Source organism: Tersicoccus phoenicis (assembly GCF_001968835.1).
GTDB lineage: Bacteria > Actinomycetota > Actinomycetes > Actinomycetales > Micrococcaceae > Tersicoccus > Tersicoccus phoenicis.
This window is the reverse complement of sequence record NZ_MRDE01000004.1, coordinates 1-48,431: the sequence shown is the minus strand read 5'-3', so window position 1 is coordinate 48,431 and position 48,431 is coordinate 1. Positions and strand designations below refer to the sequence as shown.

Sequence of the window (48,431 nt, the reverse complement as noted above, 5' to 3'; positions counted from 1 at the left end):
ATCATCACCACGCTCCGCCCGATCCAGGCCGCCCTGATCCGCGCCGGCGACCACACCCAGCTGATCCCGGCCCACATCCCCCAGAACGCCGCCGACATCATTCACCAGATCACCGGTGAACCGGGACACTAAGCAAATGCATCAAGTCAGGTCACGGCGTCGGGTCGGGTCCTGGGCCGGCCGCGACCCACCCGCGGAACGCTGATATCGGCCAGGACATCGGCGAGCATCGCGCCGTCGTTGCGTTGCCCTCCGGTGACCACGATCGCCAACGGCCGGCCCTTGCCGTCCACCGCGTGATGGATCTTCGTGGTCAACCCACCGCGCGAGCGTCCGACGCCGTGACCCGCGGGTTCAACCTCATCCAACGGGGAATTCTTGTAATTCGAGCAAGCCCCCTGTGTCCTGCTCGGGGCGCGTGGTGTTCGATGCGTGCTGGTGGGCACGCGCGATCGTGGCGTCGACCGACACGCTCCACTCGATCTTCCCCTCGGCGTCCGCTTCAGCCAGGATCTGCGTCAGGACCCGGTCCCAGGTGCCGTCCTCGGCATAGCGGCGGTGGCGCTTCCACACGGTCTGCCAGGGCCCGTACTCCTCCCGAGGCAGATCACGCCACGGGATCCCGGTCCGGTACCGGTAGGCGATACCCTCCACCACCTTGCGATGCTCCCCGAAGGGGTGACCCCTATGGCCCTCATTCGAGGGCAGCAGCGGCTCGATCCGCGCCCACTCCTCATCACTGAACACCCGGAACCGCGAACGCACCTTGGCCATGGCCTCACACTGCCGCGCCCCTCACCCGCCATAAGGGAGACACGCCCTAGAGATCGCCCGACCGGCCCGGTAGTTGCAGCGTCCGCAGAGCAGTTACTGCGTGCAGCGGAAGCACCCCGTTGCCGAGCGCGGTGATCTGTTGATTCTGCGTCAGCTGGTCAGTACCGGTGACCCATCCAGTCGGCAGACTCATGAGCCACTCCACGAACGCGGGTGCCGGGCGGGGGCCGTCCGCGTCGTTCAGGAGGGCTGGCGCTGGCGCGGGGCGTCCGGTGATGTGTTCCCACCGGGCGATGGCGTCGGCGTAGCGTCCCCAGCGCTGAACAGTCCGTCGACCAGCGACCACAGCGTCTCCGACTCGGCTCTCCTGCTCGGTGAGCCCGCCGGTCCGTGGAGCGCGAAGTCGATGATCTGGTGCGACAGCGCGATCGTCCCGCGCCTCGCTCGCACCTGGTCGAGAGTCTCCCCGCCTCGCGATGAGTCCGTCGCCAGCGGGGTGCGAAACAGTGCGCCGGGCGAGGGCGAAGATGCGGAAGCGTTGGTGAGGAGCGCCGACAAGGGAAGCCGGTAGGCCGATCCATCGCGCATCCAGCCGCAGGTCGGCCAGATCGCCGAGAACGGCGCCGAGAGCCCGTAGAGGTCGAGCTGAGTTGTCTCCCAGATGCCACGGGTCGCGTTCCATGCCGCGAAGGGTTGCGCCGTCGGGGGTTGCGTCGCCGGGGTTGCGTCGTTCATGGTCGTCTCTTTCTGCGGGTGGGCGCGTCGCTGGCGAGGACAGCACCCCGCGGACGTTCTCGATGACTACCCATTCGGGCTGGAGCGCGTCGATAGCTGCGGCCATGTGTGCCCAGAGCCCGGAGCGCGTGCCGGGTGCGAGACCGGCGCGCTTGCCGACGGTGGAAACGTCCTGGCACGGAAAGCCTCCGATGAGGATGTCCACGGGCTCGACCTGGCTCCAGTCGATGATCGTGATGTCACCGAGGTTCGGTGCATCTGGCCAGTGGCGGGAGAAGACGCGGGCGACGGGCTCGTTGAGTTCGGAGAACCACACGGTGGTGGCGTTGAAGACGTGCTCGACGGCGAGGTCGAGGCCGCCGTAGCCGCTGAACAGCGATCCGATCCTGAGTTCTGAGTCGCCGCTGGTGTCGAGGTCGTGCATGAAGTCTGCTCCGGTGACGGTCGTCCCCGGCATCCGTGCCTCGTTGAGAACTGATGCCGAGTTGGTCACCTGTCAGGTGCACGACCCGGACACACGCCCGCCGCCCGAACCGAGCCACCCGAGCAGTCCCGTCCGCCGCCTCCACCTCCGGCCTTCGCTCCGGCCGCCGTCCGAGGTCACACGCGTCTTGCAGGTCGAGGTTTGTCAACCTAGGTTGACGGTGCATTCGCGCGGTCGTCGCCCGCTCACCTGTCCGTCGAAAGGCGGTGGTGTGGTGACGGTCTCGATGCGCGTGATGTCGGCGGGTGATGGCTACAAGTACCTGCTGCGCACGGTCGCGGCCGCGGACGGCGACCGTGAACTGTCCACACCGCTGACGAGGTACTACGTGGAGGCGGGCACGCCTCGGGGCCAGTGGCTGGGGTCCGGGGTCGCCTCGCTCGGCAAGGGTCAGCTCGCGGTGGGTGATCGGGTGTCGGAGGCTCAGCTTCAGCTCTTGATGGGGATGGGCCGTGACCCGATCACCGGCGACCCGCTCGGGCACGCGTTCCCCGCCTACCGGTCGGTGTCGGAAAGGATCGAGGCGCGGATCGCCGACCTTGACCCGGACCTGAGTCCGGGCGCGAAGGGCGAGGCGGTCGCGCGGATCGAGGCCGAGGAGAGCGATCGCGGCAGGCGGCGTGCGGTGGCGGGGTTCGATTTCACCTTCTCGGTCCCGAAGTCGGCCTCGGCGTTGTGGGCGGTTGCCGATGCCGGGACGCAGGCGCTCATTGGTGAGGTGCATCGCCGGGCGGTTGCGGAGGTGGTTACGTTCATGGAGCGCGAGGTTGCAGCCACCCGCACCGGCGCAACCGCCGGTGACGGAGCTGTTGCACAGGTCGATGTCACCGGGTTGGTGGCGACGGCGTTCGATCACTTCGACTCCCGCGCAGGCGACCCACACCTGCACACCCACGTCGTCATCTCCAATAAGGTCCAGACCGCGTTCGACGGCAAGTGGCGGTCTCTGGATGGGCGGCCGATGCACGCCGCGGTGGTCGCGCTCTCGGAGCTGCACGAGGCGGTGTTCGCCGATCACATGACCCGCACCTTCGGCGTCGAATGGGAAGCCAGGGACATGGGGCGGGACCGAAACCCGGCGTGGGCGATCAGCACCGTTCCGGAGGAGCTTGTCCAGGAGTTCTCTACTCGTGCCCGGCACATCGACGTCGAGAAGGATCGGTTGATCGCCGAGTACGTCGCCCGGCACGGCCGCCAACCCTCCACAGCCACGATCATCAAGCTGCGCGCCCAAGCCACCCTCGCCACGCGGCCAGAGAAGGAAGTCCGGTCACTGGCCGACCTCACCTCCGACTGGCGGACCCGCGCCACCGGCGTGCTCGGCCAGGACTCCACTGGATGGGCGCGCACGATCACCGACAACGACCAGCCGTTGCTGCTCCGAGCCGATGACGTGCCCCTGGACGCGATCGGCGAACTCGGGCAGACGGTGGTCGAGGTGGTGGGTGAGAAGCGGTCCACCTGGCGGCGGTGGAACCTGATGGCCGAGGCGTCCCGGCAAACGATGGGCTGGCGCTTCGCCACCATGCACGACCGGGAAGCCGTGGTTGCGATGGTCGCCGACGCCGCCGAGCAAGCCTCGGTGCGGCTGACGCCGCCCGACCTCGCCACTTCGCCGGCGACGTTCCGGCGGGGGGACGGCACGAGCGTGTTCAGGCCCAAGCACTCGACCGTGTTCTCCTCCGAGCTGCTGCTCGCCGCCGAAGAGCGGCTGCTCGACCGGTCCTGCACCCTGACCGCACCCACCGTGCCCGTGACGACCGTAGAGAAGATCACCAACAAGCCTGACCATGAGGGGCGAATGCTTGGTGAGGATCAGACCGACGTGCTCATGAAGATCGCGGTCTCTGGCCGGATGCTCGATGTGCTGGTCGGCCCGGCTGGCGCGGGGAAGACGACGGCAATGTCGGCCCTGCGACGGGCGTGGGAGAAGCAACACGGCAGTGGCTCCGTGGTCGGGTTGGCGCCGTCCGCTGTCGCGGCGCAGGTGCTCGCTGACGACCTCGGGATCAGATGCGAGAACACCGCGAAGTGGTGGCAGAACCACCTCATCCACGGCACCGACTTCGAGGCCGGTCAGCTCGTCATCATCGACGAAGCCTCCCTCGCCGGAACCCTCTCGTTGGACCGGATCACCCACCTGGCCGAACGAGCCGGGGCGAAGGTGCTGCTGGTCGGCGACTACGGCCAGCTCCAATCCGTGGATGCCGGCGGCGCCTTTGGGCTCCTCGTCGAAGATCGCAACGAGGCGCCCGAACTGGTCGACGTGCACCGCTTCACCCACGAGTGGGAGAAGACCGCGTCCCTCGCACTGCGGCACGGCCGCACCCAGGTGATCGACACCTACCTCGACCACGACCGCATCCACGAAGGCGAGGCCGAGGCGATGACCGACGCCGCATACGCCGCCTGGCACACCGACCGGAACCAAGGGCTGGTGTCGGTGCTGGTCGCCGAGACCCGCGACCGCACGACCGCCCTCAACCAGCGCGCCCGCGCCGATCTGATCCTCGACGGCACCCTGACACCAGGCCAGGAGGTAGAACTCACAGACGGGACCACAGCGGGGATCGGGGACACGATCATCACCCGCCGCAACGACCGCCGCCTCCGCAACGGTAAGGACTGGGTGCGCAACGGGGACACCTGGACCATCACCGGCGTCCGCGACGACGGCTCGGTATCGATCCGCAAGACCGGCCGCCGGTTCGGCGGCACCATCGTCCTCCCCACTACCTACGTGGCCGATCACGTCGATCTGGGCTACGCGATCACCGCGCATAGGGCGCAGGGCGTCACCGTCGACACCGCGCACGTGCTGGTGGAGCCGACCACCACGCGGGAGAACTTCTACGTCGCGATGACCCGCGGCAAGCACTCCAACCGCGCCTACGTGATCCTCGACCGCGCCGACGAGCACGCCTACCCGCACCCCGGCGACAACCCCGACGCCACCGCACACTCCGTGCTCTACGGGGTACTGCAACACGTCGGTGCCGAGCTGTCCGCGCACGAGACCATCACTGCCGAGCAGGAACACTGGGGCTCGATCGCTCAGCTCGCCCCCGAGTACGAGACCATCGCCGCCGCAGCCCAACACGACCGCTGGGCCATCCTCATCCGCAACGCCGGTCTCACCGCCGAACAGGCCGACGCAACGATCGAGTCCGAGGCGTTCGGAGCGCTCACCGCCGAACTCCGCCGCGCCGAGGCCAACCACCACGACCTCGACACCTTGCTCCCGCGCCTGGTCGCCGCACGAGGGTTCACCGACGCCGACGACATCGCCTCCGTACTCCACTACCGAGTCGCTCGCGCCACCGCCCGCCCGGCAGGCTCGGGCCGCACCCATAAGGCGCCACGGCTGATCGCCGGACTGATCCCCTCCGCGGACGGCTCGATGACCGACGATATGCGGCAAGCGCTCGATGAGCGGCGCGAACTGATCGAGGCCCGCGCAGACGCCGTGCTCGACACTGCCCGCGACGCCGGAGAAGCCTGGACGCGGCCACTCGGTGACCCGCCGCGCGACCCGCGCAAGACGGCGGCGTGGCGACGCCCCGCCCGCACCGTCGCCGCCTACCGCGACCGGTACGGCATAACCGACGACACACCCCTCGGCCCGGCACCGGAGAACGCGGCGCAGAAGATCGACGCCGCCCGCGCCAGCAGTGCGCTCGTACGGGCACGTGACATCGCTCGGCAGCGCCCGAGAGACGCAGAGCGACGACCGGTCGAGCAAGCTGCCCCCACCCGGAGCCTGTAATGCGACCCCTACCCGAGCCGCAGGCACGCTCCGACACGTGTAGATACGCCACATACTCGACTCCAAGCGAGACAATCGTCAGTGGGCAGCCCGGTCCCCATCAGAGTGGCCTAACTGCGCTAGGTGCTATCTCGACTACGAGGTGAGGAGGACGGGGCCGATGATGAGACAGCCTCGATGGTGCCGGCGCTGGGACGAGTGGCCGAGGCGGCAGCGATGAGCTACATGCCGCCAGATCTCGGTGCTCTCTACCTCCGTCATCGAGACGCTATGCACAAGGTTGCGGCCTCAGTGCTACGCGAGGCCGGTCGTGCGTCTGAGGCGGACGACGCGGTGCACGACGCGATCGTCTCAATCATGGCTTCGCCACCGGAGAATGTGCGGAACTGGGAAGCATTCCTAGTCACCGCGGCGAAGCGAAAGGCACTGGATCGAATCCGATCAGCCGAGGTACGGCACGCCGGGCCCGAGTTCGTCGAGGCCAGCCATGATCGCGCCGACGATTCCGACCTCGGGGAAGACGTAGCTGACGCCATTGACCAACAGGAAAGGGCTGGCCACGCGTGGGACTGTCTCTCGGTACTGGACGAACGCCATCGAAAGGCGGTGTGGGAGACCGCGGCGTTGGGACGGCCGCGATCCGAGGTGGCTACGGAACTGAGCGTGACTCCGGCACGTGTGAGCCAGATGACGACACGATCACTAGCACTCCTTCGAGAGGAAATGCGCAGAAGGGAGGAAGGGATCAATGAATAACGATGAACGCGACAGGCTTGTCGCCGAGCTTCTCGAACGACCGCTAGAGCGCGAACTGATCCTGCGTGACGCTGAGTTGACCGATCGAGAGCGCACAGAACTCGCTGGCATCGTTGAGACCGCGGACGCACTCTGGCTCGCGGCCCAAGGTGCGCCCGCGCTCGAAGACGACCCCGTGGCAGCAATGCTCGGTCTACTCCCTGACAGCGAATGTCGTCTCGACTCCGCTGCATTGTCTCGCGTAAGAAAGCGTGCGCGACTGAGCGTGAGCGACGTTGCCGCACGCCTGCGTGAGCGGGGGTGGGAGTTCGACAAGAGCGACGTGTTCAGGTGGGAGACTCGTTCAGCGACGGATGTATCTCCCGCCGTGGTTCAGGCAATCGCTGAAATCGTCGGAGCACCGGTAGACGACCTGATCTCGGCCCCATCGCTGTCTTCTCTGCCCGATCATGTAGGCGCGGTACGCGCGCATCCTCTGTTCGCACAACTCGTTGACCGCTGGTCGCAGGCCCGCCGAGTGTCACGCGCCGTGGCTACGGCGACGCTCGAAAGCCGGATGCTTGCGACCGTGCACCGCGGGGAGCACCCCGACACAGAGCAACTGTTGCGTTCGCTCGACGCCCTTGTCGCCTCTATCGAACAAGCCGACCGAGGGTAAGAGGCGTATGAACCTGGAAGGTTGTGTTGATCAGGCACTGTCCCTGCTGACGGATGATGTGCGAGCCCGCTTCGCAGGGAACCCGACGAGCGTCCTCCGCACCGACCTCGACCTGACCGTCAGCGCTGTCGAACACCTAGCCAGTTCCCGTGACGACGGTGGCGCATGTGATGGCGTGTCGTTCCTCCAAGACGGGGTGATCCTCTACGCACCCACGCCGTGGAGTCGGCGCGAGAACTTCACACTCGCCCACGAACTCGGGCACTGGCTCGCCGAGAGGGCTCCAGACATCTATGACTGGATCGCCGACCAGGACGAGCCTGGTCGCCTTCTCGAAACGGTCTGCGACCAGATCGCTCAACGCTTGCTTCTACCCGAGTCTGCGGCAACAGCGGTCATTGCTAGCGGCCCGATCAGAGCACAGCACCTGATCGACCTCTATAACGCCACTCAGGCAAGCCGACCAGTGTGCGCGATCGCTCTCGCCAAGCACCTGCCCGGCCTGGGGGCGATCGCCATCATCGACCGCTACACCGGCACCGTCACGCACGCCAGCGTCAAGCCCGACCCCGAGCAAGGCTGGCCCACCGTCTTCCCTTGGCGAGACCAGAAGCTCACCGAAGGCCACCCGCTGCTCAACCTGACACCAGGAGCATCTACTGCTCGACGCCTAGCCTGGCGGACCCCTTGGGGTACCCAAGCAGACTTCTACGTCGACGCCGTCAGCGACGACAAGCGCGCCATCGTCGTGTTCTGCGACCTAGACCTCTGGAATGTTGAGCAGTTCCATGCGCCCATCCAGCGCGACTTCGACAGCCGTCCGCTGCTCACTGGCTCATGTTGTGGGACGACGTTCGAGCGGCGAGGGTACCCGTGCTCGAACTGTGGCCAGCCGTTCTGCCCTCGTTGCGGCGATTGCCGCTGCGAGCGAGACGCCAAGCGTGAAGTGGTCTGCACTGAGTGCTTTCTCCAGTTCCAGCCACATCTCGTCGTCGACGGCCTCTGCGTGGACTGTCGCTCCTGACGCTAACTCCGCACGGCCCTATCTCGACTACCCAGTGAGAGCCCCCGCTGACTCGGGCTTGGGCTGTCGGAATGGAGGTGAAGGAGATGGCTAAGAACACCGGACGAGGACACCGCGTCGGTGCCGTGAAGAGTCGCAGCGAGTTCAAGCGTGGCACGACGTGGTTCAAGCGCGACGCCGGTACCGGTCGCATCCTCAACGGCAGCCCCAAGCAGCACAAGGGCGTCCGCAACGAGAAGTGACTTCGTGGCCGGCGGCGCCGTGGTGTCGCCGGCCCAACACTGCGGCGGGCGTGCAGTACAGAACCGATTCGATCACAGCAGGAGGACGGCATGGCAGTTCACTGGGTCAACTACGACCTCAACAAGGCGGGACAGGACTACACCAAGCTCATCGACTACTTGAAGTCGCACCAGAGCTGGGCGAAACCCCTCAAGAGCAGCTTCTTCGTGAAGACATCCCTGACAGCGGCGCAGCTTCGAGACGGAGCCAAGAAGCACGTCGACGCGAACGACGACATCGTCGTCGTGACGGTCACCGCCAATCCTGGGCCACCCACAGTATTCCCTCGGACGTGAACGAGTGGCTGAAGAAGAACCTCTAGTGTCCGACTGGGCACACGGTTCAGCGCGCCAAGGGCGGATGACAACGTCCTCTGCGGATCGATGCCGTTTCCGTCGAAGCAACCCGATCTTCGAGCCCGAAGGAGTGTCGGTGCCCCGACGTAGGATACTTACATGGGTGTAGTTCGCGCAAATTCGACGGGCACCGGCGGCGAAACGCCTTCCGGGCCGCTCGACGTGCTCGGCCACCAGGACCACTTGTCGGCGACAGACGAGCCGACCAGGCCGCCGTCCGATCGTTTCCAGATTCTCGCCCTCGATGGCGGGGGAGCCAAGGCACTGTTCACCGCTCACGTGCTCGCGCGGCTGGAACAGGACCTCGACGTCAGCATCAGGGACTCGTTCGACTTGATCGCCGGCACGTCGGCGGGTGGGATCGTCGCGCTCGGGTTGGGTGCCGGTCTCACCCCGAGCGAGATCGTGGCGCACTACGAAGAACTGGTCGAGGCGGTTTTCCCGGCCGTGCGCCGGCGACTGTGGCGGCGACCTCGGCAACTCACTGCACCCATCTACGACGGCGATGCGCTGCGTACCGCCTTGACGAAGGTGCTTGGCGAAGGGCTGCTGGGAGACAGCGCGAAGCGGTTGGTCATCCCGGCCTGGGACGTGCAACGAGGCTCCGTGCACATCTTCAAGACGCCGCACCACACACGGCTCGTCCGAGACTGGCGCATCCCGATGGTGGACATCGCGATGGCGACCTCGGCGGCACCGCTCTACTTCCCTGCCGCGCGTGTCGATGGACACCGCCTCATCGACGGGGGCGTGTGGGCGAACAACCCCTCTGTCGTCGCGATCGCCGAGGCCGTGAGCATGCTCCATGTGCCGCTGGCGTCGATCAGGGTGCTCAACGTCGGCACCATCGACCAGCTCACAAACCACCCCAAGCGCCTCGACCGCGGCGGGCTGTTCAACTGGGCGAAGCCGATCGCGCCACTGATCCTCACAGCCGGCAGCCGTGGCGGACAGGGCATCGCTGAACATCTGATCGGCAAGTCCGCTTTCACCAGGTTCGATGCTCTCGTGCCGGGCGGACTGTACGCACTCGACTCGGCAGACCCGAGCGATGTCGCCGGCCTCGCCGCGTCTGTCAGCCGCGAGCTCAGCCCCATCTACACCGCGCGGTTCGCAGATCATCGCGCGGCCGACTACACACCGTTGATCGGAGACCGACACCGCGGCGACCCGACCAGCACGTCGACCACGGAGGTCTCCCGATGAAGCTCACTGACTACTTCAACGTCCTGCTCAAGGACACCGTCAACCTCGGCCAGGTGAAGCTCGACTCGCTCGACTCTCGCGTCGAGGCGGTCTACAAGGTGTTGAAGGCCGACGAACAGATCGGGCACTTGATCCTCGGCAAGACGCCGCAGGGATCGTGGGCACACAAGACGATCATCAACCCGGTCGGTGACAACGAGTTCGACGCGGACTTCATGCTCGACATGAGCGAGAACGCGGACTGGTCCGACGATCCCAAGAAGTACATTGAGGAGATCTACGCGGCTCTGCACCGCCACAGCATCTACGGGAACATGCCGCACTCACGCAAGTGCCGCTGCGTCCGACTCGTCTACGCGAACTCCATGCACCTCGACATCGTGCCGCATCTCAACCTCGCCGACGGACGCGAAGTCATCGTCAACCGCGACGACAACGACTGGGAGTTGACCGACCCGCAGGGTTTCACCGACTGGATGAAGGACAAGGACGCGCTCGCAAAGGGAAACCTCCGCAAGGTCATCCGACTCATGAAGTACCTGCGCGACCACAAGAACTCCTTCACCGGCACCCGGTCCATCCTTCTGACGACACTTCTCGGCGAGCAGGTCACCGAACTGCGCACGCTGCTCGACCCCAGCTACTACAGCGACGTGCCGACCGCCCTCCTGCACATCGTCAAAGACCTCGACGTTTGGCTCCAGGAAAACCCGAGCACGCCGCCTGTCGCCGACCCGTCCGGGTCGGGTGTGTACTTCGGGCACCGATGGGGTTCTGATCCCGAGAAGGCGCAGGCGACCTACAGCTACTTCCGGGACCGCATTCACATCCACGCCGCCGAAATCGAGGAAGCGTACGCGGAGGAGAATAAGGAGCGCAGCATCGAGCTGTGGCAGGGCATCTTCGGTGACGGCTTCAAGGCCACGGCGACCTCGTCCAGCAGCGCGAAGTTCCCGGCAGCAGCTCCCGCGGCCGCTTCCACCGTGGGGCGGTCTGGCCGCGCGGGATGAGCCGCCGCAACCGGGCCACGCTGTCGGCCTGGCAGAAGTATCTTGTTGACGAGTTGAGATTGCTCGCCAGGGAGCGACCCCAAGACGTGCGGATAGTCCAGCAACCCCAGCTCGACACTGACGGCGACGCCACCCTCCGACTCCGGCTCCGCACCGCCGACATCCCTCACCACGCCGGAGGGCTGGAACTCGGAGACGACGAGCAGTTCATCGTCCGGATTCGCCCTTCGATGTTCATGCCCCCCAGCGCCGAGGTTGACCACACTCGGTTCGTCGGTTTCCCGCACGTCCCTCAAGGGCAGCGGCTCTGTATCTACCTCGACCCGTCCCGCGAGTGGCGCCCTTCCTCAGGAATGGCCGGGTTCCTCAGCCGACTGTGGGACTGGCTCACCGATGCAGCGGCCGGCGCGTTCGATCCCTCGACCGCGATGTACCACGCTGTCGGAGGCGTGCTTCACCAAGCCGACGGCACGCCCACCATCGTCGTCCGCGAACCCGGGCCACTGAAGCGGCAGCAGATCGCTCGGCTTATCACCCGCTCACCGCACCGCTACGACCTCACCTACTCGACCGACCGCGACGGCCACCGTACGCCCGTGTTCGTGCTCGCGAGCGACCTCCCGTTCGGCGCGGCGTCCACCTTCGCGCTGTTCCTGACGCTCCTGGACGACCCGAACCTTGACCGCGCCGATCGACGATCACCAGAGGTCTCACCGCAGTCGCCCGCGTTCCTTACCTCGCTCCTCGCCAGCGCTCTACGGAACCCTGACGGCACCGAGCAGTACTTCGTGCTTGCCGTGCCCCACCCCACAAGCGGACCGCATCATCTTCTCGGTGGACGCCTCCCCGCGACTACCGCCGACGCCCTCCGGCGCCTTGCCAAGAAGTACGGGACCGCGGTCAACCTCGATCCCGCGATCATCAACTCCGACATCCCCATTGAATGGTGCAACATGTCCGACGAGCGGCAAGAGGTCACGATCCGGCGCGACGACAACCGTCCCGTCAACGGCTTCCAAGGAAAGACCGTTCATGTCTGGGGCTGCGGCGGACTGGGGTCATGGCTCGCCGAGTTCATCGCACGTGCCGGAGCCAGCGCCATCACTGTCTGCGACCCGGGCACCGTCACCGGCGGACTGCTCGTGCGACAGAACTACACTGAAGCCGACATCGGCCAGACGAAGGCCGACGCCCTCGCCACGCGCCTCCGCGCGATCCGCGACGACCTGACTGTCACCGTCGCAGAAGGCAACGTCCCCGACCCAGGCGTCTCTCTCGCCGCGGACCTCATCATCGACGCCACCGTCAGCCACAGCATCGCCACCTACCTCGACACCCTCGCCGGCGAAGAACGCACGGCACTCATTGCCCAGGTCGCCACCGACGCCAGGACGGGATCGCTCGGTATCGCCAACATCTGCGCACCAGGTACCACCTGCGCACCGTCTGAGCTTGACGACCAGGCAGGACGCTCGGTAGTGGCAGATGGTGGGTTGGAGCTGTACCACCGGCTCTGGGAGGACGCAGCCGAGGGCGACGAACTGATCCCCACCAGAGGATGCTCGGTACCCACGTTCCACGGCTCGGCCGCAGACCTCGCAGCCGTCGCCGCGACACTCGTCAACATGATCGGCCTGCACCTCCAACAGGCAGAGGCACCTGTTTCAGGAACCCACCTCATCGCCCTGCCACACGCACCAGCAGGCCCACGACATCACTTCCTTCCCGCGGCGTCGGACACTCCCGGATGAGGTAGCGCGGGGGTTACGCCTGTCGGTGCTCCGGCGTACAGTGGAAGCCGAGGCAGGTTCTCCTCGATTGCGGGTCCTTCGGGACGGCCCAGCTTGAGCGCTCATACACGTACTGCCTCCTCGACGGAGAGACACGTGTGACGAGAGGCCCGCCATGATCCGCCTGATCTGGACGCTCAGCGCCCACACCCGCTACTACCTGCGCCGCTACATGCCCACCAACCGGCTGCTCGACGCGATACGACGCCGCCACAACCTGCGGTGGGGCATCCCCGCGATGCTCCTCGCCGCGCCCTACCTGCTGATCGTGAGCATCTGCACCAACGTCATCGCTGACGGTGGTCCCGGCTGGCTGCACCTGGTGGTGTTGTGGGCGGCCTGGAACTCAATGAAGCTCATCATCATGGGACCAGTCAGCCTCGTCCTGCTGGCCCGTGCCCGTGCCCAGGAAGCGATCGTCCGGCGCCGCGCCCGCCGTCGAGCCGCGGCCTACGAGGCGCACCGTCAGGTCCAGGCCGACGTGCTCTGCTGAACACGTCCAGCTCGCATGATGCCCTCGACCGGGCCAGCACCTTCGCGAGCGATGCCACCTGGGAGCCTGCACCGTCCGCGTTTGCGGCTCGCGTGGGGATCGCCGATGCTCTGACGGTCGCCCACCGTAGACTTCGAGTACAAGCGATGCTCGGCGGGAGGTGAGGGATGGCTGGCTCTGGGGAGCACTTCAAGGCGCTCGTACGTAGTCACGGAAGTGGCGACGACGACGCCTTCTACTCCGTTGCGCTGCAAGTCGCTGCGCAGGCCGCGCGACAGGGCCATCACCGTCTCGCGGCCGACCTCAAGGCGGCCGTGGACAACTCCCGGGTCGAGCGTCCGAAGAAGGTCACCTCCATCGCACAACCGCGAGGCGACCTCTCCGACCTGGTGATCGCCTCCCACCCCATGGTCGGACTAAAAGAACTCGTCCTGCCCGAGGAGCTCGCCGCCCAGGTGCGTCGCGTCTTGAGCGAGCAGCGTCAACGCAAGCAACTTCTGGATCATGGGTTCGAGCCGGCCCACCGCCTTCTCTTCGAGGGACCGCCAGGTACGGGCAAGACTATGACCGCCGCGGTACTCGCGCACGAACTGTCCCTGCCTTTGCTGACGATCAGGCTCGACAGCCTGATGAGCAAGTTCATGGGCGAGACCGCCAGCAAGCTGCGAGTGATCTTTGAGGCGGTCGCGGCGCAACGCGCGGTCTACCTGTTTGATGAGTTCGACGCACTCGGCGGTGACCGAGCGGGAAACGACGTCGGGGAAGCGCGCCGCATCCTCAACTCATTCCTGGTCTTCTTGGAGAACAGCTCGTCCGAGAGCCTCGTCGTTGCGGCAACCAACCACCGTTCGATCCTGGACAAGGCGCTGTTCCGTCGATTCGACATGGTGCTCAACTACTCTCTGCCGGACGCGAAGCAGGCCGCGGCTGTTATGCGCGGAAGACTCGGTTCGCTCGCCAGAGGGCTCCGTTGGGCGACGCTGGACGACGAGATGACCGCGCTTTCCCACGCCGACCTGGTACGAGCCGCTGAGTCCGCCGCTAAGAGCGTCATCCTCGCTGGTGGCACGCGAGTAACCGCGGACGATATCCGCGAAGCGCTGCGGTCCCGGCAGGCGGCGAGCCTTGGCTGAGGGACAGGAACACCTCAGCCACCTTCTTGTAAGAGATCGAGCAGCAGACGAGGAGTTCCGCCGCCGGGGTGGACCTGACCCGAAGATCCGGCCCATCGAGGACCGCGCCGGTCACGGTGGTGGACGCCTGAGCGAGTTGCAGTCGGCGTTCTCCAGCATCGACCAGGAACGAGCCGACCAGCTGACCGAGGCTGAACTCCGCGCCCTCGGCACCATCATCACGCTGGAGGGCGAAGACCCAGCCTACCCGCTGAAGCTCGACACCCTCCAGCAGTTCACGACGCATCGCGCCCCGAACCGCAGACGACCGAAGTGGCTCCTGCTCTCTGTCCTACCCGCGGACGAGGCCAATGGCACCCCCGAGCGGGCAACCGTGTGGGTCAGCGACGACTACCGTCCGACGTTCCTCCAGCTCTTCGAGGACTACCTCGCGAAAGAGTCGCCAAAGGGCAAACCAAGAAACAACGAACTTGTCGCCAACATCGCACGCATCCGCGCCACTGTCCTTGCCGACCTCTGGCAATCCGATGGCAGCCCGTCAGAAGGGACGACGACATGGTGGGAGATATGGTTACGGCCCAGTGCTGACGGGCCCGATCTCATGCGGCGCTTCGCCGAGGCCTCAGGGCTGACCGTCTCGGAGCGTCTCCTGCGGCTCGTGGACCGCGACGTCATGTGGGTCGAGGCGACCTGGGCACAACTTGAGGTCCTGCCGTTCACCGCCGTCCCGGTTGCCGAGATTCGACGCCCCGAATTCATCGACTCCATCGAAGACCTCACCTCCGAGGAGCAAGCCGAGTACGCCGATGACCTGGCTAAGCGGTTAGAGCCCGCCGACGAACTCCAGCCCGCTGTTTGCCACCTCGACACCGGCGTCGCCAGGGACCATGTCCTCATCCAGGGCTCCCTCGCACCGCAGGACCTGCACACCGTCCTCGGGATCAGCGGCTACGACCAAGACGGACACGGCACCAAGATGGCGGGGCTCGCACTGCTGGGCGACAGGATGGACCACCACCTCCTCGCCTCACAAACCGTCACGTTGCGTCATCGACTCGAATCGGTGCGCATCCTTCCCACAGGAACTGAGACGCAGCACGATCCCCGCGCCTATGGAGACGTCACTGCGCAGGCCGTGTCGCTGCCAGAAATCGCCGCGGCCCGGCGTCGCGTGTTCTGCATGCCGGTCAGCACAACTACCGATACTCCCGGCAAACCCGGTCAGCCCACCTTGTGGTCGGCCACCGTCGACGCACTGGCCGTCGGTGCCAGCATCGTCAGCGACCGAGATGAACTCCGTCTGCTCGCACCGCCAGACAACGACGCCGCCCGCCTGCTGATCGTCTCCGCAGGCAACGTCACCGGCACCTACGTCGCTGACCACCTCGCCGAGTCCGACACCGCCGCAGTGCGCGATCCCGGACAAGCATGGAACGCACTCACCGTCGGCGCCTACACCGACCTGGACACCGTGCCAAGCGACCCCGCCTACGCGGGATGGTCGACGCTGGCACGGCAAGGCGACCTCTCACCGCACAGCCGTACCTCGCTCCCATTCGGTAACCGGCCCTGGCCGATCAAGCCCGACATCGTCCTGGAGGGCGGCAACGTGCTTCACGACGGCGGTTCCATGTTCGAGCCAAACCACCCTGCATTGTCCCTTCGGACCACCGGCCTCACCAACGACCAGGCACTGGCATCGGCCAACGCCACCAGCGCCGCGACCGCGCAAGCCGCCAGGCTCGCAGCGGTCGTGATGGCGACCTACCCCGAATACTGGCCCGAGACCGTACGCGCGTTGCTCGTGCACGCGGCCGAGTGGACGCCGACAATGCGCCATGAGATCGACCAGGCACGGCGCAGGGGGCTCCAGGCTCAGCAAATGCTGCTCCGGCGCTACGGGTGGGGCGTGCCGACCGAGGAACGGGTCCTGTTCTCGTCCGACCGTGCGGTCACGCTCGTCGTGCAGGACGAGTTCGTGCCCTTCGAGGGTGACGACTTCAAAGTTCCCGCGTTCCGCCTGCACGACCTTCCCTGGCCGCGTGAGGTACTGCAAGACCTCGGCTCGGCTTCGGTGACCCTGCGTGTCACCCTCTCCTACTTCATCGAGCCCACCGCGTCCCGCCGAGGCTGGCGCCAGCGATACAAGTACGCATCACACGGGCTCCGATTCGAACTGCAAGACCCGCTTGAGTCCGAGTCGCAGTTCGTCCAACGAGTCAACCACGAAGCCCGCACCGAGGAGTCCGGCGGTCGCCCCGAATCCGGACAAGTGTCCTGGCTCGTCGGCGCCAACCAGCGCCTGTACGGCTCCCTGCATCAAGATCTCTGGGAGACGTCTGGTGCGGAACTCGCCGACACCGGCAAGGTAGCCGTCTACCCTGTCGGCGGCTGGTGGAAGAACACCAAGAACCGCGACCGCGTCGACCGTGCGGTGCGATACGCGCTGGTCATATCGCTCAAGACCGACGCCACGGGAGTGGACCTCTACACGCCAGTGGCGAACACACTCCACGTCCCGGTCGAGATTCCGATCGAGTGACATCTTCACCAGCCGACCGGCCCGCATGACTCCTCGGCGGCTCAGGCGCCCTGTCGGCGCCGGCCGCTGGGCCGGATCGCGACTCCCGCTGCGGCGATCGCCCGCCGCGCAGCCTGCTGACTCACTCCGAACCGCAACCCCAGCTCTATCAGCGTCAAGCCACCGACATACAGTTCGGTCGCCTCGGCGAGGTGCCGTTCATCCAGACCTCGCCTGCGGATTGGGACTGACCGGCGGACAAGGTGGGCGGCCGCCGTGCGACGGTGCACGCTGAACCGCGCGCCCAGCTCAACCAGCGTCGCGCCCTCCTCGTACCCGGCCACCAACTCGTCCACCTGCGCTGGGCTCAGAAAGGTTTGAGTCATCCCAACTGCACGCACCATCCGACCCCGCTCGTCCATTACAGACGGCTCCAGCGGCCTGCGGTCCCGCTGGTAGACGCCCCGCGACCTGCGAGAAGCCACAGTTTTCAAGGCTGAGCAAGGGTTCTCAAACTCCCTACGGAGGTCCACCCGAAGATCGCGGTTCACGCTGCAGATTTCGACGGTTCGACCGCGCATTCCCCGCGGTGCGCCGGTGCGCGCGGTGCGCCGGTGCGCGAACAGTTCCAGGTGTCTGTCGCCTCGTTCGGTGATGACCGATCTCCCGGCGTCGATCTGGCGTCGAAGAATGCCGGTAGCCGAGTCGACCGGGGGGTGAGGCGGCGAGTTTGGCGCCCGAGCGGGGAATACCCTGGGGGGGTACCGGTGTTATGGTGGGTCGACGGCCACCTCTGGCGCAGTCACTGACGAAAGGAATCCATCATGGCCACGAGCGAGTACCAGGTCACCGGCATGACGTGCGGACACTGTGAGATGTCGGTCCGCGAAGAGGTTTCCCAGATCCCCGGCGTCGACGAAATCCAGGTGAGCGCCCAGACCGGCAAGCTCGTCGTCGGGTCCGCGAACCCGGTCGACGACGCGGCCGTGCTCGCCGCGGTCGATGAGGCCGGCTACTCGGCCGTGCGAGCCTGATGAACGCCGCGGGGGGATCGGACCGCGACGCCGCCGGTGCAACTGCCGGCCGGGGCGTCCGGTTCGCCTCGGAGCATCCCGTCCGGTCAGCCTGAGAGAAAAGAGACCACCATGAGCACCGAAGCCCCTGCGGGCTCGACCGCGGATACTGCCGTCGAACTCCAGATCGGCGGGATGACCTGCGCCTCCTGCGCGATGCGGATCGAGAGGAAGCTGAACAAGCTCGACGGCGTCGCGGCGACGGTGAACTACGCCACCGAGAAGGCGAAGGTCACCGTGCCGGCCGGATACGATCGTGCCCTGTTGATCGCCGAGGTGGAGAGGACCGGCTACACCGCAGCGCTCCCGGCACCGAAGGAGACGAAGAGCGAGGGAGGCCCGACCGGGAACGAGGATCCGGAGGACCCGGAGCTGACGTCGCTGCGGAACCGGTTGTTCGTGTCGATCGCGCTGACGATCCCGGTCATCGCGATGGCGATGATTTCGGCGTTGCAGTTCACCTACTGGCAGTGGGCGTCACTGGCACTGGCGGCGCCCGTGATCGTGTGGGCTGCGTTGCCGTTCCACAGGGCGGCGTGGACGAACCTCAAACATGGCACCGCGACGATGGACACCCTCATCTCGATGGGCGTTTCCGCCGCGTTCCTGTGGTCGCTGTACGCGCTGTTCTTCGGCACCGCCGGTATGCCGGGGATGAGACACCCGTTCACCCTGACTCTGGCGCGCTCCGACGGTGCTGCGAACATCTACCTCGAGGTCGCCGCCGGCGTGACGATGTTCATCCTGGCCGGTCGCTACTTCGAGAAGCGATCCAAGCGCCAGGCGGGGGCTGCGCTGCGCGCACTGCTGGAGATGGGCGCCAAGGAAGTGTCGGTGCTGCGCGCCGGGGTCGAGACGAAGATCCCGGTCGAGGAGCTGCAGGTCGGTGACGACTTCGTCGTCCGGCCCGGTGAGAAGATCGCCACCGATGGAGTGGTCGTGTCGGGCACGTCCGCCGTGGACGCCTCCATGCTCACGGGTGAGTCCGTGCCCGTCGAGGTCGGCGAGAGCGACCCGGTGACCGGGGCGACGGTGAACGTGGGCGGCCGCCTGGTCGTGCGCGCCACCCGCATCGGCTCCGACACGCAACTCGCGCAGATGGCCAAGCTCGTCGAGGACGCGCAGACCGGGAAGGCGGAGGTGCAGCGCCTGGCCGACCGGATCTCCGGGATCTTCGTTCCGATCGTGATCGTGATCGCGGTGGTCGCGCTCGGTGCCTGGCTCGCTGCCGGTTTCCCTCTCACCGCAGCGTTCACCGCCGCGGTCGCGGTTCTCGTGATCGCCTGCCCCTGCGCCCTCGGCCTCGCCACGCCGACCGCGTTGCTGGTCGGCAGCGGCCGCGGCGCGCAGATGGGCATCCTGATCAAGGGCCCTGAGGTGTTGGAATCGACCCGCAAGGTCGACACCGTCGTGCTGGACAAGACCGGCACCGTCACCACCGGAAAGATGACCCTCGTCGACGTCGTCACCGAGGCCGGCACCGACCGGGACGACCTGCTTCGCCTCGCCGGCGCGCTCGAGGACGCCTCCGAGCACCCCATCGCGCAGGCCATCGCGAAGGGCGCCACCCAGCAGGCCGGACCCTTGCCCGTCGCGGAAGGGTTCACCAATCTCGAGGGCAAGGGTGTGCAGGGCGTCGTCGACGGGCACGCGCTCATCGTCGGCCGCGAGTCACTGCTGGCCGAATGGTCGCTGCACCTGAGCGCCGAGGTCGCGTTCGCCAAGGCGCAGGCCGAGAGCGAGGGCAAGACCGTCGTCGCCGTCGGCTGGGATGGTGCCCCACGCGGCATCCTCATCGTCGCGGACACGGTCAAGCCGACCAGCAAGGAGGCGATCGGCCAGCTCAAGGCGCTGGGCCTGACTCCCGTGCTCCTCACCGGTGACAACGAGGCGGTCGCCCGCCAGATCGCGGCCGAGGTGGGGATCGACCAGGTCATCGCCGAGGTCCTGCCCAAGGACAAGGTCGACGTCGTCACCCGCCTGCAGGGTGAGGGGAAGGTCGTCGCGATGGTCGGCGACGGCGTCAATGACGCTCCCGCGCTCGCGCAGGCCGACCTGGGCCTGGCGATGGGCACCGGCACCGACGTCGCGATCGAAGCCTCCGACCTCACGCTGGTCCGTGGCGACCTGCGCAGCGCAGCCGACGCGATCCGCCTCTCGCGGAAGACGCTCAGCACGATCAAGGGAAACCTGTTCTGGGCCTTCGCCTACAACGTGGCGGCGATTCCCGTCGCTGCACTCGGGCTGCTGAACCCGATGCTCGCCGGCGCCGCCATGGCGTTCTCCAGCGTGTTCGTCGTGGGCAACAGCCTGCGCCTGCGCGGCTTCAAGAGTATCGCGCGCTGACCGGCCACCCCGCCGGCGCACCACCACCCGGATCCGAAGGGATACCGCCCACGTCCGGGTGCGCGGCATGAGCCGCAGCCTCGCAGGACGAACACGTGTTATACCCCCGCCGGGTATATGCTCGATGGGTCTGCGAAGCATGCCGCTTCGGACCGACGGCGTGAACCTCGCCCTCGACGAACGACGGAAGGAACACCTGCCATGAGCCATGATCACGATCACCACCACGAAGCGCCCGCGAGCACTCCGGCCGACGACGTCGTCGACTGCCCGGTGATGCCCGGGAGCACCGTCAGCAAGAGCGTCGCCGAGGCGCAGGGTCTCTACCGGGACTACAAGGGCGAGCGTTACTGGTTCTGCTGCTCCGCCTGCGGCCCCCGCTTCGACGCTGACCCGGAGAAGTACGTCAACGCCGCCTGACCGGCCGTCCCGGGGCCCGTGAGATCACCGCTCCCGAGCCCCGACCCTCTCGACTCACATCACCGAGCGGAGTGTCACGGTCACGACTTCACAAGCCGGGCGATGGCGTCGGACGCCTCCTTGATCTTCGCCTCCGCCTCCGGTCCGCCGGTCTTCGAGGCGTCGACCACGCAGTGCCTGAGGTGGTCGTCGAGCAGGCCGAGGGCGACGTTCTCCAGGGCGCTGGTGAGGGCACTGATCTGGGTGAGAATGTCGATGCAGTAGGTGTCCTCGTCGATCATCCGGTGAATGCCGCGGGCCTGCCCCTCGATCCGCTTGAGTCGGGCGAGGTACCGGTCCTTGTCGCTGATGTAGCCGTGGACGGGGCCGGAGCCGGTGATGGACGACGATGTGGTGGCCATATGGCAGCTTCCTTCTTCTCGGCTGCTGGAAGGGGGTCCGGCGGTCCCGGAAGGCCGCGGTGTTGGGAGTCGGCGCGAAGTCGAGGCGGCACAGCAGCGGACTGAGCGCATCCCACGGTGGTGGGCGCACAAACCCGATCGGGACGGGCAGGCACATGCCTTCGACCATCTTATACCCCCGCCGGGTATTCGTTGGTGGACGGAAGGCGCTCAGTCGATCGATCAGCCGGCTGTGGCGGCTCATGTCTTGAACTGCTGCCGCCTCGCCGATCGACCGTGGACGGCAGCGAGCGCTGTCGGCGGACTGTCGCAGGAACCTGAGAGGCTGGGAACATGAGCCCGACCCCGCAGCAGACATTCTCGGACGACCAACAGGAGGGTCGACCGTCCCCCCGCGACGGCGGCCTGTACGCCGAGGCCCTCGACGTGCTGCACGCCCTCACCGGCAACCCGGACGCCCAGTTCCACCCCGGCCAGTACGAGGCGATCGAGGCGCTGGTCGCCGACCACCGGCGCGCCCTCGTCGTCCAGCGCACCGGTTGGGGCAAGTCGGCGGTCTACTTCCTCGCGTCGCTGATGCTGCGCCGCCGCGGCGCCGGACCGGCGCTGATCGTCTCCCCGCTGCTCGCCCTGATGCGGGACCAGATCGCCGCCGCCGAGCGAGCCGGGGTGCGCGCCGTGGCGATCAACTCCGCGAATGCGACCGAGTGGTCCGACATCTCGGGCCGGCTCGCCGCGGACGACGTCGACGTGCTGCTCATCTCGCCCGAACGGTTGACCAACCCGCGTTTCCGCGCCGAGCAGCTGCCTGACCTGATCCGCCGGTGTGCCCTCGTCGTGATCGACGAGGCGCACTGCATCTCCGACTGGGGGCACGACTTCCGGCCCGACTACCGGCGGATCCGGGATCTGCTGGCCGAGCTGCCCGACGGGGTGCCCGTGCTCGCCACGACGGCGACGGCGAACGCCCGCGTGGTCGCCGACGTCGCCGAGCAACTGGACGTGCGGCTGGTGAACGGCGGGAGCCAACGCCCCCACGACGGCGTCTTCACCCTACGGGGGCCCCTCGCGCGCAGCTCGCTACGCCTCGGCGTGCTGCGGCTGGGCAACAACACTGACCGGCTCGGCTGGCTGTTGCAGCACCTCGGCGAGCTGACCGGCTCCGGCATCATCTACGCGCTGACGGTCGCCGCCGCCGAGGACACCGCCCGCGCGCTCGCGGCCGCCGGACACCACGTGCGCGCCTACACCGGCCGCACCGATCCGGCGGACCGGCAGGTCTTGGAGGACGCGCTCAAGGGCAACCGGGTCAAGGCACTGGTGGCCACGAGTGCGTTGGGGATGGGGTTCGACAAGCCGGACCTCGGGTTCGTCATCCATCTCGGGGCACCGTCCTCCCCGGTCGCCTACTACCAGCAGGTTGGCCGCGCCGGCCGGTCCGGCGCCGACGCGGACGTCCTGCTTCTGCCCGGCATCGAGGACGAGAACATCTGGCAGTACTTCGCCACGGCCTCGATGCCGCGGAAGGAGAAGGCCGAGGCGGTGATCGCCGAACTGACCCGCGCGGGGACGGCGTTGAGTGTGCCCGCGCTGGAGGCCCGCGTCGACCTGCGCCGCACCCCGCTGGAACTGCTGCTCAAGGTGCTCGCCGTGGACGGCGCGATCGAGAAGGTCGCCGGCGGCTGGCAGGCGACCGGAGTGCCCTGGGAGTACGACGCCGACCGGTACGCCGGGATCGCCGCCGCCCGGAAGGCCGAGCAGCAGGCGATGCTCGAGTACGAGCGGACCACCGGTTGCCGGATGGAGTTCTTGACCCGGCAGCTCGACGACGATGACGCCGCACCCTGCGGGCGGTGCGACCGTTGTGCCGAGCCCTGGTATCCGGCCGCCGTCGACACCGGCAGCACCGAGCGCGCCGCCGGAGCGCTTGCCGCGGCCGGCGTCGAGATCGAGCCACGCAGCACCTGGCCCTCCGGCATGGACCGGCTCGGCGTGAGCACCACCGACGGCGCACCGGTCAAGGGCAAGATTTCCGAGCCGGACCGCGCCGAGCCCGGCCGGTCACTGGCCCGGCTCTCCGATCTCGGCTGGGGTGGCCGCCTGCGGGAACTGTTCGAGACGTCCGTGGGCGAGTCCGGTGCCGACGGTCCGCGGGACGGCGAGCTGCCGCCCGATCTCGGCAAGGCGTGTGTCCGGGTGCTCCGCGAGTGGGACTGGGCGCGCCGTCCGGCCGGCGTGGTCGCGCTCGGCTCCCGGACCCGACCACAGCTGATCACCTCCCTGGCCCGTGGACTCGCCGAGGTCGGCCGGTTGCGCTACCTCGGCGAGATGCCGGTCCGGGACGGCCATCCGGCGTCCCGCCCGGGCGGCAACAGCGCCTTCCGGCTCGCCGGGGTGTGGGGCGGGCACGTCGTCACGCCCGAGTTGGCCGCGGCCCTGGCGGAGCTGGACGGAGAACCCGTGCTGCTGGTCGACGACCTGGTCGACTCCCGCTGGACACTCACCGTGGCCGCCCGGGACCTGCGCCGAGCCGGTGCGGGCGCCGTGCTGCCGTTCACGCTCGCCTCGGCGGGGTGAGGGTGGTGCAGGACGGTGGCCGCCCCGCACAGGCGGACGGTCCGCTGGAAGCGATCTGCGCCCGCTGTATCTGTAGAACATTTGTCTGACGCCCGATAGGATGGAGGGCATGCCCACATCGATCGGTTTCCGCCCGACGCCGGACGACGAGCGCATCCTGCGTGAGGCCGGGCAGCCCGGCGAGAGCACCTCGGACACGCTGCGTCGCGCCTTACGGCTGCTCGACCATGAACGCTGGTTGACCCGGTTCCGCGCGGACGCTGAGAATCTCAAGGGCGAGAACGTGAACACTGAGCCAGAGGTCTGGTGATCCGCGGGGCTGTCTACCGGGTCGACCTGGGTCGACCACGTAGCCACGAGCAGGGCGGCAAGCGACTGGGCCTCGTTCTGTCCCCGTCGGACTCGCCGCCGTCCGTCGTCACGGTAGTTCCCACGTCCACCTCTGCCGGGCCATCCGTCCACCGGCCCGAGCTCGAGGTCGCTGGCCGCCTGACGCGGATGCTGGTTGACCAGATCCGTTCGATCGACGTGAACTACATCGTCGGTGACCCCGTGGACCATCTCACCCGGGATCAGATGGGGGAGGTCGAGCTTGCGCTGGCTCACTACCTCGGAGTGCAGGATGCGAGTCCACGCGGGTCGACGTAGATCCTTCTGCTTTCCGTGGCCATCCGGGACCCTGAGCGAGCTCGCCCGCGGCGCCAGCTGAGCTCCGCGCGTATGTACGGAGGACGGTCGGTGGCCCAGGGCTTCTTGCCGGCGATGCACTTCTCGGCCGCAGCGTCCGTCGATCGAAGGTGCTCGGCCAGCGCCGGATAGCTGAACCGGGTAGCGTGAAAGCGTCTGCGCCGTCCCCTGTGGGGTCGGCCCCCACGAGTCAGGAGCGCTTCATCGATGGTCACGTTGCCCGATCCTCTCGTTGCCCCGCTGCTCCGGCTGGTGGGAATGAACAGGCCCTTCATCTCGGCTGACGGCGCCCGCAAGCGCCTGCAGGAGAACACCCTGCGGCCCGCCGCGTACGGGCCCCCGAAGCGGCTGCGTGGTGACGTCCGCGTCGACGTCGTCCAGGATCGGCACTGGCCGGTGTACACGGTCACACCCACCGCGACCGAGCGTCCCGCGGGAAGCCTCGTGTACGCCCACGGCGGCGGTTGGGTCAACCAGATCGTGTCCTTCCACTGGCGGCTCATCGCCGACATCGCGGCCGAGGCGGGCGTCGTGGTGACCGTCCCCATCTACCCGCTGGTGCCGTACGGCAACGCGGCGCAGACCCAGGACCGGGTCGTCGAGCTGGTGAAGTCCACTATCGGGACCTATGGGCCGACGTGTCTGGCCGGTGACTCCGCCGGCGGGCAGATCGCCCTGTCGGTGGCCTTGCAGCTGCGCGATGAGGGGATCACCCTGCCCATGACCACCCTCATCTCACCCGCGCTGGACCTGACGTTCAGCAATCCCCGTATTCCGGAGGTGCAGCCGACGGACCCGTGGCTGGGCACGGAGGGCGTGACGGTGTTCGCGGAGGCCTGGCGCGGGGAACTGCCGATGACGGACCCGGCGGTGAGCCCGCTGTTCGGTGACCTCACGGGTCTCGGTCCGCTGACGGTGTTCATCGGGTCACGCGACATCCTCAATCCGGATGCCCGCCTGCTGCTGCAGAGGGCCCGCAACGCCGGCGTCGACATCACGTTCCGCGAGAAAGCGGGTCAGGTGCATGTCTACCCGCTGCTGCCCACCCGCATCGGCCGCGCGGCCTCGCGTGAGGTCGTGGAGAGCATCAGGCGCGCCCTCTGAGATCAGGCTAGTGACGGCTCGCCGTCACCGGACAGGGACGTATCCCTTGCCGACGCCGGAGGACCAGAACGGCTGCTCGATCGGTCTCGCCGGCCGGGCAAGGTGGCCGACATCGGGTCCGCGCTCGGAACGGACCCTGGGCACGCTCTTGCGCGGCTCGGGAGAACATCCACGAGATCCGGTCGCTCGTCCACCTGCGTGCGTGTCCTTCGAGGAGGAGCTCGTCAACGCGGAGGACGTCCTGGAGGCCGCCGGTCACCCTCTTCCAGGTTCCGTCGCCGTTCTTGATATTCTTCGGTGCTGATCTCTCCGCGGGCGTAACGTTCCCTGAGGAGCTCTCGGGCGTCAGTGTGGCCCGCACCTGTGCGTCGCGGCCCGTGCCCGCCGGTGGTCGCGTTGCTATCGCCGTTGTGTGTGAAAGCTTTGACCAAGACCACTGCGAGTAGCACCACACCTGCGATCACCAGAACCCAGAGGATCCAGGTCAATCCCATCCCGCCCATGCCGAAGCCGTTCATCATGGAAGGACTCCCTTTCTCTTGCCGTGTACGCCCCCGCCGCGGCCGGTGCTCCTCGGCCGTAATGTACTGGCGGCAGCTGTCCCCGGCACGTCGGTGTCAGGGGCTCTGCGATCCGGTCTCGGCGCGCAGCTTGTCCACGTCGAGGTTCTTGACGGCCTGCACGACTTGCTCGAGTCCGGTGGCGTTGAATGCTCCAGGTTGGGAGAAGACGAGCGTCTTGTCCGTGAAGGCCATCAGGGGGTGACGCGGGTTCAGCGGACGGGTTCGCCGGCCTGGCGCCATGCGGCCATGCCGCCGCGTATGGAATAGGCGTCGTATCCGTCGGCAGCGAGGAGTCGGGCCGCGGAGGCAGACCGTACTCCGGAGGCGCACACGGCGATCACGGGACGAGTCTTCTGGATCCCTGCGCTACTGGTCCGCAGTCGGTCCAGGGGGACATGCTTGGCCTGCGGCGCCCGGCCGGTTTGCCATTCCTGCGCCGACCTGACGTCGACCAAGGTGGCGCCGGAGGACAGGAGTTCTTTGGCTTGTGGCACGGAGATTGTCCTGTAGGGCTTGCGCAGGTGCTTCTTGAGGGAGGCGATGAGTCCCACGGTGTCCTCCTCTGTGGATCTGTCAAGGGCTGACGGTGCAGCAGGTGGACACCAGTCTCACATATACCCCCGGGGGTAGTCAAAATACCCCCTGGGGTACATGGAACTGCCAGCTCTTGTCGAGCGAAGGCACCGGGCGGGCGCGGCCCCAGACCACGCCCGCCCGGCGCCTCAGCTCTGGTTGCTGAACGCGGCGTCGAAGGACTGGCTCGACGGCGCGAAGTCGTACTTCTTCAGCGCCGCCAGGGCCTCGGGAGCGCCCTCGAGCCGGTCCATGCCGGCGTCCTCCCACTCGATGGAGATCGGTCCGTCGTAGCCGATCGCGGTCAGCGCCCGGAATGCCGACTCCCAGGGCACGTCACCCCGGCCGGCGGAGACGAAGTCCCAGCCGCGGCGCGGGTCACCCCACGGCAGGTGCGAGCCGAGCACCGTATTCCGGCCGGTCATCCGCAGCTTCGTGTCCTTGCAGTCCACGTGGTAGATGCGGTCCTTGAAGTCCCAGATGAAGCTGACCGGGTCGATGCCCTGCCACATGAAGTGGCTCGGGTCCCAGTTCAGCCCGAACGCCTCCCGGTGCCCGATCGCCTCGAGCGTGCGCACCGTCGTCCAGTAGTCGTAGGCGATCTCGGACGGGTGCACCTCGTGCGCGAACCGGACTCCGCACTCGTCGAACACGTCGAGGATCGGGTTCCACCGGTCCGCGAAGTCCTGGTACCCGGCGTCGATCACGGACTCCGGGACCGGCGGGAACATCGCCACGTACGGCCAGATCGACGATCCGGTGAACCCCACGACGGTCCTCACGTCCAGGGCCTTCGCCAGTCGGGCGGTGTGCTTCAGTTCCTCCGCCGCGCGCTGTCGCACGCCCTCCGGGTCACCGTCGCCCCACACCTTCGGCCCCACGATCGCCTGGTGGCGGAAGTCGATGGGGTCATCACACACGGCCTGACCCTTGAGGTGGTTCGAGATCGCCCAGACCTTCAGGCCGTACTTCTCCAGCACCGCCAGCTTCGCGTCGACATAGCCGGGCTCGTCCCAGCGCCACGCGTCCAGGTGATCGCCCGAAACGGCGATCTCCAGGCCGTCGTACCCCCAGGACGCGGCCAGCCGGGCCACTTCCTCGAAGGGCAGATCAGCCCACTGGCCGGTGAACAGGGTGTACGGGCGGGGCATCGGTGCCTCCTGCGGTGTCGGAGTGGGGGGAGAGGGGAAGAAGGAAGGAGCTCAGACGCTGCCCACGGTGACGATCGAACTCTTCGCCGCCGCGGACTCCTGCACCGCGGCGAGCACCCGTTGAACGCCCAGTCCCTCGGCGAACGACGGGCTGGGCGCGACGCCGGAGTCGATGGCGGTGAGGAAGTCACGGATCTGGTGGGTGAACGTGTGCTCCCACCCGATGGTGTGGCCAGGCGGCCACCACGCGTCCAGATACGGGTGGCCCGGCTCGGTGACGAGCACCCGGGCCGAGCCCTGGGTGGCCGGGGACGCCGTCCCGTCGAAGAAGGTCAGCTCGTTCAGCCGCTCCAGGTCGAACGCGAGGCTGCCCTCGCTGCCGTACACCTCGATGGTCAGGGCGTTCTTCCGCCCGAGGGCGACCCGGGAGACCTCGACGCTGGCGACGGCGCCGCCGGCGAGGCTGAGCGTTGCCCACGCGGCGTCGTCGACGGTCACCGGCTCGGGGCCGTCGGCCCCGTCCCGGGTCGGGACGAACGTGTGCAGCCGGCCGGAGACGTCGGTGATCGTGTCACCGAGCAGGAACTGCACCTGGTCCACGGCGTGGGAGGCGATGTCGCCGAGGGCCCCGGAGCCGGCGGTCTCCTTGCGGAGCCGCCAGGTCATCGGGGCGGTCGCGTCGGCCAGCCAGTCCTGCAGGTAGCTCACCCGCACCTGCCGGATGACACCGAGCCGCCCCTGCGCGATCAGGTCCCGGGCCAGGGCGAGCGCGGGCACCCGCCGGTAGTTGAACCCGACCATCGACCGGACGCCGCGGGTCGCCGCCTGCTCCGCGGTGGTGACCATGGCCGCAGACTCCGCCATGGAGTTCGCCAGCGGCTTCTCGACCAGCACGTGCTTGCCGGCCTCGAGGAACGCGCAGGCCATCTCCGCGTGCAGCCACCCGGGGGTGCAGATGTCGACGATGTCGATGTCGTCCCGGTCCAGCAGGGTGCGCCAGTCGGTCACCGCGTCCGCCCAGCCGTACCGGGCGGCCGCCGCGGTGACGGCGTCGGCGTCCCGACCGACCAGTACGCGCCGTTCGAATGCGGGCACGTCGAAGTAGCTGGCCACGCTGCGCCACGCCTGCGAATGGGCTTTGCCCATGAAGGCGTAGCCGACGGTGGCCACACCCAACGGGCGAGAGCGCTGGCGAGAAATCGGGCGGGACGACGGGCCAGGCGACGGGCGGGACGACGGGCCAGAGGCGTCCGCGGACATGGTCAGAGGGTCTTCGCGGTCGGGTCGAAGTCCTCCGGCAGCGGTTCCGCGGCGACCGCGGTGCTCTCCAGCGAGATGAACGATCCCGTCTCGATGGACTCCGCGATCGAGACCATGGCGTCGAGCACGTGGTAGGCGGCCTCGCCCTGCGCCCGGTGCGGCACCCCGGCCCGGATGGCGCGCGCCATCTCGAGCACGCCGGTCCCGCGTGACGACGTCGACCCCACCGCCGGGATCACCTCAGGTTCGGCGCCCCGCCGGGTCAGCACGATGTCCCCGTCGAACATGTTCGGATCCGGGAACGCGATGGTCGCCTCCGAGCCGGTGATCTCCACGACCCCGACGTTCTGCTTCGGCGAGTCGAAGCTGAAGATGCTCTGCGACGACTCGCCGCCCTCGAACTGGGCGATGGCACTGACGTGGGTGGGGACGGTGACGTCGAAGGACTCACCGGCCTTCGGGCCCGAGCCGATCACCCGGGAGGCCCGGGACTGGGAGCCGAACGCCCCCACCTTCGCGATGGGGCCGAACGTCTGCACCAGCGTGGTCAGGTAGTAGGGGCCGATGTCGAAGAGGGGGCCGGCGCCGGCCTGGAACAGGAACGCCGGGTTCGGGTGCCACGACTCGGGGCCGGGGGACTGCATCAGCGTCAGCGCCGTCAGCGGGGTGCCGATGTCGCCGCGGGCCACCGTGCGCAGCGCGGTCTGCAGGCCCGCGCCCAGGAACGTGTCGGGGGCGCAGCCGAGTCGCACCCCCGCCGCGTCGGCGGCCTTGAGCAGACCCAGCCCGCTCTCGCGGTCCAGGGAGAACGGCTTCTCACTCCAGACGTGCTTGCCGGCCTCGACCGCGGCGGTGGCCACCTCGACGTGCGCGGCCGGGATGGTCAGGTTGATCACGATCTCGACGTCGGGGTGGGCCAGTGCCTCCTCCACCGTGCCCGACGCCGGGATCCCGAACTCGGCGGCGCGGGCGGCGGCGACCTCCGGGAACAGGTCGGCGACCATGAGCACCCGCACGTCCGGGAACCGGGTGAGGTTGCCCAGGTACTCCTTGCTGATCACGCCGGCGCCGACGATGGCGACGCCCACGGGGCCGGAACGACCGGCGTCGACCGCGGCGGACGCGTCCGGGGCCGGTGTGCGCAGCTCCGGCTTCACAGGATCGGGGATGGTGGCGCCGGTGCTGATCTGCTCGCTCATCGGGTCGCTCCGTTCGCGGTCTCGGTGGCGGAACTCGTGTCGTCCGCGGACGTGAGGTAGGTCAGGCTGTCGGCCACGGCGGTGAAGATGTCGCCGGTGAAATCGTCGAGCTCGACGACGGCGGTCTCGACGGACGAGCCGGCGGCGAGCACGTCGCGGATCGGCATGGCCCCGCTGCCGACGGCCACCTGGTCCTTGTCCTCGGTGGTCAGCGGGCCGTCCTTGATGTGGATGAACCGAACCCGGTCCCCGAGCCGGCGCAGCAGCTCGACGGGGTCCTCGCCGCCGACGGCGGCCCAGTAGGTGTCCACCTCCAGCACGACGGCGTCGTCCAGGTGGTCGACGAGCACCTCGAGGCCGGAACGGCCGTCGATCCGGGACTGCAGCTCGAACTCGTGGTTGTGGTAGCCGACGCGGATGCCGTGCTTCGCGCCGGCCGCGGCGGCGGCGTTCAGCGCCTCCGCGGTGCGGGCGATGTCCTTCGCGTTCTGCCAGCACGCACGGTCGACGTGCGGGTCGATCACGGTCTCGATACCGAGCTGCTTCGCGGCCCCGAAGATCTCCTCCTGGTCCGCCCCCAGCAGCGGCGCGTGGCCGGACGGGGCGACCAGGCCGTGCTCACGCAGCGCGGCCTCGAGCTGGTCCACGGTGGCGACGAAATTGTAGGGCTCGACGGCGGTGTATCCGATCTCGGCGACGCGGGCGACGGTGCCCGGCAGATCGGCCGTGAGGGCGTCGCGGACGGTGTACAACTGCAGGGCATAACGCACGGTGCCTCCTGGCGATGATCGGGTGCGCGGGGATCGCGACCCGGCGGGAACTCTTCATCGAACCTAAGGCAGCTTCTGACGATGGTCAAGCAAAAGTTGTGATGAAGCAGCCGTCCTGGACCATGTGACAGGCAGAAGTGCGACGTGCTATCACTGGGGCATGTCGTCGCCCTCCGCGCCGCCGGTGCCCGGGGGCGTCGTTCTCCCATCGAACACCGTGCCGGGTACCGCCCCTCCTCCCGCCCCGGCCGGCAGCGCACTGCGCGCCGGGGAGCTGTTCCAGGTGCTGCGGGACGGGCGCGCCCGGACCCGCGCTGAGCTCGCCGAGATCACCGGGCTCGCCCGGTCCACCATCGCCACGCGCATCGACGCGCTGATGTCCTGCGGGCTGATCGGCCCCGCCGGGGAAGCCCTCTCCTCCGGCGGGCGGCCCCCGTCCCGGTTCGCCTTCTCCGCCTCCTCCCGGGTCGTGGTGGCCGTCGATGTCGGCGCCACGCACGTGCTGATCGCCCTGACCGACCTCGGTGGCCGGGTGCTGGACGAATCGCGCGCCGCGATCGAGGTGTCCGTCGGTCCCGTTGCCGTTCTGGACCTCGTCGTCGAACAGGCCCGGAACCTGCTCACCCGGGCCGGCCGGGACCCGCGCGAGCTGGCCGGCATCGGCATCGGGCTGCCCGGTCCGGTGGAGCACTCCACCGGTCGGCCCGCGAACCCGCCGATCATGCCCGGCTGGGACGGCTTCGACGTGCCGGCCTATGTGCAGCGGGCCTTCGGCCGAGGCAAGGAACTGGACGTCCTCGTCGACAACGACGTCAACATCATGGCGCTGGGGGAGCGGGCGGGTTTCTGGCCCGTCGAGGAGAACCTGCTCTTCATCAAGGTCGCCACCGGCATCGGCGCCGGCATCGTCGGCCGCGGTCTGCTGCAGCGCGGCGCGGACGGCACCGCCGGCGACATCGGGCACGTCCGGCTGGCCCGCGGCGAGGGCGTCCTGTGCCGGTGCGGGAACGTCGGCTGTCTGGAGGCACTGGCCTCCGGCCCCGCCGTGGCCGCCGCCCTGGCCGCGGCCGGTGTGCCCGCCGAGACGGGCGACGACGTGCTGGAGCTGGTGCGGCGTGGCAGCCTCGAGGCCGTGCAGGCCGTCCGCCAGGCCGGCCGCGACATCGGTGAGGTGCTCGCCACCTGCGTCAACCTGCTCAACCCGTCGGTGATCGTGATCGGCGGCGGCCTCTCCGCGGCCGGCGAGTACCTGCTGGCCGGCGTGCGGGAGATGGTCTACCAGCGGTCCCTGCCGCTGGCGACGGCGCGGCTGCGCATCGTCCAGTCGATGGCCGGTGACCGAGCCGGTGTGCTCGGCGCCAGCCGGATGATCATCGACCACGTGCTCTCCCCGGACCGCATCGGTGCCCTCCTCGCCGACGTGGCCTGACCTCCACCGACTTCGGAGGGTTCGTGCGAGGAGATCGAACAAGAAGCTGCGAACTTTTGATTGACGCTCGTCGTTAGTACGTCTACGTTGTTGCCCAGGCCACATTCCTGGCCGCGGCCGGTGACGACACCGACGCCTGCGACACAGACAAGGAAGTCCCGCAGTGAAACTTCGAATCCTCGCTGCGAGCGCCGTGATCACCGCGCTCGCTCTGACCACCACCGCGTGTGGCGGTAGCGGCAGCAACTCCGCCAACAGCGGCAGCAGCGGTGCCAGCGGTGGCACCCTCACCTACTGGGCCTCCAACCAGGGCACCAGCCTGGACAACGACAAGGAGGTGCTCACCCCGCAACTGCAGAAGTTCACCGAGCAGACCGGCATCAAGGTCAACCTGGAGGTGATCGGCTGGAACGACCTGCAGACGCGGATCCAGACGGCCGTGACCTCAGGGCAGGCGCCCGACGTCGTGAACATCGGCAACACCTGGGCCGCCTCCCTGCAGTCCACCGGCGCCTTCATGCCGTTCGACCAGTCCGCCATGGACGCCATCGGCGGCAAGGACAAGTTCGTCAAGACGGCACTGGACACCGGCGGCGCTGCCGGTCAGGACCCGACCTCGGTGCCGCTGTACGGGCTGGCCTACGGCCTGTACTACAACAAGGCGATGTTCGCCAAGGCCGGTCTGCAGCCGCCCACCACCTGGGAGGAAATGGTGACCGCGGCGAAGAAACTGACCAACGGCAAGACCTACGGCTTCGCGCTCGCCGCCGGCAGCTACACGGAGAACGTCCACTTCGCGTTCATCAACGCCGCGCAGAACGGGGCCGAGCTCTTCGACCAGGACGGCAAGCCGACCTTCGCCTCGGACGGCGTGGTCAACGGCATCAAGCGCTACCTGGACCTGATGCAGACCGACAAGGTCGCCAACGTCTCCAACGCGCAGTACGACAACGGCACCAAGGCGGTCAACGACTTCGCCACCAACAAGGTCGCGATGATCATCAACCAGAACAACGCCGACAACAGCATCCAGGCGAACGGCATGAAGTCCAGCGAGTACGGTGTGGTGCCCTTCCCGGCGCCGGCGGACAGCCCGGACAAGACCGCGAGCCACGTCGCCGGGATCAACCTTTCCGTCTTCGGGAACACGAAGAACAAGGACGCCGCACTGAAGTTCGTCAAGTTCATGACCAGCCCGGAGACGCAGAGCGCTCTGGACAAGAAGTTCACCGCGCTGCCCGTGCTCAAGGGCGTGACGCCGAACTTCACCGACAACGCCGAGGAAGCGAAGACGTTCGTCGACATCTACACGACCAAGTCGAAGCCGCTGCCGCTGGTGCCCGCCGAGGACCAGTTCGAGAACACGGTCGGCAAGGCGATGAACAACATGTTCGCCAAGATCGCCTCCGGCGGCACGGTGAGCACGGACGAGATCAGAAGCGCCATGGAGACCGCCCAGCAGCAGGTCGCCGCGGCCGGATGACGTGACGGTGGGCTCGGCGAATCGCGCCGGGCCCACCCTCGCCCGCCCGCCCCATCGAGAAGGGAGCCCGCGTGTCCACGACCGCGTTGCGCGCCAGCACCCCCAGTCCCACCACTCCACCCGCGGTGCCCACCGGACGCCGTCGCCGGCGCCCCGGCTGGTGGTTGCCCTACGCACTGCTGGCCCCGGCCGTCGTCTTCGAACTCGTCATCCATGTGATCCCCATGGTCACCGGAATCTGGATGAGCTTCCTCCGCCTGGTCAAGGCGTTCATCGCCAACTGGGGCCGTGCCCCGTTCGTCGGCGTGCAGAACTACGCCGTGGCCCTGGACTTCAACGGTGCCGTGGGAGCGGGTCTGCTCCGTTCCTTCGGCATCACCATCGCCTTCACCGTGCTCGTGGTCGGCATCGCATGGCTGCTCGGCATGGCCGCCGCCGTCGCGCTGCAGCGCCCCTTCCGGGGCCGCGGACTCTTCCGCACCCTCTTCCTCGTGCCCTACGCGCTGCCCATGTACGCCGGCATCATCGCCTGGAAGTTCATGCTGCAGAAGGACACCGGCGCGGTGAACTACTTCCTGTACGACAACCTCGGTCTCGGGGGGGACAAGCCGTTCTGGCTGATCGGCGACAACGCCTTCGTCGCCATCGTCGTCGTCACCGTCTGGCGGCTCTGGCCGTTCGCGTTCCTCATGCTGATGGCCGGTCTGCAGTCGATCCCCCAGGATGTGTACGAGGCCTCCGCCGTGGACGGCGCCCGGCCGTTCCGGCAGTGGAGTTCCATCACTCTGCCGATGCTGCGCCCCGTCAACCTGGTCCTGGTCCTGGTGATGTTCCTGTGGACGTTCAACGACTTCAACACCCCGTTCGTGCTCTTCGGCAATGCCCAGCCCCCGGCCGGTGACCTGATCTCGTTCCACATCTACAACGCCTCGTTCCTGACCTGGAACTTCGGTTCCGGAGCGGCGATGTCCGTCCTGCTGCTCCTGTTCCTGCTCGTGGTCACCGGCATCTACCTGCTGGTGCTGAACCGGAGGTCGAAAGATGCGTGAAACCACGGGAGCCCGAGTCTTCCGGATCGTCGTCATCGCGGTGCTGACCGTGTTCACCGTGGTGCCGGTGTACGTCATGATCACCTCGGCGATGAAGCCGCTCTCCGACGTGCAGGGCGCGTTCACCTGGTGGCCGACGACGGTGACGTTCGCGCCCTTCGTCGACATGTGGGAGACCGTGCCGCTGGCCAGCTACTTCGTCAACAGCGTCATCGTCGCCGGCGTCGCCACGGTGCTCAGCCTGATCATCGCGATCTTCGCCGCCTACGCCATCTCGCGGTACCGGTTCCGCGGCCGGACGGTGTTCTCCACGACGGTCCTGTCCACGCAGATGTTCCCGGGCGTGCTTTTCCTGCTGCCCTTGTTCCTCATCTTCGTCAACATCAACACCCTGTTCGGCATCCAGCTGGTGGGCACCCGCACCGGGTTGATCATCACGTACCTGACGTTCTCGCTGCCGTTCTCCATCTGGATGCTCGCCGGATACTTCGACGGCATCCCGCGGGACCTCGACGAGGCGGCCCTGGTGGACGGGTGCGGGCCGATGAAGGCGCTTCTGACCGTGGTGCTGCCGGCGGCCCGACCCGGGCTGGTCGCCGTCGCGATCTACAGCTTCATGACGTCGTGGGGGGAAGTGCTGTTCGCGTCGGTGATGACGACGGACGTGAACCGCACCCTGGCGGTGGGCCTGCAGCTGTACTCGACGCAGACGAATGTGTACTGGAACCAGATCATGGCCGCGTCCCTGGTCGTGTCGATCCCCGTGGTGGTCGGCTTCCTGCTCCTGCAACGCAGCTTCGTGGCCGGTCTGACCGCGGGTGCGGTGAAGTAGGGCGGTGCTGCCGAGCAGCCGGATTCGGCATCCAGTGAACGCGGCTGGCCGCCAGCCCGGACGCTAAGTAGGCTGTCGATGGTGCGGACGGCGATCCCGAGCACCGGGAAGATCCCGGGCCGGATCGGCCGTCGGCCCGGAAACGGCAGATCGACGGAAGGACCACACAATGGCACAGACGCTCGACGGCAAGAAGATCGCGTTCCTGCTCACCGACGGCGTGGAGCAGGCGGAACTGACGCACCCCTGGCAGGCGGTGAAGGATGCCGGCGGTACGCCGGTGTTGATTTCCCCGAAGGGCGACACTGTGCAGGGCATGAACGGGGACACCGAGGAGGGTGACACCTTCGACGTCGACGTCAAACTCGCCGACGCGAAGCCCGAGGACTATGCCTCGCTGGTGATTCCCGGCGGCGTCGTCAACGCCGACCACCTGCGCACGGAGAAGGCCGCCGTGGCATTCGCCAAGGCGTTCTTCGATGCGCACAAACCGGTCGCCTCGATCTGCCACGGCCCGTGGCTGCTGATCGAGGCCGGCGTGGTCGACGGCCGGACGATGACCTCCTACCCCTCGCTGCAGACCGATCTGCGCAACGCCGGCGCGACCTGGGTGGACGAGACGGTCGTCGTCGACGCAGGCCTGACCACCAGCCGGAACCCCGGCGACCTCGACGCGTTCAGCGCCAAGGTCGTCGAGGAGGCCGCCGAGGGCCAGCACCCGGAACAGCACGCCTGATCCACCGCACGCGGGCAGGGACGGTGCCGGTACGGCACCGTCCCTGAGCCGTTTCCCGGTCGGATCCGGAGGGATCGCGCTTCGGTCGAGTGTGCCGATGTTGCCCTGACCGCTCGACAACGCCGGACGCTTCGGTGCGTCAGTCGCACACTCGGCGGGCTCTCACGAACTGTTACCGCAGCTCGGTGAGGACCGACGTGGCCAGTTCCTCCGGGTCGACGGGCAGGCCACGGCCGACGAACCAACGCCCCATGGTCAGGCAGTCCCGAGCGAGCAATTCCGGCCCTCGCGGGTTGGACACCGTGTCGACGATCTGCGGGACGTCGATGACGACGAGCCGGCGCCCGGCGGCCAGCACGTTGTAGGGCGAGAGATCTCCGTGCGCCAGATTCAGGCGGGCGAAGGCGAGCAGCACGTCGCCGGTCTGGTGCCACCAGTCCCACAGGATGTCGACGCCGTCGTCGTCGGGCACGGGCGCCTGGTGAAGGCGCGGGGCTGCGGTGAGCCCCGAGGCGTCGTCGGGGTCGGCGATGAACTCGAGCAGCAGCTCGGTCCCGTCGAGCTGGACGGGATAGGGCACGGGCAGGCCCTCGCCGTGCAGCAGCCGCAGGGCCGCCCACTCGGCACCCGCCCACTGGGTGGCCGCCACGGTGCGGCCGAACGAGGAGCCCGACTCCAGCGCCCGGGCGTCACGGGATCGGCGGGTGGTCCGGCCTTCGGTGTAGAGGGTGCTGCGGTGGAACTGGCGGTGCTCGGTGGACCGGTAGCGCTTGGCCGCGAGCAGGCACGACGCCGCGGTGGTGGCCCGCTCGAGCAGGAAGACGTCGGCTTCCTTGCCGGTCTTGAGCACGCCGAGTTCGGTGTCGACGGCAGCGGCTTCCTCGACCACCCAGTCGGGGCGCGGGTCCGGGCCGCGGCAACCGCGTTCGACGTCGTTGAAGGTGGACCAGCGCTGGCCGGACAACAAGGTTGGGGCACCGGCGTCGTCGAACGAGTCGGAGGGCCCCGCATGGTCGAAGGTCAGGACCAGGCCGGCGAAGTGGTGGAGATCGGAAGGGGCGTTCGGGTCAGAGGACCAGGACATCGGGAGGACTCCAGGAGAGGCAGGGATGCGGACGGGCGGGGCCGGCGGTCCGGCCACGGTCGATACGGGTCATCACGTCCTCCTCTCCTGCGAACCCGGTACCCGGGAACGCGGTGTCGGTCCCGGTGGGGCGCTCGCCACGGGGACGGCGCCGCCGTCAGTCTGCCACCGCCCGGTGAGGGCGACAAGGGCTCGACGAGCACGCGAACCGTCACCCGGGCTCGACGTGACTCGCACACCAGCCCGGACAGTCGGCCCCTTGCTCGGGCTCTGGTGCGCCAGCCCGAACAGCAACCGCCTTGTTGGGGTTCCGGTGTGAGCAGCGGATCTGACCACGCCACTCCACCCGCCGACCCTGCCGCGGTAGCAGTGTCGTGGCTACGCTGGACGTATGGGCGTGAACAGCGACCCGTCCCGCCTCACGGCCGTGATCAGCGGCATGGTGCAGGGGGTCGGCTTCCGGTACTGGGCGATGGAGCAGGCCAGCGGGCTCGCGTTGAGCGGGTCGGCAAGCAACCGTGCGGACGGCACGGTGCGGGTCGTCGTCGAAGGTGGCCGGGCCGCCTGCGAGGACCTGCTGCACCGGCTCACCTCGGGTCGGACGCCCGGCACCGTCGAGCACGTGCGGAGTGAGTTCTCCGACGCCACCGGGCAGTTCAACGGCTTCACCGTCAGCTGACGTCCGTGCCCGTTCCGACCGACAGACCGTGAGAGGAACCCCCGATGGGACCGATGGCCATCACGCTACTCGTCGTGGTGATCGGCGTGCTGCTGATCGCCGGGATCGCCACCTACAGTTCGGCGGCGCTGCTCAAGGGGGGTGACCGGGCCGGACGGGTCGATCGCGCGGCGTCCGGTGACCGGACGGCACGAGCCGCCGGCCGGGGCACCGATGCGGACGTGATCGAACCCGACGCCGCGTTCTGGACCGGTTTCGCCGGTATCGCGGGGGTCATCGCCGTGGCGGCCCTCGGGGCGGCCATCGTCGGCCGGGCGGGGATCCTGCTCGCCGTCGCGGCCTTCGTCGCCATCATGGTCGCCGGCACATACCTGTTGCGGGCCACCCGGCAGCAGGTCCGGCAACGGGCGATCGACGCCGCGACCTCGCGACTGGATTCGCTGACCGCCCGGCACGACGCCGTCGTCGCCCGCTGGCTCGCCTACGAGACCGACCCCGGGCTGCAGATCGACTATCCCCAGATGACCGACATGACGCAGCCGGCGGCCGCCGCGGTGGTGCGGGCGATGCGCCAGGCGCAGGACGCGCGGGCCGCGGCCGTGGGCCCGGGAGCTGATCCCGCCGGGCCGACCCGCTACGAGGCGGCGGTCACCCGGCTCGAGCAGGTGTTCGCGGAGGCGGAGCGGCGCGCCCTGGGCGAGTGAGCGGGTACCCGATCAGCGGCGCGTGATGCGCACCAGCTTCTTGTTCACGAACTCGTCCATCCCGTACTGCGCCAGCTCCCGGCCGACACCGGACCGCTTCACGCCGCCGAACGGCAGGTCCGCCGCGGTGGTGCCGTGCTCGTTGACGAACGCCATGCCGACGTCGAGCCGGTCGGCGACCTCGGCGGCCTTGTCGGCGTCGCCGCTCCACACGGACCCGGACAGTCCGTAGGGCGACGCGTTCGCCAACTCCACCGCCTCGTCGGCGGAGGCCACCTTGTAGACGATCGCGGCCGGACCGAACAGTTCTTCGGTGTAGGCGCGCATCTGCGGTGTCACGCCGGTGAGCACGGTCGGCTGCACCCACGCCCCCGCGGCGTCGATGCGTTTGCCGCCCGTGTGCACGTTGGCCCCCTTGGCGACGGCGTCGTCGATCTGCCCCATCAGCGTGTCCACCGCGTTCGTGGACGAGAGCGGGCCGACGAACGTCTTCGGGTTGGTCGGGTCACCGGGGGTGACGGCGCCCAGCGAGGCCGACAGCTTCTCGACGAAGTCGTCGTAGACGTCCTCCAGCACGATGAACCGCTTGGCGGCGTTGCACGCCTGCCCGCCGTTGACCAGCCGGGCGCCGGCGGCCTGTTTGACGGTGGCGTCCAGGTCCGGCGCGTCCAGCACGATGAATGGGTCCGATCCGCCGAGCTCGAGCACGACCTTCTTCAGGTTCCGGCCCGCGACCTCCGCCACCGCCGAGCCGGCCCGCTCCGAGCCGGTCAGGGACACGCCCTGCACCCGGGGGTCGGCGATCATGTCGGCGATCTGGTCGTTGGTGGCGAACACGTTGATGTAGGCGTCGGCGGGTAGGCCGGCCTCCCGGAAGATCTGCTCCATCGCCAGGGCGTTCTGCGGGCAGTTCGGCGCGTGCTTGAGGATGATCGTGTTGCCGAGCATCAGGTTCGGCGCGACGAACCGGGCGACCTGGTAGTGCGGGAAGTTCCACGGCATGATGCCGATCAGGGGGCCGATCGCCTCCTTGCGGACGACCGCCCGGCCGCCCCGTGCGACGTCGAGTTCCTCGTCCGCGAGGAACGAGGGGCCGTTGTCGGCGTAGTACGCGAAGATGTCCTTGCAGATGTCCATCTCGTAGCCGCTCTGGCGGACGGGCTTACCCATCTCCAGGGTGGTCAGCTCGGACAGCTCCTGCCGGCGCTCGGCGTAGAGCTCGGCGACCCGGGCGAGCACTCGGGTGCGCACCTCGAGCGGAGTCCGGCGCCACGAGAGGAAAGCGCGGTGTGAGCGGTCGAGCACGTCCGCCGCGCCGTCGGCGGTCAGTTCGTCGAACTCGCGCAGGGTCTCGCCGGTGGCGGGATTGACGGTGGTGTACGCAGTCATGCTCCCACCCTAGACATCGCCCGGTGGCCGGTGCGGCCGACCTCGCCGGTAGCGGAATCGTGGGCCGCGCGGGCCAATCCGCCGGGGCTCCCGGCGCCGAACACGTCGTGTCCCCTCGATCCGCCCGCTACCGTCTGCAGGAGTCGATCATGCGCCGTACCGGTTTCGTTCTCGCCGTCGGGGTGATCGCACTCGCCGGGTGCGCCGGCCCGCCGGCCGCCACGCCACCGCCGTCCCCCGGCCTGTCGGCCACCGCGTCGTCGTCCCCGGCGTCGGCCCCGGCGTCGTCCTCCCCGGCGTCGTCCGGCTCTCCGTCAGCGTCCTCGACGGCCGGCAGCGACGCGGTCCCGTCCGCGCGGATCAGCATGATCTGTACGGACAAGCGGGTGCTGGCCAAGGTCAGCGCGTTGATCGGCGATACGGCGCGCACTTCCAGCTGGAACGACCGCTTGTTCACCTGCCGTTACCCCGCCGTCGGCGGTGCCTTGGTGATCACCGTGAAACAGCCGCCGAAGGGCGGCGAGCGTACCTGGTACGACCAGCAACGGTCCCGATACCCCGGCATCACCACCATCGACGGGCTCACCAACTTCGGCCTGCCCGGCGCCAGCACGGACGACGGCGTGGTGCTCTTCCTCAAGGACGGTATGACGCTCACCGTCGACGCCCGCCAGCTGACGGACCGCCCCACGGGGCAGCGCGCACAGGACGCGTACAGCATCGCCAGCGTCGTCATCGCCTGCTGGCAGCACGACTCGTTCTGACCGGTATCGCAGGCATCCAATCCGGGAACCGCGCGACTCCGAATACCCGTTGTCAGTTGGATCACAGGCACCGACACCCGTCGGTTGCTCTTAGTCATGGGAGAATCAACATGAAGCGCACCTCCGCACTGCTCGCGGCCCCGGCCCTGGCGCTGAGCGCCCTGGCCCTCGCCGCCGCACCCGCCCAGGCTCAGGGCGACGCCACCGTCTACCAGACCCAGCTGGGTGCTCTCAACGGCAGCTCGGCAAGCGGCAGCGTCTGGGTCTCGGTCTCGGGCGACCAGGCGACCGTCACCGAGAACGTCACGGGCCTGCCGCAGTCGTTCAACGGCAAGCCCTACCCGCACGTGCAGCACATCCACATCGGCGCCATGGGCATGTGCCCGAGCGCGTCGGCCGACAAGAACGGCGACGGAGTCGTCAGTGTCACCGAGGGTATGCCGCACTACGGCAAGATCGCCCAGACCTTGACCTTGAGCGGGGACACGTCACCGGCCGCGGCCACGAACCTGCAGCTGGCTCCGAGCGGGTCGACGATCAACTACAAGCGCACCTTCACGCTCAGCGCGGAAACGGCCGATGCGCTCAAGGGCGGCAAGGCGTCGGTCGTGGTGCACGGTCTGGACCCGGCCACGCTGTCGCCGGCCGCGGCCAAGGCCAAGAGTGACATCGTCCCGTCGCTGCCGCTGGCTGCCACCTCGCCGGCGCTGTGCGGTACGCTCACCGCCTCGCAGATGGCTGCCATGCCCAACGGCGCTCCGGAGACCGGCGTCAAGCCTGCCGCTCAGGTGTCCACCACGTCGACCGGGACGGACGCCACCCCCGGCGTGCTGGCGGCCGCCGGTGGCGTGCTCGTGGCCGGCGGCGCCACCGCGTTCGGCCTGAACCGGCGTCGTGCGGCCCGTGACCGGGCCCAGGGCTGACGGTTCCGATCGTCATGAGTGACACACGCAGCCGCCGCGGACCGGTCTCCCGGTTCGCGGCGGGTGCCGTGCTCACCCTCGGGCTGGCGAGCGTCGCCCTCTCGGGGTGCGCCGGCCCCGCCGCGAACGGTGCCGAAGCGAGCGCGAGCGTCGGCATCAGCCGCCCCGGTGCCAGCGGCACCCCAACACCTTCGTCCGCCCCGTCGTCGTCCTCGGCACCGGCACCGGCATCGAAACCGACATCGACCGCCACCACGGGACCGACGTCGCCCACGCCGGCCGCGACCCAGGCGCCCCAGAAGCTCAAGCCCAGCGGCCCGGTCCTGCCCGCTTCCCGGCCGACCCGGCTGGAGATACCGGAGATCGGTGTGGCAACCGACCTGATGACGTTGGGCCGTCAGGCCGACGGCACCGTCGCGGTGCCCCCCGGGGAGGCCGGATCCCCGGCCGGCTGGTACGAGTACTCACCCAGCCCCGGCCAGCAGGGCCCGTCGGTGATCCTCGGCCACGTCAACACGACCACCATCCCGGAAGGCGTGTTCTACCGCCTGAACGAGATGAAGCCGGGCCAGCGGTTCACCGTCACCCGCTCCGACGGGCGGGTGGCATTGTTCCAGGTCGATCGGCTGCAGACCGTGCGGAAGGACGCGTTTCCCACCCTCGAGGTGTACGGGAATACGGCACGCGCCGAGATCCGGTTGATCACGTGTGGCAACTACCAGGCCGCCAGCGGCCGGTTCGAGGACAACACGATCGTCTACGCGCACCTGGTCGGCAGCCGCTGACCACCCGCGCGTGCCCCGCCCGGCATCGGGCTCGTTCGCGACCGCAGGCCCTGCGCCCCGTCCGCTTGCCCGGTGTTCTTGCCCCGCGCAAGAGGCCGGGGCACAGTGGTGTGTGCCCGGTTCACGGCCCCCGGAGGTTCGACCTCACCGGCCGTGACACCGAGCACCCGTCCGCCCCGAGGAGCACTGATGGCCACTGTCGACGCCCCACGCCTGCGCTTCACGACGCCGGCTGCCTGGCGGGCGTGGGTGGATGAGCACCAGGACGACGACGCCGGCGTCTGGCTCGTCTTCGCGAAGAAGGGTGCGGTGAAGAAGGACCCGAGCGTGCTGACGATCACCTACGCCGAGGCCCTCGAGGTCGCGCTGCAGTACGGCTGGATCGACGGGCAGGCCCGCGGCCTGGACGAGACCTACTACCTGCAGCGCTTCACCCCACGCCGGTCCCGCAGCATGTGGTCGGTACGCAACCGCACCGCTGTCGAGGCAATGATCGGGGCCGGGACGATGACGCCGCGCGGCCTCGCAGAGGTGGAACGGGCCCGGGCGGACGGGCGCTGGGACGCCGCCTACGCCGGGCCGAAGGTTGCCCAACCCCATCCGGACTTCCTCGCCGCGCTCGCCGCGAACCCCGAGGCCGCGGCGTTCTACGCGACCTTGTCGAGCCAGAACCGGTACGCGCTGTACTTCCGGATCCAGAACGCCAAGCGGGAGGCGACGCGGGCACGCCGGATCAAGCAGTTCGTGGCGATGCTCGCCCGCGGCGAGACGCTCTACTGACCGGACGATCGACTAGCCGGCCGTCGGTCCCGGTAGCGGCCCGGGGTCCTCCTCGTCGAGGTCCGGGGCCGGGACGTCGGGGTCGAGCCCGTGCGTCAGCCGACGGAGACGACGACGGCGCTCCGCGTTCGCCGCCAGCCACCGCTGGTCGGGGTCGTCCGACGGTGCCGGTACCCCCGCGGCGAATGCAGCGAGCTCGTCCCGGTCCAGACCGGCCGCCGGATGCGGGCCCCCCGCCACGACGGCGTCGAGCCAGTCGCGCGTCAGCGGCCGGCGGGAGGCGATGAGCACGAGGTTGCCCGCGTGCCGGCCGCTGAACATCGGGGCCTCGGCGAGGGCCAGGGCGCCGTCGAACACCTCGAGCAGGGCGGCGGCCTGGCCGCGGAAGAACGTCAGGGGCGGGTCGTCGCCCACGTTGACGGCCAGGACGCCGCCGTCGTCGAGCAGAGCTGCGAGTTCCCGGTAGAAGCCGGTCGTGGTCAGGTGCGCCGGAGCGTCGGCGTCGGCGAAGACGTCCAGGACGACGACGTCGACACGACCGCCGAGCAGGTGCGCCGCGAATCCGGCGGCGATCCGGGCGTCGTCCCCGATCCGCTGCAGGACGGTGTCCTCCGGCAGGGGCAGGTGCGTCTCGACGAACGAGAGCAGTCCCCCCTCGATATCGACGGCGACCTGCGGCGAGCCCGGGCGCGTGACGGCGATGTAGCGGGCCAGGGTCATCGCGCCGGCGCCCAGGTGGATGGCCCGGATCGGGCCGGCCGGTAGCGCGTCGATGACGTTGCTGATCCGGTACAGGTACTCGTAGACGATCCGCGTCTGGTCGGTCAGGTCGACGTGCGACTGCTCGGCGCCGCCGAGGAACAGTACGTGTCCGTCGCCGCCCCAGCCGTCGGGCTCGATCGAGGCCACCGTCCCGGACAGGGGCAGACGGATCGACGGCGGGTTCTTCCGTTCGGCCACGGGCTCAGTCTGGCACGTCGGCCGAGGCCGAGGATCGGCAGCTTCTTACGTCGAGTGTGCGGACGATGTCGTCAAGGGACCCGGATGAGTGCGGTACACGCACACTCGGCGGCGGCCGGGATGCCGAGTGTGCGGACATTGTCGTCATGGTGCCCGGATGGGTGCAGTAGCCGTACTCTCGGCGCGGGTGGGGTCGTCGGAGCGGCCGACGCGTCAGCCGAACTGCTTGCGCAGGTCGGCCTTGCGGATCTTTCCGCTCGCGGTGCGCGGCATCTCGTCGGCGAACACCACCGATTTCGGGATCTTGTACCGCGCGAGTCGGCCGTCCAGGTGTGCCAGCACCTCGTCGGCCGTCAACGTCGCCCCCTCGCGCACCGTGATGACCGCTCGGCCGACCTCCCCCCCACCTCTCGTCCGGGACGCCGATGACGGCGACGGCGGCGACCGGGTCGAGCTGGGCGATGATCTGTTCGATCTCGGCGGGGTAGATGTTCTCCCCGCCCGAGATGATCATGTCCTTGAGCCGGTCCGAGATGAACAGGAAGCCGTCCTCGTCCAGGTGACCCATGTCCCCGGACCGGAACCAGCCGCCCTCCTCGAAGGACTGCTCCGTGGCGTCGGGCCGCTGCCAGTACGCGCTGATGACGTTGGGGCCGCAGATCTGGATCTCGCCCGTCTGCCCGGCAGCCAGTGCGTCACCGGCAGGGTCGGCGATCCGGGCGTCGGTGAAGAAGTGCGGCAGTCCCCCGGACCCGGCTTTCTCCGCCGAGTAGCGGACCGGCAAGGTGGTGGCGCCCGGCGCCGTCTCCGTCATGCCGTACCCCATGGTGAAGGCGAGCCCGCGTTCCTCGTACGCTGCCAGCACCCGGTGCGGGACGGCCGACCCCCCGCACGTGAGCTTGCTCAGCGACGAGATGTCCCGGGTCGCCCAGTCCGGGTGCTCGGCCAGCATCTGATACGTGGTGGGGACCCCCGAGATCGCCGTCGCCCGGTACTCCTCGATCAGCCGCAGCGCCTCCCCCGGATCGAACCGGGGCTCGAGGACCAGGGTGCCGCCCTTGAGCAGGGTCGGCAGCGCGCCCATGTCCAGCGCCGCGACGTGGAACAACGGGGAGATCATCAGGGACACGTCGGTCGAGGAGAGATCGAAGTCCACCAGCACGTTCAGGCAGTTCCACGTCACGTTGCCGTGGGTGAGCACGGCGCCCTTCGGCCGCCCCGTGGTGCCGGACGTGTAGAGGATCAGGGCCGGATCCTCGTGTGTGACCGGCAGATCGATCCAGACCGGGTCCGTCGCAGCGAGTGCTTCCTCGAGGTCGACGTCCTGGGCCGGGACCGTACCGGTGAACCGCGGGTCGGGTCCGTCGTCCACCCGCACCCGCAGGGCCACCGCCGTGTCCGCGCTGCCGGCCACGGCGAGACCGGTGAGCGAGGACGCGTGGACGAGGACGGTCGCACCGCTGTCGGTGAAGGCGAACCGCAGTTCGGGGGCGGCCAGCCGTGTGTTCAACGGCACGAAGATCGCCCCGCACCCGCCGGTGGCGAACAGCGTCTCGAGGAACGCCGGGTGGTTCTCACCGAGATAGGCCACCCGGTCACCCGGCCGGACGCCGTGCGCACGGAGCACGGCGGCCAGCCGGTCGACGCGCTCGGCGAGCTCGTCGTAACTGATCGTCCGGCCCCGGCACACCAGCGCGGTGCGCCCGGCCGACTTGGGCAGCCGCCGGTGCGGCCAGGATCCGAGGCCGTTATTCAGCACGGGAACTCCTTTCGACAGAGAGCTGCAGGGGAGGGATCAGTGCTCGACGGTGGTCAGGTTCAGGTCGCGGCCCTCGCGGGTGAGCAGCACCGCCAGCAGGCTTACGACACCGACGACGGCGAGGAAGACGACCACGGGCACGATCGAGCGCTGGCTGGACGCGTAGAGGGACGCGAGGATGCCGGGCGTGAAGCCGGCACCGAGCAGGGTGGCCAGCTGGTAACCGCCCGAGGCGCCGGTGTAGCGGGAGGCGGTGCCGAACTGCTCGGAGATGAACGCGGCGAGCGGACCGAACATGCACGAGTGCAGGATCAGGCCGATGGTGAAGCCGAGGAAGATCAGCCACGGGCTCCGGGACCCGAACAGCGCGAACATCGGGAACAGGTAGAGGATGAACAGCACCAGCCCGGCGATGATCATCGGCTTCCGGCCCACCCGGTCCGAGAGCCGGCCGGCCCCGATCACCACGAAGATGCTAATGAACGAGGCGGCGGAGAACGCGAACAGGGTGGCTTGTCGCTCGGCGCCGGCGGCCACCGCGTAGGTGATGGCGAAAGTGGCCAGGGTGACCTGGAAGGCGAAGCCGGCGGCGGCGCCGAGGGCCGTGAGGATGAGCGCCTTCGGACGGCGCAGCACGGAGAGCAGCGGAATGGCGGGGCGCTCGGCCTGGTTCCGCTCGGCCATGGCGAGGGCAGCCTTGAACACCGGGCTCTCGGAGATGCGGGATCGGACGTACAGGCCGACGGCGAGCAGCACGAGGGAGAACAGGAAGGGAATCCGCCAACCCCAGGCCAGGAACTGGTCCGATGGTAGGGCGGCGAAGATGCCCATGATCAGCGTGCCGAGCACCGCGCCCGAGGGAGCGCCGGCGTTGGCGAAGGACGCCGCGAACCCGCGCCTGCCCTCCGCGGAGTGCTCCAGGGCCATCAGCGCCGCCCCGCCCCACTCGCCGCCGACCGCGATGCCCTGGCACACGCGCAGCAGGATGAGCAGGATCGGCGCCAGCCCCCCGATCACGGCCGGGGTCGGGATGAGGCCGATCAGGGTGGACCCGACGCCCATCAGAGTCATGGTCAGGACGAGCATCTTCTTGCGGCCGAGCCGATCGCCGAAGTGACCGAAGACCAAGCCGCCGAGCGGCCGGGCCAGGTAGCCGGCGGCGAACGTGCCGAAGGAGGCGATGGTCGCGGTCAGCGGGTCCAGGTTTGCGAAGAACACGGCGCCGAAAACGAGCGACGAGGCGGTGGCGTAAAGCAGGAAGTCGTAGAACTCGACGGTGCTGCCCAGGTAGCTGGACAGCAGGACCCGACTCACTTCGCGGCGGTCGGACGCGATCGAGGCGACGGGCGGGGTGGTGGGAGCATCGTTGCTCATGGGTACTCCGGGCTCGGGAGGGACGGGGTGGTGAACTAGATGACCTATTCCAAGGGGTCAGTGGTCGTAGGCGGTGAGGGATCGTCTGACGGGTTGTCCGGTTCGGTCGTTGTGCCAGATGGCCGCGGTCAGTGCGAGGATGCGTTGCAGGACGCGCACGAGCACACCGGTGGTGGTGTGTCCGCCGTGGTGCTCGAGATCGAGTTGGCCTTTGAAGGTGTCGAAGACGGACTCGATGATCTGGCGTAGTGGTCTGAAGAACTGGGCGCCGGGCCGGGGTCGCTCACCTTTGCGGGCCGGGCGGAGCAGTTCGATCCCGGCACTGGTCAGGGCGGTCTCGAACTCGCGACCGTGATAGTTCTTGTCGCCGATCAGCAACTGTCGGGGCCGGGCGGCCAGATCCTGGTCGGTGGCGAGCACGTCCAGGAGCACGGTGCGTTTGGACCGTTCCCACTCTGGTGGACACAGGGTTTGATGGGCGGGTTCCCGAGAAATGAAGGGAACCGGCTATGGGATCGACGAGACGTAGCTTCACTGACGAGTACAAGGCCAACGCGGTAGATTTGGTTGTGAATGATGGCCGCGCGAT

General features: G+C 68.4%; 43 protein-coding genes and 4 pseudogenes. 30 read left to right on the top strand and 17 right to left on the bottom strand.

The features are described from left to right. Positions 1 to 152: 152 nt before the first annotated feature. Both BKD30_RS00505 and BKD30_RS00500 read right to left on the bottom strand, forming a co-directional pair. A pseudogene (locus tag BKD30_RS00505) lies at positions 153 to 774 on the bottom strand (IS5 family transposase); the annotation flags it as partial. Between the two features lie 46 nt (positions 775 to 820). Further along, positions 821 to 2,002 (bottom strand): DNA cytosine methyltransferase, encoded by a 1,182-nt coding sequence (locus tag BKD30_RS00500; RefSeq protein WP_235861214.1) that lies wholly within the window; start codon positions 2,000 to 2,002, stop codon positions 821 to 823. A 217-nt stretch (positions 2,003 to 2,219) separates the two neighbouring features. Here BKD30_RS00500 and mobF point away from each other — a divergent pair, with 217 nt between their 5' ends. The 12 genes from mobF to BKD30_RS00445 all read left to right on the top strand — a co-directional run bounded on the left by mobF (position 2,220) and on the right by BKD30_RS00445 (position 17,009). Further along, positions 2,220 to 5,759 carry a MobF family relaxase gene (gene mobF, locus BKD30_RS00495; RefSeq protein WP_076700556.1) on the top strand — a complete coding sequence of 1,180 codons (3,540 nt, stop codon included), beginning with the start codon at positions 2,220 to 2,222 and terminating at the stop codon, positions 5,757 to 5,759. 177 nt (positions 5,760 to 5,936) lie between these two features. Next, complete coding sequence (locus BKD30_RS00490) at positions 5,937 to 6,515, top strand: sigma-70 family RNA polymerase sigma factor (RefSeq protein ID WP_328586881.1); 579 nt, start codon at positions 5,937 to 5,939, stop codon at positions 6,513 to 6,515. Continuing rightward, positions 6,508 to 7,173, top strand: coding sequence for a helix-turn-helix domain-containing protein (locus BKD30_RS15695; protein WP_076700534.1), 666 nt, complete (start codon positions 6,508 to 6,510; stop codon positions 7,171 to 7,173). The genes BKD30_RS00490 and BKD30_RS15695 overlap by 8 nt, the downstream gene beginning before the upstream one ends. Before the next feature lie 7 nt (positions 7,174 to 7,180). After that, positions 7,181 to 8,197, top strand: coding sequence for an FYVE zinc finger domain-containing protein (locus BKD30_RS00480; RefSeq protein WP_076700531.1), 1,017 nt, complete (start codon positions 7,181 to 7,183; stop codon positions 8,195 to 8,197). Positions 8,198 to 8,283: 86 nt separating this feature from the next. Beyond that, the gene (locus BKD30_RS16220) at positions 8,284 to 8,439 is read left to right on the top strand and encodes a hypothetical protein (protein WP_162841963.1); all 156 of its coding nucleotides are present in this window, start codon (positions 8,284 to 8,286) and stop codon (positions 8,437 to 8,439) included. A 90-nt stretch (positions 8,440 to 8,529) separates the two neighbouring features. Further along, complete coding sequence (locus BKD30_RS00475) at positions 8,530 to 8,775, top strand: hypothetical protein (RefSeq protein ID WP_076700527.1); 246 nt, start codon at positions 8,530 to 8,532, stop codon at positions 8,773 to 8,775. A gap of 159 nt (positions 8,776 to 8,934) precedes the next feature. Then, positions 8,935 to 10,041, top strand: coding sequence for a CBASS cGAMP-activated phospholipase (locus BKD30_RS00470; protein ID WP_076700524.1), 1,107 nt, complete (start codon positions 8,935 to 8,937; stop codon positions 10,039 to 10,041). A gap of 53 nt (positions 10,042 to 10,094) precedes the next feature. Further along, the gene (locus tag BKD30_RS00465) at positions 10,095 to 11,051 is read left to right on the top strand and encodes an SMODS domain-containing nucleotidyltransferase (RefSeq protein ID WP_235861213.1); all 957 of its coding nucleotides are present in this window, start codon (positions 10,095 to 10,097) and stop codon (positions 11,049 to 11,051) included. Beyond that, positions 11,048 to 12,802, top strand: a complete 1,755-nt coding sequence (locus BKD30_RS00460) for a ThiF family adenylyltransferase (RefSeq protein WP_076700518.1) — start codon at positions 11,048 to 11,050, stop codon at positions 12,800 to 12,802. Before BKD30_RS00465 ends, BKD30_RS00460 begins: the two co-directional genes overlap by 4 nt. A 154-nt stretch (positions 12,803 to 12,956) precedes the next feature. Then, positions 12,957 to 13,334: a sulfate permease gene (locus tag BKD30_RS00455; protein ID WP_076700515.1), complete on the top strand. Its 378-nt coding sequence runs from the start codon at positions 12,957 to 12,959 to the stop codon at positions 13,332 to 13,334. Between the two features lie 167 nt (positions 13,335 to 13,501). Then, on the top strand, positions 13,502 to 14,467 hold the full coding sequence (locus tag BKD30_RS00450; RefSeq protein WP_076700513.1) for an AAA family ATPase: 966 nt from the start codon (positions 13,502 to 13,504) through the stop codon (positions 14,465 to 14,467). Continuing rightward, entirely contained in the window at positions 14,460 to 17,009 is a 2,550-nt protein-coding gene (locus tag BKD30_RS00445) for a S8 family peptidase (protein ID WP_076700509.1), read from the top strand. Before BKD30_RS00450 ends, BKD30_RS00445 begins: the two co-directional genes overlap by 8 nt. Positions 17,010 to 17,050: 41 nt before the next feature. On the opposite strand, the gene BKD30_RS00440 is transcribed toward BKD30_RS00445, so the two are convergent. Continuing rightward, positions 17,051 to 17,374, bottom strand: coding sequence for a hypothetical protein (locus tag BKD30_RS00440; protein ID WP_235861212.1), 324 nt, complete (start codon positions 17,372 to 17,374; stop codon positions 17,051 to 17,053). A gap of 438 nt (positions 17,375 to 17,812) precedes the next feature. Between BKD30_RS00440 and BKD30_RS00435 the strand changes: the two genes are divergently transcribed. The 3 genes from BKD30_RS00435 (at position 17,813) to BKD30_RS00425 (ending at position 20,827) form a co-directional block, all read left to right on the top strand. Beyond that, positions 17,813 to 18,022 (top strand): heavy-metal-associated domain-containing protein, encoded by a 210-nt coding sequence (locus BKD30_RS00435; protein ID WP_076700505.1) that lies wholly within the window; start codon positions 17,813 to 17,815, stop codon positions 18,020 to 18,022. Between the two features lie 111 nt (positions 18,023 to 18,133). Further along, a complete protein-coding gene (locus tag BKD30_RS00430; RefSeq protein WP_076700501.1) occupies positions 18,134 to 20,407 on the top strand; it encodes a heavy metal translocating P-type ATPase in 2,274 nt (757 codons plus the stop codon). Positions 20,408 to 20,608: 201 nt separating this feature from the next. Further along, positions 20,609 to 20,827 carry a YHS domain-containing protein gene (locus BKD30_RS00425; protein WP_076700497.1) on the top strand — a complete coding sequence of 73 codons (219 nt, stop codon included), beginning with the start codon at positions 20,609 to 20,611 and terminating at the stop codon, positions 20,825 to 20,827. Positions 20,828 to 20,907: 80 nt separating this feature from the next. Here BKD30_RS00425 and BKD30_RS00420 read toward each other — a convergent pair whose 3' ends face one another. After that, positions 20,908 to 21,228: a metal-sensitive transcriptional regulator gene (locus BKD30_RS00420; RefSeq protein WP_076700493.1), complete on the bottom strand. Its 321-nt coding sequence runs from the start codon at positions 21,226 to 21,228 to the stop codon at positions 20,908 to 20,910. A 333-nt stretch (positions 21,229 to 21,561) separates the two neighbouring features. Between BKD30_RS00420 and BKD30_RS00415 the strand changes: the two genes are divergently transcribed. From BKD30_RS00415 to BKD30_RS00400, 4 genes are all read left to right on the top strand, one after another. Continuing rightward, positions 21,562 to 23,805, top strand: a complete 2,244-nt coding sequence (locus tag BKD30_RS00415) for a DEAD/DEAH box helicase (protein WP_083955871.1) — start codon at positions 21,562 to 21,564, stop codon at positions 23,803 to 23,805. A 109-nt stretch (positions 23,806 to 23,914) separates the two neighbouring features. Beyond that, entirely contained in the window at positions 23,915 to 24,115 is a 201-nt protein-coding gene (locus BKD30_RS00410; RefSeq protein ID WP_076700490.1) for a hypothetical protein, read from the top strand. Beyond that, positions 24,112 to 24,453 carry a type II toxin-antitoxin system PemK/MazF family toxin gene (locus BKD30_RS00405; protein ID WP_143587992.1) on the top strand — a complete coding sequence of 114 codons (342 nt, stop codon included), beginning with the start codon at positions 24,112 to 24,114 and terminating at the stop codon, positions 24,451 to 24,453. The genes BKD30_RS00410 and BKD30_RS00405 overlap by 4 nt, the downstream gene beginning before the upstream one ends. Positions 24,454 to 24,699: 246 nt before the next feature. Further along, positions 24,700 to 25,596 (top strand): alpha/beta hydrolase fold domain-containing protein, encoded by an 897-nt coding sequence (locus BKD30_RS00400; protein ID WP_076700483.1) that lies wholly within the window; start codon positions 24,700 to 24,702, stop codon positions 25,594 to 25,596. A gap of 224 nt (positions 25,597 to 25,820) precedes the next feature. On the opposite strand, the gene BKD30_RS00395 is transcribed toward BKD30_RS00400, so the two are convergent. The 7 genes and pseudogenes from BKD30_RS00395 to BKD30_RS00365 all read right to left on the bottom strand — a co-directional run bounded on the left by BKD30_RS00395 (position 25,821) and on the right by BKD30_RS00365 (position 31,112). Continuing rightward, on the bottom strand, positions 25,821 to 26,090 hold the full coding sequence (locus BKD30_RS00395; RefSeq protein ID WP_235861216.1) for an SHOCT domain-containing protein: 270 nt from the start codon (positions 26,088 to 26,090) through the stop codon (positions 25,821 to 25,823). 123 nt (positions 26,091 to 26,213) lie between these two features. Beyond that, positions 26,214 to 26,354: pseudogene (locus tag BKD30_RS00390) on the bottom strand (thiol reductase thioredoxin); the annotation flags it as partial. A gap of 14 nt (positions 26,355 to 26,368) precedes the next feature. After that, positions 26,369 to 26,710: a rhodanese-like domain-containing protein gene (locus BKD30_RS00385; RefSeq protein ID WP_076700475.1), complete on the bottom strand. Its 342-nt coding sequence runs from the start codon at positions 26,708 to 26,710 to the stop codon at positions 26,369 to 26,371. A gap of 171 nt (positions 26,711 to 26,881) precedes the next feature. After that, complete coding sequence (locus tag BKD30_RS00380) at positions 26,882 to 27,883, bottom strand: sugar phosphate isomerase/epimerase family protein (RefSeq protein ID WP_076700472.1); 1,002 nt, start codon at positions 27,881 to 27,883, stop codon at positions 26,882 to 26,884. Between the two features lie 51 nt (positions 27,884 to 27,934). Continuing rightward, positions 27,935 to 29,143, bottom strand: coding sequence for a Gfo/Idh/MocA family protein (locus tag BKD30_RS00375; protein ID WP_173892973.1), 1,209 nt, complete (start codon positions 29,141 to 29,143; stop codon positions 27,935 to 27,937). 2 nt (positions 29,144 to 29,145) lie between these two features. Beyond that, the gene (locus BKD30_RS00370; protein ID WP_083955870.1) at positions 29,146 to 30,342 is read right to left on the bottom strand and encodes a Gfo/Idh/MocA family protein; all 1,197 of its coding nucleotides are present in this window, start codon (positions 30,340 to 30,342) and stop codon (positions 29,146 to 29,148) included. Next, positions 30,339 to 31,112 (bottom strand): sugar phosphate isomerase/epimerase family protein, encoded by a 774-nt coding sequence (locus BKD30_RS00365; protein WP_076700468.1) that lies wholly within the window; start codon positions 31,110 to 31,112, stop codon positions 30,339 to 30,341. Before BKD30_RS00365 ends, BKD30_RS00370 begins: the two co-directional genes overlap by 4 nt. Before the next feature lie 160 nt (positions 31,113 to 31,272). Between BKD30_RS00365 and BKD30_RS00360 the strand changes: the two genes are divergently transcribed. The 5 genes from BKD30_RS00360 (at position 31,273) to BKD30_RS00340 (ending at position 36,641) form a co-directional block, all read left to right on the top strand. Then, positions 31,273 to 32,541 carry an ROK family transcriptional regulator gene (locus BKD30_RS00360; RefSeq protein WP_083955869.1) on the top strand — a complete coding sequence of 423 codons (1,269 nt, stop codon included), beginning with the start codon at positions 31,273 to 31,275 and terminating at the stop codon, positions 32,539 to 32,541. Between the two features lie 163 nt (positions 32,542 to 32,704). After that, the gene (locus tag BKD30_RS00355; RefSeq protein WP_076700460.1) at positions 32,705 to 34,024 is read left to right on the top strand and encodes an ABC transporter substrate-binding protein; all 1,320 of its coding nucleotides are present in this window, start codon (positions 32,705 to 32,707) and stop codon (positions 34,022 to 34,024) included. 71 nt (positions 34,025 to 34,095) lie between these two features. Further along, entirely contained in the window at positions 34,096 to 35,073 is a 978-nt protein-coding gene (locus BKD30_RS00350) for a carbohydrate ABC transporter permease (protein WP_076700456.1), read from the top strand. Continuing rightward, positions 35,066 to 35,905 carry a carbohydrate ABC transporter permease gene (locus BKD30_RS00345; RefSeq protein WP_076700452.1) on the top strand — a complete coding sequence of 280 codons (840 nt, stop codon included), beginning with the start codon at positions 35,066 to 35,068 and terminating at the stop codon, positions 35,903 to 35,905. Before BKD30_RS00350 ends, BKD30_RS00345 begins: the two co-directional genes overlap by 8 nt. A 169-nt stretch (positions 35,906 to 36,074) precedes the next feature. Continuing rightward, positions 36,075 to 36,641: a type 1 glutamine amidotransferase domain-containing protein gene (locus BKD30_RS00340; RefSeq protein ID WP_076700449.1), complete on the top strand. Its 567-nt coding sequence runs from the start codon at positions 36,075 to 36,077 to the stop codon at positions 36,639 to 36,641. Positions 36,642 to 36,813: 172 nt separating this feature from the next. On the opposite strand, the gene BKD30_RS00335 is transcribed toward BKD30_RS00340, so the two are convergent. Then, positions 36,814 to 37,725: a serine protein kinase RIO gene (locus tag BKD30_RS00335; RefSeq protein WP_076700445.1), complete on the bottom strand. Its 912-nt coding sequence runs from the start codon at positions 37,723 to 37,725 to the stop codon at positions 36,814 to 36,816. A gap of 391 nt (positions 37,726 to 38,116) precedes the next feature. Between BKD30_RS00335 and BKD30_RS00330 the strand changes: the two genes are divergently transcribed. Together BKD30_RS00330 and BKD30_RS00325 are read left to right on the top strand one after the other, a co-directional pair. Beyond that, entirely contained in the window at positions 38,117 to 38,404 is a 288-nt protein-coding gene (locus BKD30_RS00330; RefSeq protein ID WP_076700441.1) for an acylphosphatase, read from the top strand. A 44-nt stretch (positions 38,405 to 38,448) separates the two neighbouring features. Then, positions 38,449 to 39,108 carry a hypothetical protein gene (locus tag BKD30_RS00325; RefSeq protein WP_076700437.1) on the top strand — a complete coding sequence of 220 codons (660 nt, stop codon included), beginning with the start codon at positions 38,449 to 38,451 and terminating at the stop codon, positions 39,106 to 39,108. A gap of 12 nt (positions 39,109 to 39,120) precedes the next feature. Here the strand turns inward: BKD30_RS00325 and BKD30_RS00320 are convergent, their stop codons facing one another. After that, entirely contained in the window at positions 39,121 to 40,497 is a 1,377-nt protein-coding gene (locus BKD30_RS00320; RefSeq protein WP_076700433.1) for an NAD-dependent succinate-semialdehyde dehydrogenase, read from the bottom strand. 149 nt (positions 40,498 to 40,646) lie between these two features. Here BKD30_RS00320 and BKD30_RS15690 point away from each other — a divergent pair, with 149 nt between their 5' ends. The 4 genes from BKD30_RS15690 to BKD30_RS00295 all read left to right on the top strand — a co-directional run bounded on the left by BKD30_RS15690 (position 40,647) and on the right by BKD30_RS00295 (position 43,749). Continuing rightward, positions 40,647 to 41,261 (top strand): hypothetical protein, encoded by a 615-nt coding sequence (locus BKD30_RS15690; protein ID WP_143587991.1) that lies wholly within the window; start codon positions 40,647 to 40,649, stop codon positions 41,259 to 41,261. A gap of 110 nt (positions 41,262 to 41,371) precedes the next feature. Beyond that, entirely contained in the window at positions 41,372 to 42,184 is an 813-nt protein-coding gene (locus BKD30_RS00305; RefSeq protein WP_076700422.1) for a hypothetical protein, read from the top strand. A 14-nt stretch (positions 42,185 to 42,198) separates the two neighbouring features. Continuing rightward, complete coding sequence (locus BKD30_RS00300; RefSeq protein ID WP_083955868.1) at positions 42,199 to 42,969, top strand: class F sortase; 771 nt, start codon at positions 42,199 to 42,201, stop codon at positions 42,967 to 42,969. Positions 42,970 to 43,158: 189 nt separating this feature from the next. Next, entirely contained in the window at positions 43,159 to 43,749 is a 591-nt protein-coding gene (locus BKD30_RS00295; RefSeq protein WP_076700418.1) for a YdeI/OmpD-associated family protein, read from the top strand. 12 nt (positions 43,750 to 43,761) lie between these two features. Here the strand turns inward: BKD30_RS00295 and BKD30_RS00290 are convergent, their stop codons facing one another. The 4 genes and pseudogenes from BKD30_RS00290 to BKD30_RS00275 all read right to left on the bottom strand — a co-directional run. Next, positions 43,762 to 44,709 (bottom strand): spermidine synthase, encoded by a 948-nt coding sequence (locus BKD30_RS00290; protein WP_076700414.1) that lies wholly within the window; start codon positions 44,707 to 44,709, stop codon positions 43,762 to 43,764. 213 nt (positions 44,710 to 44,922) lie between these two features. Beyond that, positions 44,923 to 46,468: pseudogene (locus BKD30_RS00285) on the bottom strand (acyl-CoA synthetase). A gap of 36 nt (positions 46,469 to 46,504) precedes the next feature. After that, positions 46,505 to 47,842, bottom strand: coding sequence for an MFS transporter (locus BKD30_RS00280; protein WP_076700410.1), 1,338 nt, complete (start codon positions 47,840 to 47,842; stop codon positions 46,505 to 46,507). 57 nt (positions 47,843 to 47,899) lie between these two features. Beyond that, positions 47,900 to 48,217, bottom strand: a pseudogene (locus tag BKD30_RS00275) (IS982 family transposase); the annotation flags it as partial. Positions 48,218 to 48,431: the final 214 nt, after the last annotated feature.

What these genes read in the sequence shown, in the direction of transcription:
- BKD30_RS00415 (WP_083955871.1), top strand. Translation starts at nt 21,562, where the DNA reads ATGAGCCCGACCCCGCAGCAGACATTCTCGGACGACCAACAGGAGGGT.
- BKD30_RS00375 (WP_173892973.1), bottom strand. Translation starts at nt 29,143, where the DNA reads ATGTCCGCGGACGCCTCTGGCCCGTCGTCCCGCCCGTCGCCTGGCCCG.
- BKD30_RS00400 (WP_076700483.1), top strand. Translation starts at nt 24,700, where the DNA reads ATGGTCACGTTGCCCGATCCTCTCGTTGCCCCGCTGCTCCGGCTGGTG.
- BKD30_RS00430 (WP_076700501.1), top strand. Translation starts at nt 18,134, where the DNA reads ATGAGCACCGAAGCCCCTGCGGGCTCGACCGCGGATACTGCCGTCGAA.
- mobF (WP_076700556.1), top strand. Translation starts at nt 2,220, where the DNA reads ATGCGCGTGATGTCGGCGGGTGATGGCTACAAGTACCTGCTGCGCACG.
- BKD30_RS00435 (WP_076700505.1), top strand. Translation starts at nt 17,813, where the DNA reads ATGGCCACGAGCGAGTACCAGGTCACCGGCATGACGTGCGGACACTGT.
- BKD30_RS00450 (WP_076700513.1), top strand. Translation starts at nt 13,502, where the DNA reads ATGGCTGGCTCTGGGGAGCACTTCAAGGCGCTCGTACGTAGTCACGGA.
- BKD30_RS00325 (WP_076700437.1), top strand. Translation starts at nt 38,449, where the DNA reads ATGGGACCGATGGCCATCACGCTACTCGTCGTGGTGATCGGCGTGCTG.
- BKD30_RS00395 (WP_235861216.1), bottom strand. Translation starts at nt 26,090, where the DNA reads ATGGGATTGACCTGGATCCTCTGGGTTCTGGTGATCGCAGGTGTGGTG.
- BKD30_RS16220 (WP_162841963.1), top strand. Translation starts at nt 8,284, where the DNA reads ATGGCTAAGAACACCGGACGAGGACACCGCGTCGGTGCCGTGAAGAGT.
- BKD30_RS00330 (WP_076700441.1), top strand. Translation starts at nt 38,117, where the DNA reads ATGGGCGTGAACAGCGACCCGTCCCGCCTCACGGCCGTGATCAGCGGC.
- BKD30_RS00380 (WP_076700472.1), bottom strand. Translation starts at nt 27,883, where the DNA reads ATGCCCCGCCCGTACACCCTGTTCACCGGCCAGTGGGCTGATCTGCCC.
- BKD30_RS00420 (WP_076700493.1), bottom strand. Translation starts at nt 21,228, where the DNA reads ATGGCCACCACATCGTCGTCCATCACCGGCTCCGGCCCCGTCCACGGC.
- BKD30_RS00410 (WP_076700490.1), top strand. Translation starts at nt 23,915, where the DNA reads ATGCCCACATCGATCGGTTTCCGCCCGACGCCGGACGACGAGCGCATC.
- BKD30_RS00335 (WP_076700445.1), bottom strand. Translation starts at nt 37,725, where the DNA reads ATGTCCTGGTCCTCTGACCCGAACGCCCCTTCCGATCTCCACCACTTC.
- BKD30_RS15690 (WP_143587991.1), top strand. Translation starts at nt 40,647, where the DNA reads ATGCGCCGTACCGGTTTCGTTCTCGCCGTCGGGGTGATCGCACTCGCC.
- BKD30_RS00425 (WP_076700497.1), top strand. Translation starts at nt 20,609, where the DNA reads ATGAGCCATGATCACGATCACCACCACGAAGCGCCCGCGAGCACTCCG.
- BKD30_RS00455 (WP_076700515.1), top strand. Translation starts at nt 12,957, where the DNA reads ATGATCCGCCTGATCTGGACGCTCAGCGCCCACACCCGCTACTACCTG.
- BKD30_RS15695 (WP_076700534.1), top strand. Translation starts at nt 6,508, where the DNA reads ATGAATAACGATGAACGCGACAGGCTTGTCGCCGAGCTTCTCGAACGA.
- BKD30_RS00320 (WP_076700433.1), bottom strand. Translation starts at nt 40,497, where the DNA reads ATGACTGCGTACACCACCGTCAATCCCGCCACCGGCGAGACCCTGCGC.
- BKD30_RS00360 (WP_083955869.1), top strand. Translation starts at nt 31,273, where the DNA reads ATGTCGTCGCCCTCCGCGCCGCCGGTGCCCGGGGGCGTCGTTCTCCCA.
- BKD30_RS00280 (WP_076700410.1), bottom strand. Translation starts at nt 47,842, where the DNA reads ATGAGCAACGATGCTCCCACCACCCCGCCCGTCGCCTCGATCGCGTCC.
- BKD30_RS00340 (WP_076700449.1), top strand. Translation starts at nt 36,075, where the DNA reads ATGGCACAGACGCTCGACGGCAAGAAGATCGCGTTCCTGCTCACCGAC.
- BKD30_RS00470 (WP_076700524.1), top strand. Translation starts at nt 8,935, where the DNA reads ATGGGTGTAGTTCGCGCAAATTCGACGGGCACCGGCGGCGAAACGCCT.
- BKD30_RS00460 (WP_076700518.1), top strand. Translation starts at nt 11,048, where the DNA reads ATGAGCCGCCGCAACCGGGCCACGCTGTCGGCCTGGCAGAAGTATCTT.
- BKD30_RS00490 (WP_328586881.1), top strand. Translation starts at nt 5,937, where the DNA reads ATGGTGCCGGCGCTGGGACGAGTGGCCGAGGCGGCAGCGATGAGCTAC.
- BKD30_RS00345 (WP_076700452.1), top strand. Translation starts at nt 35,066, where the DNA reads ATGCGTGAAACCACGGGAGCCCGAGTCTTCCGGATCGTCGTCATCGCG.
- BKD30_RS00300 (WP_083955868.1), top strand. Translation starts at nt 42,199, where the DNA reads ATGAGTGACACACGCAGCCGCCGCGGACCGGTCTCCCGGTTCGCGGCG.
- BKD30_RS00295 (WP_076700418.1), top strand. Translation starts at nt 43,159, where the DNA reads ATGGCCACTGTCGACGCCCCACGCCTGCGCTTCACGACGCCGGCTGCC.
- BKD30_RS00305 (WP_076700422.1), top strand. Translation starts at nt 41,372, where the DNA reads ATGAAGCGCACCTCCGCACTGCTCGCGGCCCCGGCCCTGGCGCTGAGC.
- BKD30_RS00370 (WP_083955870.1), bottom strand. Translation starts at nt 30,342, where the DNA reads ATGAGCGAGCAGATCAGCACCGGCGCCACCATCCCCGATCCTGTGAAG.
- BKD30_RS00480 (WP_076700531.1), top strand. Translation starts at nt 7,181, where the DNA reads ATGAACCTGGAAGGTTGTGTTGATCAGGCACTGTCCCTGCTGACGGAT.
- BKD30_RS00475 (WP_076700527.1), top strand. Translation starts at nt 8,530, where the DNA reads ATGGCAGTTCACTGGGTCAACTACGACCTCAACAAGGCGGGACAGGAC.
- BKD30_RS00440 (WP_235861212.1), bottom strand. Translation starts at nt 17,374, where the DNA reads ATGACTCAAACCTTTCTGAGCCCAGCGCAGGTGGACGAGTTGGTGGCC.